Raw genomic sequence first — 57065 nt, 5'->3', positions numbered from 1 at the left:
GCTGGGCCCGGTTCGTGGTCCGCCGCCCGCTCCTGGTCCTGCTCGTCGCCGTCTTCGGACTCGGCGCGCTCGCCATCCCGGCCGCATCCCTGCAGATGGGCCTGCCCGACGACGGTTCCCAGCCGACGTCGACCACCCAGCGCAAGGCGTACGACCTGCTCTCCGACGGCTTCGGACCCGGCTTCAACGGCCCGCTGCTCCTCGTTGTGGACGCCGCCGGCAGTACGGACCCCAAGAGCGCCGTCGACAAGGTGTCCCAGCGCATCGAAGCGCTGCCGGACGTGAAGACCGTCGCCCCGGCCACCTTCAACAAGGACAACGACACCGCGATGATCACGGTCATCCCGTCGTCGAAGCCCTCGTCGGTGGAGACCGAGAACCTCGTGCACGCCATCCGCGACCTCGCGCCCGAGCTCAAGGGCGCCACCGGGGCCAGCGTGCTCGTCACCGGCTCCACCGCGATGAACGTGGACTTCTCGCAGAAGATGAACGACGCGCTGCTCCCGTACCTCGCGCTCGTCGTCGGGCTCGCGTTCCTGCTGCTGATGCTGGTGTTCCGCTCCATCCTCGTACCCCTCAAGGCCGCTCTGGGTTTCCTGCTCTCCGTCGTCGCCGCCCTCGGCGCGGTCGTCGCGGTCTTCCAGTGGGGCTGGCTCGCCGACATCATCGGCGTCGAACAGACCGGCCCGATCATGAGCATGATGCCGATCTTCATGATCGGAGTGGTGTTCGGCCTGGCCATGGACTACGAGGTCTTCCTCGTCACCCGGATGCGCGAGGCCTACATCCACGGCGAGACCCCGCAACAGGCCATCGTGACCGGCTTCCGACACGGCGCCCGGGTCGTCGCGGCCGCCGCCGTGATCATGATCGCGGTGTTCTCCGGATTCATCGGGTCCAGCGAGTCGATGGTGAAGATGATCGGCTTCGGGCTCGCGGCGGCCGTGCTGTTCGACGCGTTCGTCGTGCGGATGGCGATCGTGCCGGCGGTGCTGGCACTGCTGGGGCGGTCCGCCTGGTGGTTGCCGCGGTGGCTGGATCGGGTGTTGCCGAATGTGGATGTGGAGGGGGAGCGGTTGCAGCAGCGGTTGGCGGCTGAGGCGGATGCGGCACGTGAACCGGTGAGCGTCTGAATCTGACCCACGGATCAGAAGGTCTGGTTCCTCTGGGGGTACCTGGTACCTGGGCTCCTTCCTCCGTACGGAGGGTGGGGCCCAGGTCGGTTCTTTCGAGGTACTGAAGTCGCCGGCGCGAGGTCCTCCTCGGTGAGGAGAGGAGCGCTCCGCAGCCAGGTCTGGGAGGATCGCACGGGCCAGTGGAGGATCTGACGGTGTGTGCGAACCCTGGTTGAGGCTCGGTGGATCGCGTGTCGCCTCGGATGGCTTGATGGCCCGACTGCCGGTCGCATGGTGGCGTCAGCTGGCATCGGGGGCGTTGAGGCTGTCGACATCCGCGCTGGTGCGGAGAGCAGGCGTCGACGGTGACGGTGAGCACGGGGTGTTCAGGGCCATTCACGCTGACGCGGGGGTGGTGGAAACGGCGAGGGCGGGCCAGCTGGTCGCGTGCTCGTCGGAGATCAACGTGATTCTCTGTCCGGCTCAAGGCGGCTAGACAGTGTCTCCGCGTGCGCACGACGAGTCTGCGGCCGGCTGCGCACGACGGCTCCCGCCGCAGGTGTCTGGTCCCGAGCGAGCCCGGGAATCAGGAGAGCGGGACGACTCCCGTTCTTGCCCGAGGCGATCTCGGGCCGCACCGCCGGTAGGGGGATGACGCGACCGTCGACATGGAGTTCGGCACGATCGCCTCCGCTCACCGTGCCGGTCAAGCTCCCGATCACCGCGACGCCACGCCCAGGGATGTAGCACGCATTCTCTACCACAAGTTCCCACACGCGCCCCATTGTGTACGCTTGCCGCGGAGGTGCGGATCGGTGAGCGAACACCTGGGCGACGCAGTTCGAAAGCGGTGCTTGAGGCTGGCACGGAAGTTGCGTTTCCGCAGGTCAAAACCTGCCGGGTCATCCTGGGCCCACATCCTGAGGATCAGGAGGTCAGGGGTTCGAGTCCCATGGGCGTACACAGATTGACCTCCGGCCGGAGGGGGGAGGGCCCAGGTCGGCCGGGCGCCAATCCCGCAGCCTCAGCCTCGACCGCCGGAGGTGCGCAGCGCGGTGCCCGTCTGGCCAAGATCAATCAGGGGGTAGCCTCAGGGGCATGGCCGAACTGCGTACCGAACGTCTCCTGATCCGCCCCTGGCGGGAATCCGACATCGCCCCGTGGGCGGCGATGAACGCCGACCCCGAGGTCCGTGAGCACTTCATGGGGCTGCAGACCGCCGAGCGCAGCGCCGAGCAGGTCGCGCTGTTCCAGGGCGAGGTCGCCGAGCGCGGCTGGGGCTGGTGGGCGTTGGAGGTCGCGGCGACGGGGGAGTTCGTGGGTATGGCCGGGCTGGACCCGGTCGAGGAGGAGATGCCGGTCAGCGGTGTCGAGATCGGCTGGCGGCTGGCGCGCCCCGCGTGGGGCCACGGCTACGCGACCGAGGCCGCCCGCGGGGTGGCCGACTTCGGTTTCACCGAGCTGGGGTTGCCGGAGATCCTGGCCCTGACCACCGCGACGAACGTGCGGTCCCAGGCGGTGATGCGCCGGCTGGGCATGACCCACGACCCGGCCGAGGACTTCGAGGACATGACGGTACCGGCCGGGCCGCTGCGTCCCACGGTGGTCTACCGGCTGCCACATCCCTGACCGTCGCCGGAGAGCGGGTTGCCGGCCACAGCCTGCGCCCGGTGCGCCCCACGACAGTCCCGCCCCCAGCCCGAACGGCCGGCTGACGCGGCCTGAGCGGGGAACACGCGGGCGACTGGTTTCAAACAGGGGCCGCGACGAGGGAAGGGCCGCCGCCTCCCGAGGCTGGAGGCGGCGCGGCTGTGGGCTGTCGACCCGACCCGGCCGGGGCACCCCCGCAGGCCGGGGCCGTGGAGGGTGTCGTGCCCGACGCCGTCAGCCGGCATGATGGGACCCGTGGAACCGAACCCGGGCGTCATCGAACAGTTCGCGTCCGTGGTCGAGCAGCTGTGGCGGCAGTTCGCGGGCGGGGAGAACGCGCGACTGCGCGACACGGGCGTGGTCCACGCGGTCGGCCCGGTCCGACTCCTGGGGGAACTGGTTGTCCCCGGAGCGCGGTGCCACACCGGTGTCGCCGGCGGGGAGCTCGGCGCGATCACGCCCACGTGGGACGCGGTGACGTGTCGGACGTGTATCGAGATGGCCCGCCTGCGTGGCGAGGCTCCGGGCCCGGACGGCGCCTTGCAACTCGTGCTGTTCGACCTGCCCGACGACAAGAGTCGGTAGTACCCGGGACTGCTTGGTGAGGGGAAGTCCCCGACTGGGTCGCCCCAGTGCCCCGTCCGGACCCGCTGGGGGATGGTGTGCCCGCCCGACGGGCCGCAGCCCACCCGGGCACGAGGCCGCCGCGGCGTCAGGGCGCGAACCGCCAACCAGAGGGAACCCTCCTAGGTACTCCTTGGCCTGGACCCGCCCGGCGACCTGGCTCCGGCGGAAACCTCGCCGTGGCACGTCCTCTTCGACCCCTGTCGGCTGACGTCCGCGGCCCGTCGGAAACCACCCTGTCCATGCCGGCCGCGAGCGCTGCGGAACCGGCACGTCGTGACCGGGCGCCCGCCTCCGAGCCGGACGGCTGGCGGTCCGGTTGCCGATCAACCGGAACATCCGCCCCTCGGTACGGACGCCGTGCGGGTCCCCGTGTCGGACAACATCGACACCAAGGGGTGCAAGCCGCCTGACAAGGGTTCAATGAGATACTCCTCACATACTTCGGGTCGGTGCGAAACTGGCCCAAGTCCTACGCTCAGAGACAACAGCCCGCTCGATCTGACCGGACTCCTTCTAGGACAGCTGCCGATGAGCCCATGGAAAGTCGGCCGCGTCGTGGAAGCCGCTCCGGTGGCCTCCATATCGAACACCAACGCCCCACCCCTCGGTCACACCACACGATCAAACAATTGTGTGGAACAGCTCAGTACCCTCGACGGGCCACCACGCGGGACGTAGCTCCCCTGGGGCCGAAGCGAACACAGTCGCCACTCCTCGATGTTTGGCGCCGTCGCACCAGAACGAGCTCCACGACGTGAACGCGCACCGACCTCGAATGGGCGATGGTCTGTCGCGGCGACATGACTCGGCATTTTCTCTCACAGCACCGTGTGTTGCTCAGTGCTGTCTATCTCATCCCTCGAGGAAGGATCGCGGATGTCCGACGAAATGGTCCTCCGAGCCCAACGTTTCATCAACACCACGTACGCCAACGGCGCCACCCTCGGCATTCCCAGGCTGGAGGAGAACGGCCAGACGAGTTGGGACACGATGTACGCCCTGACCAGGGCGCTCCAACATGAACTGGGTATCACCTCCCTGTCGAACACGTTCGGCCCGACCACCCTCTCCACACTCCGGACCAAGTATCCGAGCCTGAACGCGGCGACAGTTCCATCATGGATCTTCTGCTGCATTCTCCAGTCCGCCCTCTACTGCAAGGGCTACGACGGCGGTGGCATCGAGGGAATCTACGACTCCCGCACCGAGGCCGCTGTCGCCAAGCTGAAGCTGGAAATGGGGGTCGACGGCGCGTTCCCGGGCAGCTCCCTCGAACCCAAGGTGGTCAAGGCGCTGTTCAACATGGACGCGTACGTCACCGTCAACAACGGCTCCAACGTCGTCCGTTCCATTCAGCGGTGGTTGAACGGCCGATACGTCAACCGGAGCGACTTCTTCATCATCCCGAGCGACGGCCACAACTCCCGCGATGTCGCGAAGTCGATGCTGCTGGCGGTCCAGTACGAACTGGGGATGGCGGACGGCACGGCGAACGGCGTGTTCGGGCCCGGCACCCAGGCGGGCCTGAGGTCCCACCCGGTCGCGGTCGGGGCCACGGGCACGTGGGCGCAGCTGTTCACGGCGGCGATGACGCTCAACGGGCGCACCGTGCCGTTCGGCAACTTCACCGCCGAGGTGCAGGCCGCGGTCCGGGACTTCCAGTCGTTCGCGGCGCTTCCGGTCAACGGGACCGGTGACTTCCAGACCTGGGCGTCGCTGCTCGTCTGCTACGGCGACCAGACCCGTCGGGGCGCGGCGTGCGACGGCGTCACGAAGATCACGCCGGCGCGCGCGCAGGCACTGAAGGCCGCCGGCTACAACTACATCGGTCGGTACCTCTACAACCCGTCCAGCACGAGCCTGCCGGAGAAGCAGATCCAGCCGGGCGAGCTCAGCACGATCAAGCAGTACGGGCTGCGCTGCTTCCCGATCTACCAGACGTGGTCCCGGTCGGCGGACTACTTCCACTACTCCCAGGGTTGCGTCGACGCGTCCAACGCCATCGAATGGGCGAAGATCCACGGATTCAAGCCGGGATCGATCATCTACTTCGCCGTGGACTACGACGCGATGGACAGCGAGGTCACCTCCTACATCCTCCCGCACTTCCAGGGCATCTACCGCACCATCGGCGAGCTCTCCGCCTACGGCATCGGCATCTACGGTCCCCGCAACGTGTGCCAACGCGTCTCCGAGGCGGGATACGCGGCCGCCTCGTTCGTCTCCGACATGTCCTCCGGGTTCTCCGGAAACCTCGGCTACCCGCTGCCGACGAACTGGGCGTTCGACCAGATCGCCACGGTCACGGTCGGGTCGGGCGACGGGCAGATCGAGATCGACAACAACATCGCCTCCGGGCGTGACACCGGCCAGGGCGACTTCAACCCCGGAGTACCCAACACGGACGATCTGGATGTGGACTTCAAGAAGGCCACCTACCAGGCGGCACTGCTGGCGGACGTCAAGACCTACCTCACCTCGATCGGCGTTCCGGAGACCGGCGGCGAGGGCTGGACGGCCGACGGCGACTGGGTCACCTACGACGTGGTCAGCACGACACAGGCGTTCAACCATGTCATGGACGCCGATTGGCTGTTTACGAACCTGGCCCGGCAACTGAGGATTCGCAAGGCACTTATCCAGGCGCCGGTGATGTGGGAGTTGCGCAAACTGAACCCGCTCGACGCTCTCGCCGACATCGCCGTGCGGAACGGGCTGAAGGACGACTGCAGCACCGGCTGGGGACAGATCTTCGCGTGGGTGGCCATAGAGGCCCGCAACTACTGCATCCAGCAGGGCATAATCAACGGCATGCCGTTGAGCAGCAGCGACAGGCGTGCCGTGTGGGATCTGCTCCAGGACCCGCACTACAACATTCCGACGGCCGCCTATCTGACGATCTACAACGCGCATCAGCTCGGAATTCCGCGACCGTCGCTCACCACCGGCCAGGCGGACAGTCAGGCGCTGCTGGCGCGGTACAACGGCACAGGTGACAGCGCGCAGCAGTACGGCCGGGAACTGATCGGTCTGTACAACGTGCTGGAGAACTACAACAGACTCAGTCGGGCCCAATAGGTCGGAGATCCAGCGTGGACAAAGGGCGTACGTGGAAACTGCCTGTACCCGTCGGGGTGAATATTCTGCTGGGAGTGCCGGCGATCGTGCCGCTGTTCCTGGCGCAGTACATCCTGGTGAATGGTCCGCTGGCGGACCTGGGGTGGACGACGCGGGATCCGAATGAGGACGACGGGATGCTTTTGTGGCTCGTCATCGCCGCGCCCGTGTTCCTCGCGTTCGGCCTGGTGTGGGGACTGGTCAATCTGTGGATGCGCCGCAGGACGCCCGTCCCGGCGTTCGCGTACTGGCTCGCGTGCGCAGCCGCCTGTCTCGCGCCGTACGTCGTGAGTTTCTCTCTGTTCTGACTAATTCGGGAAGGGATACAGGAATCATGGGTCTCCAGATAACTCGGCGAACCGTCCTCAGAACCGCCGCGCTCACCGGCGCGGCCACTGCCGCCGGCGCAGTCCTGCCCACCGCATCCGCGTCGGCCGCCGTTCCCGGTGCGCAGCGCCCGGCGACCTCGGCGAACGGGTGGACCATCCAGACGAACGCGGACGGCGATTCACAGGTGTGGACCCGGTCGGTGGCCGGGGCGGGGCTCAGGGTCGCGGTGTGGATCGGGGACGTCGAGGCGATCCTGCTGCACGTCGTGCGCCGGTTCCACTACGAGATCGAGCGGATCCAGCCGGTGGACCTGGCCGGGTGGTCCGCGATCGGCGGGCTCCGCAAGGGCCTTCCGGAGTCCAACCTCGCTTCGGGTACCGCGGTGCGCGTCCGGCAGGGCTCCCGCGCCAGGGGCGGGTTCTTCCCGCTGCAGGAACTGGTGCTGAGGGACGTCCTCGCCGACTGCGACGGTGTCGTGCGGTGGGGCGGCGACGACCGCGAGGTGGACGAGTCGCTGTTCTACGTCGCCGTCGGTCCGCGCGACCATCGGGTGCGCGCGGTCGCCGACCGGCTCCGAGGGTGGGAGGCGACACCCGGTGCGGGTGCCGGCGTGGCGGTGGACGTTCTGGCCCCGTCCCGGCGTGGTCGGGCCGAGGGCCTGGCTCGCCTGCAACGTCCGGCCTGAGCGCGCGGGCACCCACGGCCCGGCCGGAGTCGGGCGGGGCCCGGGGACTCGGTACGGAAACAGAGTTCGGGTAGGGGTTCCGGTCGCGGTCCGGCGAGGTCCGCGAACAGCACCCTCGTGAACACATTCGGTCAAGTGGCAGGGACGTGAGGGAGTGTGTCAACGCTCCCAGGTTCGTCATGCCCACACATCAAAGGAGTCTCGTTGAACTTCAGAACAAGGGCGTTCGCCGTGCTTGCGAGCACCACCGTGGCACTGGGTCTGGTATCGGTCGTCGCGCCCACCGCGGCACAGGCCAGCTACTGGTGCTCCTCCGGCTCCTTCTGCTGGTACTCGCGCGTGAGCGGTGGCGGGGAGCGCGCCACGATCGAGCAGTACACCTCCGACTGGATCCGGATGCCCAGCCTGGTCGACCTGAGCGAGTCCAGCGACAACGAGCAGACCTACCCGGCGGGGCAGTGCAAGGCGTCCGTCTACCTGTCGGACACCTACTACAACCGTCGGTGGACCTTCTACGCGGGCGACTACCAGGGGCAGGTGACCAGTACCTTCAACTCCGTACTGGTCTATGACACCGGAACCGGTACCTACTACCACCGGGGCAGCAACAACACGTTCAACGACATCAGCAACTCCTGCTCCTTCCGGCCGTAGAACCGGCTGAGTAGGGACGAACGCTGCCCGGATGGTGCGCGGGGCGGTCGCGGCGCGTGGAAACCGCGTCCGCCCCGCGCATCCCGGATGCGAGCCGCGTTCCGGCGACAAGACCCTAGGAGAAGACCATGAAACGCCGACTCGCAGCGGTGGCCGTCTGCTCGCTCGTCGTAGCGCTGGCCGCGGGATGCGGTTCGGGTGCCCCGGACCCCCGGGCGGCAGGGGCGGACAAGCGCGCCACCTTCAGCCCGCTGCCGGGAGGCGAGCCGAAGCTCGATCCGGCGATCGTGGCCAGTGCCGACCCCCGAGCCGCCAGCTACCCTCTCCGGGCGCTCGCACCGTCCGCGACGACCCTCAAGGTGATCAAGCGGGCCGCGACCATCGCCCTGGACAGGTGCATGAGACAGTTCGGCTTCCCCGCCGATCCCTCCTCGGTCGACGCCGAGGAGACCGACACCTCCTGGCGGTACCGGTACGGCCTGTGGATCGAGGCGGAGGCCACGGAGTGGGGCTACCTGCCCCCCACTGGCGGTACACCAGGACAGCCCTCCGGTCTCAACATCGGCCCCTACACCAGCGGGGCGGCGTTGAGCGTGGTGGGCGGATCGGTCCAGACCTTCGAGGGCAGGCCGGTGCCCGCGGGCGGGTGCGCGGCGGAGGCTCAGCGTGCCGTGTACGGCACCACCGTGCTGCCGCACGACGACCTGCTCGGTCCCAGGCTGGACAAGGAGGCTCTCTCCCGGGCTCTGCAGGACAGCCGGGTCGTCAGCCTCACCGATCAGTGGCGGACCTGCATGCGGGACGCCGGCTTCTCCCACGCCGACCCGATGGCCCCCTTCAGCTTCTGGCTCAACAGGCGCGGGAGTGAGAAGACGCGGATGGTCGTCAGCGCCGAGGAGAAGACTGCCGCGCGAGCCGACGTGGCCTGCAAGAGGTCCACCGGGCTCCTCGGCACCACCATGGCCGCGGACATCGCGTACCAGCGGATACTCGTCGACAGGAACATCGAGGCTCTGCGGGCGGCGTCGACGATGTACGAGCCGTACCTGGGCCGGGCCAACGAGATCATCGCCCGCGGATGAACCCCGGTCCCGCCCCGCGACCGGCGGCGACACCGGCGGGACCGGTTCCCGTGGGTGGGCGACCACCCCCCCCGCCCGACCACGGGCACGTGATCTCCGGGTACCGCGATCCGCACCGGGAATGAGAGGATTGCTCCACTGTGGTGAAGGGGGCGACGGGTGAGCGGGGCTGGACGCGTACCCCTGGAGGCGGCTCTCGTCCGGGTCTGGAGCGGCGACACCTCGGTGGGCGCGGGCTTCCTCGCCGGACCCCGGCACATCCTCACCGCCGCGCACGTCGTCGCCGGCGCGGTGGGCGTCCCGCCCGAGGGCCCGGCCCCGACGGAGCACGTGCTGGTCGACTTCCCGCTGCTGGCCCCCGGTGTGCGGTGTGCGGCGGAGGTGGTGGCCTGGTCCCCGGTCGGCGCGGACCTCACCGGGGACGTCGCCGGACTGCGGCTGGTCGGGCCGCCGCCGGAGGGTGCCCGTCCGCTCGTGCTGACCCGGTACGGCGGCCTGAGCGACGACCAGCTGGTCATGGTCGGCTTCCCGCGCGGGCTGGAGATCGGCAGCTGGATCTACGGGCGGCCCGGCGGCCCCGTGGCCACCGGCTGGGTGGAGATCGAGAGCGACCCGGCGCGCGGGGCGACGATCGAGCGGGGCTTCTCCGGGGCGCCCGTCTGGCATCCCGGGCTCGACGCGGTGGTCGGCATGGTGGTGCGCAAGGTCGGGGGCGCGCCGCCGAAGATCGGGTACATGATCCCGGTCGGCGCGCTGCTGGCGGCGTGGCCGGAGGTCGAGCGGGTCATCGAGCGGGCCTCGCCGTTCCGGGCGCTGCGGCCGTTCACGGAACGCGACGCGGGGCTGTTCTTCGGCCGGGAGGACCAGGCGGAGCGGATCGTGCGGCGGGTCCGGGCGGGGACGGCGGCGATCTGCGTGACCGGGCCGACCGGGGTCGGCAAGTCCTCGCTGCTGGCGGCCGGGGTCCTGCCGGGTCTCCGCGCGGGCGCCGGGGCGGCGGGTGCGCCGCGGCCGGAGGCGGGCTCCGAGGTGGCCGTGGTGGTACTGCGACCGTCCGACGGGAGTACCCCGCTGCGAGCTCTCGCCTTCGCTCTCTGCCGGTTGACGGGTTCCGACCCGTTCGAGCGGCTCGCGGCCGGCGGCACCGCCGATGTCGTGGCGGAGATCCTCGACCGGCACCCGGCGGAGCGGCTGCTCGTCGCGGTCGACCAGTTCGAGGAGCTGTTCGGGTACCCGGCGGAGGAGCAGGCCGCGTTCACCGCCGCGCTCGGGTCGGCGCTGCGGCCGGGGTCCCGGTTCTCGGTGCTGGTCACCCTCGCCGACACCTTCCGGGGCGCCGCGTCGACGAGCCCTGCCGTCGCGGAACTGGCCGCGCGGTGGCTGCCCGTCACCCTCGGCGAGCTCACGACGACCGAACTGCGCCGGGCGGTCACGGGTCCGCTGGCCACGATCGGCACGGTCGACTACGAGGCCGGGCTGGTCGACCGGATCCTCGACGACGTGCAGAGCGCGCCGAGTTCGCTGCCGCTCCTCCAGTTCGCCCTGACCCAGCTGTGGGAGCGGCGACGGGGCGGCCTGCTCACCCACGAGGCGTTCGACGAGCTCGGGGGAGTGCGCGGGGCGCTCGCCGGCTACGCCGAGGACGTCTGGGCCGGCCTGGAGCCCGCCGCCCGGCTGGCCGCACGCCGGCTGCTGATCCAGCTGGTCAGGCCGCTGCCGGACGGCGACCTGTCCGTGCGGCGCACCGCCCGCCGCGACGAGTTGGACGAGAACCAGTGGACGATCGCCCAGCGGCTGGCGACCGGGCGGCTGCTCGTGCTGCGCAGCGCGCCGGAGGTCGGCGTGGAGCTCGCGCACGAGTCCCTGGTGACCGAGTGGGACCGGCTGCACGGCTACGCGAAGGAGTACCGGGAGTTCCGGCTCTGGCAGGAGAACCTCCGGCAGCGGATGGCGCAGTGGACGGCCGAGGAGCGCGCCGCCCGGCGGCTGCTGTCCCCGGTGGAGCTGCGCGACGCCCGGCGCTGGGAGGGCGGCCACGGCGAGGACCTCGGCGGGGCCGAACGCGACTTCCTCCAGCTGAGCCGGAACAGGAGACGCGTCCGGCGCGCCTGGTGGTCGTTCGCGCTGGTGGTGGCCCTGGTCGCCTCGGTGGTCACGTACGGGCACCTGCGCGGGCAGGTCGCGGAGAGCAGCGCGATCGAGCTGACGAGGAACGCCGCCCAGCTGCGCCTCTCCGGCGACCGGGACGGGTACGGCGCGCTGCAGTTGGCGCTCCGCGCGTTCCGTACCCATCCGGATGTGCCCTTCGTGGCCGGGTCCTTCGGCGAGGACTTCGAGGGGGTCGACACCCTGCTGCCCGGCCGGACCGTGCGCGACGGGGACCTGCCCCAGCAGGTCAGCGCCGACGGCCGGACCATGGTGCTCCTGGACGCCGCGAAGACGCCGCACGTCATGCTCTGGGACGTGCCGGGCCGACGGAGGCTGCACGCCGCCCCGCTGGCGGCGCTGTTCCACCCCCTGGACGCGGCCTCCCAGCCGGTGATCAGCCGCAGCGGTCGGTACATCGCCTTCGTGCAGTGGGTCGCCCCCGTGTTCGAACTCGGCCCCGTCGACGCCGAGGGGCTGCCGAAGCAGAACCCGAAGGACTTCCCCACCTGCAAGGTCCCCAGCGCGGTCACCGCCGTGACCTGCCTGGTCGTCTACGACCTGAGCCGCGGCCGGGTCGCCCTGGCCGCACCGCTGGGCGGCCTCTTCGCCCACATCAGGTCGATCAGCATCGACCAGGACGACCGGACGGTGGGTGTGATGGTCGCGGGCGACGTGGCGCTGTCCCCGAAGTCGTCCACCAACACCCTGGAGCGGTGGGACCTCGGCTCCGGACAGCGGCGGGAGCCGGTCGCGCTGCCGTGGCGGAGCTGGATCCACCGGCTGTGGCTGGTGCCCGGGGGCGCGTTCCTGGACGAGTGGCTGCCGAACGACGCCGGCACGGCCCCGGGGTCCGCCGCGCTCTCGTACGCGGACCTCGCCGGGGACGGGCCGCGCCGGGTGCCGCTCGCCGACCGGATCACCGGGGCCACGGCGAGCCTCGACGGCGGCACCGTCGCCGCCCGGGTGCCCCTCGCGGACGGCTTCGCCGAGGTGCGGACCTGGCGGACCGGCTCCCGCGCACCCGGCGGCCCGGTCACGGGGCTCTCCAAGGAGGAGAGCCGGGGCACCCTGGCGCTGAGCCCCGACGGTTCGGTGGTGCTCTCGGCGTGGCAACGGGGCGTGGGGGCGCTGGCGACGGCCACCGACATCCGCACGGTGGACATCGGCGGGGTCGCGGTGTCCAGCTGGAGTGCGGCCGGCGGCGCGAGAATCCCCGGAGAACCCCGATTCAGCGGGTACTGGTCCGGACTGCTCCCCCTGGGTGAGGGCCCGGACGCGCCGGTGCTCCTGCTCGGCGCCGGCATCGTCGGCGCGGTCCTGCCCGGCCCGGGCCTGCCGGCGCCGCTCCGGCGGCTCACCGCGGCCGAGAAGGACCCCCCGAAGCGTTCGGCGGAGTTCCGGGTCGACCGGCTGTGCGCCGTGATGGTGGAGCCGAACGAGGACGGCGCCGCCCGTAGGAAGAATGTGCCCTCCGGCGCCTATCAGGGCCCGGTGTGTCCGTGACGAGGAGTGGAATGTCAGAGTTGATGCGGTTCGAACTGGACGCCGTGGACGCGGTCCTGGTCGAGGTGGAGTCCGACGGGCCGGATATCTCCCCGGTCTCCCGTGCGGGGGACGTCATCCAGTCCGCCACCGGCTCCTTCGGCACCGCGCTCACCCAGGTCCGCAAGGCCGCGTCGGTGGCGCTGGCCACCTTCCGGGACATGGACGTGCGGCCCGACGAGGTGGAGGTCGAGTTCGGCGTGAAGTTCAACGCGCAGGCCGGGGCGGTGATCGCCAAGACCGGGGTCGACGGGCACCTGACCATCAAGTTGAAGTGGCAGCGCGAGGCGGGGGCGGAGGAGGCCCGTCGGTCCGGGCCGGCGTCACCGGCCTGACGAACGCGCCGGGCCCGGGGCGGGCGGCCGGACCCGCGCGGCGACCGGCCTGGAGAGTGGCGTCGGCCACCCGCTGGCAGCGAAGCCGGCCTCCCGGGTGTTGACCCGGGTGTGAGCGAACAACGTACGGTGCGGGTCGTCGTGATCGGGGCCGGTCAGGCCGGCCTGTCCGCGGCGTACCACCTGGGGCGCGCGGGTCTGCGGCCCTTCGACGACCTCGTGGTCCTCGACCGCAACCCCCGGCCGGGCGGCGCGTGGCAGCACCGCTGGGACACCCTCACCATGCACGACGTGCACGGCATCGCCAACCTGCCCGGCACCGCCGTCCCCGACGCCGCCGACCGGGACCGGGCCAACGACGTGATCCCGCACTACTTCGCCGGGTACGAGGCCGCGATGGCGCTCCCCGTGCTCCGCCCGGTCGGGGTCACCGCCGTCCGCGACGCCGACGGCACCCTGCTGGAGGTCGACACCGACGCCGGTACGTGGCTGACCAGGGCCGTGGTGAACGCGACGGGTACCTGGGACCAGCCGTTCGTCCCGTGGTACCCCGGGGTCGAGACGTTCCGGGGCCGGCAACTGCACACCGCCGGCTACCGCGGGCCCGCCGAGTTCGCGGGGCAGCACGTGATCGTGGTGGGCGGCGGACACTCCGCGGTGCAGCTCCTCGCCGAGATCTCCGCGTACGCCGACACCACCTGGGTCACCCGCCGGCCCCCGCTGTGGCGCACGGACGAGGAGTTCGGGCCGGAGCAGGGCCGGGCCGCCGTCGCCCTGGTCGCCGAACGGGTCGAGGCCGGGCTGCCGCCGCAGAGTGTCGTGAGCGTCACAGGGCTGCACCTGCGCGAACAGGAACGGGCCGCCGCGGCGCGCGGGGTGTACGACCGCCGGCCCATGTTCGAGGCCGTCACCCCCGACGGGGTCCGCTGGGCCGACGGGCGGGTCGAGCGCGCCGACGCGATCGTCTGGGCGACCGGGTTCCGGCCGGCCGTGGCGCACCTCGCGCCGCTGCGCCTGCGGGAGCCGTCCGGCGGGATCCGGCTGGACGGCACCCGGGCCGTCCGGGACCGCCGCGTGCACCTGGTCGGCTACGGGCCCTCGGCCAGCACCATCGGGGCCAACCGGGCGGGCCGGGCGGCGGCGCGGGAGATCCGCGCCCTGCTGGGCGAGCCCACCCCGGCTCTGACTTCCTGAAAACCATGCGCGGGGTACCGGCCCGAGCCACCTGACCGGTACCCGTCGGATCTGGCTCCGTTCCGTCCGGGACGCCCCCGTGGGCACCCCGGGCGGAACCGTCCCGCTACGGCATCGTCAGGCCGGGGGCCAGCGCGATCGCCTTCAGCTGGTCGAGGGTCAGCGGCGGCGTCGCCCGGGTCGCGTCGAACTCGGTCTTGGCCCCCTGGTGCTGGAGCACCCGGTTCCAGCTGACGTTCATGGCCCACGCGGTCACCACGCCGCCACCGGGCCGCACCACGAGCACCTCGAACTCCTTGCCGCCGTTGGCCCAGTGCAGCCCGTCACCGGCGGGGTCGTCGTACGTCATGGCCAGCACGGACTCGCCGTTCGGGCCGGTGGACTCGACGCAGCCGGTCCGGTACCGGTGGTCCCCGTACCCGGACACCTCCGAGCACCGGGTGGGGGCGTCCTCGCCCCGATCTAGGACGATCAGGAACCCGCCGGTACCGGCCGCGTCGGCGAGGTCACCGGACGCCGACGCGTCCTTCGTGCCACCGGTCATGAACGCGAGCGCGCCGTAGTCCGGGCCCTTCATCGACGTGCCGGTGATCTGGGTGCCGGGCGCCGCCGCGGCGACGGCCGCGCGCAGTACCGTCGTCAGCTGGTCGGCCTGGGCCTGGGTCATCGGCGTCCCGCTCGGCGGTGGCGGGGTCGGCATGTGGCCGTCGGGCCCGGCGGAGGTCAGGGGCGGCTCCTTGGGGGACCACGCCGGCCTGGGGGTGGCCGTGCCGGTCGGCTGGGTGGCGAAGGTCCCCTGCCCGGCCGGCGCCGGACCGCCGTCGACCAGCACCCCGACCCCGATGGTCCCCGCGAGGACCGCGACGGCGAGCCCGCCGGCGGCGCCCCAGACCCGCAACCGCTGGCCGCGCCGGCCCCGGACGATCAGTGCCTCGAGGTCGACCGCCGCCGGCGGCGGGGCGCCGATGGCGTCGTCGAACTGTTTCTGGTACACGACAATGCTCCTAGGTGGTTTCGAGCCGGCTGACCAGCGGACGCAGGGCGTCGAGCCCCCTCGAGGACTGGCTCTTCACCGTGCCCTCCGAACAGCCCAGCAGTTCGGCGGTCTGCGAGACCGACATCCCGCAGTAGAACCGGAGCACGAGGACGGCCCTCCTCCTCGGCGGCAGCTCACCGAGCAGCGCGAGCAGGTCCGTGTCCCCGGCGAGGTCGGCGTCGGTGACCGGCACCTCGGGCAGCTCGTCGGCGACCTGTTCGCGACGCCACGGCCGGCGCTGCTCGTCGATCCAGGCGTTGAGCAGGATCCGCCGGACGTACCCGTCGAGTCCCTCCATCCGCTCGGCGCGCCGCCAGTGCCGGTACAGCTTCAGCAGCGTGGTCGACACCAGGTCGTCAGCGGTGTGCCAGTCGCGACAGAGCAGGTACGCCACCCGGCGCAACTGGTCCATCCTGGCGACCACGTACTCGCGGTACGCGGCCTCCTCCGAACGCCTCATCAAGATCCCTCCGTCGGCTCCTGCCCAGAAGAACGGAACCCACCCGCGACGGGGTTGCCCGCCGGCCGGACTTTCCCGCCGACGCACCCGGCGCGGACGGCCGACGCACCCGGGGCGGACCGCCGACGCGCACGGCGAGGACATGCCGGCCCGCCCGGCGCGGACCCGTCAGCGCGCCCGGTCCGGGTCCGGCGGAGCCTGGAGATAGGCGAGGACGGCCAGTACCCGCCGGTTGTCGTCCTCCGACGGCAGCAGCCCCAGCTTCGCGAAGATGCTGTTCGTGTGTTTCCCGACGGCCTTCTCGGTGATCACCATGGCCGCCCCGATGGCCGCGTTGGACCGCCCCTGCGCCATGTGCCCGAGCACCTCCCGCTCCCGGGGGCTCAGCCGGCGCACCCCGACGTCGCGTTCCTGCCGGCCGAGCAGTTTGGACACCACCACCGGGTCGAGGGCCGTGCCGCCGGCCGCCACCCGGCGTACCGCGTCGAGGAACTCGCGGAAGTCGGACACCCGGTCCTTGAGCAGGTACCCGATGCCGCCCCGGGTGTCGGCCAGCAGTTCGCGGGCGTAGAGCTGCTCGACGTACTGGGACAGCACCATCACGGGCAGTCCCGGGATCCGTTCGCGGGCGGCGAGCGCCGCGCGCAGGCCCTCGTCGGTGAACGTGGGCGGCAGCCGGACGTCGACGACGGCCAGGTCGGGGCGGTGCCGCAGCAGGGCGCTCAGGAGTTCGGGGCCGTTGTCGACGGCGGCGACGACCTCGATGTCATGGGCTTCGAGGAGCCGGACGAGCCCCTCGCGCAGCAGGCCGAGGTCCTCCGCCAGTACCACTCGCATCGGGGTTTCCTCCGTGGTCATCGGGACTCCAGCCCGCAGGGCACGTCGATCGTGACCCGGGTCCCCGCGCAGGCCGGGCTGTCGACCCGCACCCGGCCGTCGAACACCTCGAGGCGGTCGGCGACCCCGCGCAGCCCGGAGCCCCGGTCCGCCGCCGTGCCGCCACGGCCGTCGTCGGTCACGGTCACGGTCAGTCGGCCGTCGGCGTGCGCGAGGTCGACCCGGGCGGAGCGGGCGCCGCTGTGTTTGACCACGTTGGCGAGGCACTCGGCGACCGCGAAGTAGACGGCCGGCTCCAGGGACTCGGGCACCGCGCCGGGCAGCCGGGCCCCGACGGTGACCGGCACGGCCAGGTCCAGGGCGAGCGCCTCGACGGCCCCGACGAGTCCCCGGTCGGCCAGCACCGGGGGCCGGATCTGCCGCATCACGGTGCGCAGGTCCTCCAGCGTCGCGCCGACACTGGCCCGGCTCTCGCCGAGCATCCGGATCGCGGCCTCGGGGTCGGTGCGGACCAGGTGTTCGGCGAGGCCCAGGCTGACACCCAGGGAGACGAGCCGGGCCTGGGCGCCGTCGTGCAGGTCCCGTTCGATCCGCTTGAGCTCGGCGTTCCGGCCGTCGACCACCACCCGCCGGGTCCGGACCAGCGTGTCCACCCGGCGGGTGAGTTCGACCTCCCGGTCGGGCGGGAGCCGGGACACCGCCCACGCGTGCGCGGTGAACGCCCCGCCGAGGACCACCAGCGCCCACACCGGCCAGAGGAAACCGCCGCCGGACAACCCCCAGATCACGAACTCGGCGGGTACGAGGACCCCGAACACCGCCGTGTGCACCGCCAGCCACCGGCGGGGCCCCGGGGGCGTGCGCCACGCGGAGTGCAGGGCGGCCCGGCCGGCGAGGGCGGCGGCGAGCCCGAACCAGACCCAGCGGGGCCAGAACTCGCCGCGCCCGGTGGTCAGCCACACGGCCGGGGCGGCGACGGCGGCCAGCACGGCGACACCGATCTCCCCACGGGTGACCCGCCACCGGGATCCGGTCACCTCGGCGCTCCCCGTCATGCCGCAGCCTCCCCGCTCGCCGGTGTCACACCCGGACCCGCGGCCCGTACGCCAGCCGCCGCAGCAGCGTCTCCGCCGGACCCTGGACACCCCGGACATCCAGCCGCCATGCTACGGCCACGGAGATCGACCACACCGCCACGGCGATCCCGGCGGCCACGAACGCGGTCCCGCCGTGCCGGCCCAGGTCCAGCGCCCACGGGGACAGCAGCGCCATCCACGCCACGGACTGGAACAGGTACCCGGACATCGAGCGCCGCCCGAGCGCCGAGACGGCCCGCACCCCGACCCCGGGGGTACCCGCCCGGCCGAACCGCAGCGCGAGCAGCCCGAAAAACGCGACGTACCCCGGCCCACCGAACTCGCCACTGACCGCGTGCACCAAGGCCATCAGCTCCACGGTGCCCGGTTCGACATCGACGAGCCCGGCCCCGACCAGCGCGTACGGCACCGCGCCCGCGACCGTGACCGCCAGACACCCGACGGCGACCCGGCGCAGCAGCGCCACGTGCACGGCGGCGTCCTCCAGCAGCCGGCGGCGCGCGGCCCACATGCCCAGCCACACGATGACGATCACCGGGATCACGGTCGCGGTGTGCGCGGGCCACTCCGCGAGCCGGTCCAGGAGGGACCGGCCGTACGTGGTGGCCGCCAGGGACGCGTTGGGCGTGTTGGTCAGGGTCGCGTGGCCGCCGGTGTCCCCGGCGAGCCGGACCGCCAGCAGGACGCCCAGGACCAGCGCGTAGCCGAGGGTCGCGCCCCACAGCCACAGGACCAGGCGGTGGAAGCGGTCGCCCCGGCGCAGCAGGAGCAGGGTGGCCAGGACGCCGATGACGCCGTACGCGCCGAGGAAGTCGCCGAAGTACAGAAGGGTGGCGTGCGCCAGCCCGAACGCGACGAGCCACGCGTTGCGGCGCAGCAGGACCGGGCGCGGGTCGGCCCCGGCGTCGGAGTGCCGCCGGGCGAGCTGGACGAGCCCGTAGCCGAACATGACGGCGAACACCGGGTACGCCCGGCTGTCGACGAACATGAGCAGGAACGCGTTGAGGAACCGGCCGGCGCCCGTCGGGGCGGGGTCGATCCCGGGCTGGCCGGCGAAGGCGACGTTCGCGCTGTTGGCGAGGGCGATGAACAGCAGCATCGCCCCGCGCGCCAGGTCCGGGGCGAGGGCGCGCCCGGCCCGCGCCGCCGGTACCCGGAGAGTCCGGGTCTGGGGTGTGTTTGTCATGCCCCAACCCTCGCGGCGCGCGGTCGCCGGTGACAGCGGCCTGGACACCCGGTGGGGGTGGGCCTAGCACCCCTGTTTCGGCCAGGACACCGGGCCGGGGCCCACGCGCGGCCGGGACCACCCGACCGCGCGCCTCAGGCCACCCGGCCGCGCGTGATAGGGCGCCCGGCCGTGCGCCGTCAGTGCTCCTCGGCCTCCTCCGGCAGGTCCCGGAGCCGCGCGACCGGCGACGGCAGCACCCAGAGGACACCGGCGACCGCCCCCACCGTGGCGATCCACAGTGTCGGCCGCACCCCCAGCGCCGCCCCCGCCGCGCCGCCCGCCAGCGCGCCGAGCGGCCGGATCCCGTAGTTGACGGTGCGCAGCGCGCCGGACACCCGGGCCCGGAGCGGATCGGGAATGGCCGAGGTCAGCACCGAGCCGGCGGTGATGTCGAGCATGATCACGCCCAGCCCGGACAGGAACTCGGCAGCGAGCAGCGCGCCCACCACGACCGGGGTCGGCCCGCCCGCGAGCGGCACCAGCACCAGCGGCGCGGGAAAGACCACCAGACCCAGCAGCACGGTACGGCCGATGCCGAGCCCCCGCGACACCCGCGTGGTGACCGCGGCCCCCAGCACGGCGCCGATCGAACCCGCCCCGATGACGGCCCCCAGCAGGCCGGGCGTCACGCCCAGTTCGGTGCTGACGTAGAGCAGGAACAGGGCGGTGAACATGTAGTTGAAGAAGTTCATGGTGGTCAGGCCGAGCAGGAGGGGCCGCAGCACCGGGGACCGGGCCAGGAACCGCAGCCCCTGGCCGATCCCGAGGCCCTCGTGGGTGGACGGCGGCGGTTCCGTCGGCCGGATCCGGAGCAGGAACACCGCCGAGACCAGGTACGACACCGCGTCGGCGAGCAGCGCCACCGGTGCGGTCAGGACCTGGACGAGGACCCCGCCGGCGCTGGGCCCGACCGCGTAGGACACCGCGCGGGTGCCGTGCAGGAGCGTGTTGGCCTCGACGTAGTCCGCACGGGGCACCAGGGACACGAACAGGGTGCTGTGCGAGACCTCGAAGACGACGGCCAGCGTGCCGGACAGGAACGCGACGACGTACAGCTGGGGGAGGGTGAGCACGTCGAGCAGGTACGCGGCCGGCACCGTGGCCAGCAGCGCCGCCCGGCCCAGGTCGGCGAGGACCATGAGCCGCCGCCGGTGCGGGTACCGGTCGATCCAGGCGCCGGCGAGCAGGGAGAACAGCAGGTTCGGCAGCAGGGCGGCGGCGGTCAGGTAGCCCATCTCCACCGGGCCGGCCCCGACGCCGAGCACGGCGACCAGCGGCAGGGCGAGGTAGGAGATCTGGTCGCCGACCAGGGAGACGGTCTGCGCCGACCAGTACCGGCGGAACGGGGTGTCCCGCAGCAGGCGCGGCGGCCAGCGGCGGACGGCGGGGGGCAGGGTGTCGGTCATGGGGGTGGCCGTTCTCGGGGGAGGGGCGGGTCAGTGGTCGCCGACGCGCGGGAAGCCGGCGGCGACCACCGAGACCGGCAGGGCCGCCGGGTCGTCGGCGTCGCGGGCGACGAGGGCGTCCACGTGCGCGTAGAACGTGTCCCACAGCTCGGTCAGGGAGCCGGGGGTGAGCCGGACGAGCAGGTCGCCGATCCCGGACGCCTCGACCCACTCGGGGGACAGGTCGTCGGCGTGCGCCTCGAAGTCCCGCACGGCGCGGATCAGGACCTCGACCTGGTGCCGGCGCATCACGCTGACCGCCTCGCGGCCCTCGCCGGAGGCGGCCATCGCGGTGTTGCTCCACGACGTGGTGGCGTGCACGGCGGCCCACCGGCGTTCGCGCTGGTCGGAGCTCGGTTCCCCGTCGGTGACGAAGCCGAACTTGGCCAGCTGGCGCAGGTGGTAGCTGGTGGAGCCGGTGTCGGTGTCGAACCGGCGGGCCAGTTCCGCGGAGGTGGCGGGGCCGTGCGCGCGCAGGGCCGCGAGGAGCTGGACGCGGAGCGGGTGGGAGAGCGCCCTGAGTTCGGCGGCGGCGGTGACCTGGCGGTCGCCCTGGTTGTCGGTGGCCATGCCCGTAGGCTAAACCACAGAACTTATTTTGCAAAACAAATTCTGCGATATCCGGGTACTGCCGCCCCGCGTCCCGGCGGGGGACCGCGCAACCACCGGGACGCGGACTCCGCCGGCTACCCGCGCAGCGCCTCCGGCAGCGGCTCGGCGTGCAGGACGTGCAACGCGCTGACGGCCCGGGTCAGCACCACGTACAGCCGGTGCAGGCCGCGGGGCTCGGCGGTGGCGATCCGCCCCGGCTCGGCCACGATCACGGCGTCGAACTCCAACCCCTTGGCCAGGCCCGCCGGCACGCACACCAGGCGCGCCGACTCCAACGCGTCCTCGTCCTCGCCCAGCAGCGCCGCGTCGAGCCCGGCGGCCCGCAGGTGCGCGCACAGACCGGCGATGTCGGCATCGGCCGCGATCAGGCCCACGGAACCCTCGTCGGTCAGCCGTTCCCGGCACGCCCTGAGCACCGCGTCGGACAGCTCCCCGGCCGTGGTCGGCGTGACCCGCAGCGCCCCGGCGGCGCGGCGCACGGAGACCGGCGAGGCCAGCCCGGGGGCGATGGTCGGCAGCAGCCGGGCGGCGTACCCGATGATCTGCTCCGGCACCCGGAAGCCCCGGTCCAGCACCTCCAGCCGGATGTCGGGCTTGCCGAGGTGCGCCAGCAGGGTCGGCCAGTCGTCGGCGGCCCACGCGCTCGTGCCCTGCGCGATGTCGCCGAGGACGGTCAGCGACCCGGTGACACACCGCCGGCCGAGCGCGCGGCACTGCATCGGGCTGAGGTCCTGGGCCTCGTCGACCATGACGTGGCTCAGGGACGGGGTGCGGTCGATGAGCCCGGCCAGCTCGTCGAGCAGGACCGCGTCGGCGGCCGACCACCTCGCGGACTTCGCGGACCGGTACGGCTTCGCCCACCGCAGCGCCGCCTGCTCCTCCCCGGTGAACAGCCCCTCGCCGGCCCCGGCCAGCCGCTCCGGATCCGACAGCACCCGGAACAGCACCTGCTCCGGGGTGAGCTTCGGCCACACCGCGTCGAGCAGCCCGCGGACCTGCTTCGAACGGGCCACGGCCGCCAGGTCCCGGTCGTCGGGGGAGGCGCCGCGCCGTTCCATCTGCTTCAGCACCAGGTTGGCCACGCGCTGGGCGAGCCCGTCCCGGCCGGGCCCGTACCGGGGGCCGCCGCGCTGGTCGGCCACGGTCCGCGCCAGGTCGTCGCGGGCGACCCGGTGCCGGGTGCCGCCGTGCACGTAGACGAGGTCCTCGGCGGGTTCCCCGATGTGCCCCCACAACGCGCGGCGGAGCACCTCGGCCATCCGGGCGTCGCCCTTGAGCCGGGCCGCCTCGACGGGGTCCGTACCGGTCACGGGCCGGTCGAGCAGCTCGTCGACCGTCTTCTGCTGGACGGAGACCTCGCCGAGCGCGGGCAGGACGTGCCGGATGTAGCCGAGGAACGACCGGTTCGGCCCGACCACGGTCACGCCGCCGGTCAGCCGACCCGGCTCGGTGTACAGCAGGTACGCCAGCCGGTGCAGCCCCACCGCCGTCTTCCCGGTGCCCGGCGCGCCCTGCACGCAGATGCTCTCGGACAGCGGTGCGCGGACCAGCTCGTCCTGTTCGGGCTGGATGGTGGCCACGATGTCGCGCATCGGCCCGGCCCGGGGGCGTTCGATCTCGGCGGTGAGCAGCGCGCTGGGTCCGCTCTCCGCGCCGGTGAGCGGCTCGTCCTCGTACGCGGTCAGCTCGGCGTCGTCGGAGAAGCCGTACCGGCGGCGCAGGCGGACCCCCTGCGGATCCTCCCGGGTCGCGCGGTAGAACGGCATCGACACCGGGGCGCGCCAGTCGACCACCAGCGGGGTGCCCTCGTCGTCGCGGACCCGGCGCCGGCCGACGTAGACCCGGTCCGCGTCGACCCCGGCGGCAGGATCGTGGTCGAGGACCGTACCGGGTTCGTAGTCGAGCCGGCCGAAGAACAGCGGCACGCCGGGCAGGTCCGCCAGGTCGTGGCCGCGCCGGGACCGGGCCATCCGGTACACCGTGTTGAACCAGACCTCGTCGGTGCCCGACGCGAACTCCGGCGTCTCCGTCGCGAGCACGTCCGCCCGCATCCGGCGCAGCGCAGCCCTGGCCGCCGCCAGGTACTCCTGTTCCGACCCGATCTCCGTCGTCCCGACCGACCGGGAGTTTCCACCCATGCTGACGCCCGTCCTTAGCTGTGGCAGAGAGGCGGCCCCGTCACCTCGGTTCCCGCCACCGGTACGCGGTCGGGCCGCTCCAGCGGGGGCCCGACGCCCGGGTTCGACCGACGTCACAATGTGGACCTGAGGGGCGGCCGGACCGGCCGCCAGGGGAAACGGCGACGCTACCAGGACGCGCGAAGACCCTCAACCCAATATGGACCCGGGCCGGGTACCGCCGGGATGCCTGGAGTTATCAACTAATATGTCCGTTTATGAGCGCGGTGGATGTGGGTGTGGTCGTGGGTTCCGTCCTCGCGGCGGTGCTGATGCTGGCGGCGATGACGCGGTGGTTCCCCGAGCGCTGGCGGGACGGCGGACTGGCGGCGGTCGACCAGTTCGCGGGCGTCAACAAGACGCTGTTCTCCTTCATCCTCGCGCTGTCGCTGGTCTCGGCGTCGGCGAGCCTCGCCCAGGCGGGCACCCAGGTCAACAACGAGGCCGCCAGTCTGACCAACTTCTACTGGGCGACCCGCCCGCTGGCCCCCGAACCCCGCGAGCGGCTGCGCACCCTGACCAGGGAGTACACCGCGGCCGTCGTCGACGAGGAGTGGCCCGAGATGGCCGAGGGCCGGACCAGTCACCGGGCCCAGGAGCTCTACGACGAGATGCGCCGGGCGTTGCAGGACGCGGAGAAGAGCGGCTCGGGACGCCAGGACGAGTTCACCCGCGACGCGCTGGTGTCCCTGCGGGCCGTGGGGGACGCCCGCCGGGCCCGGACACTGTCGATCTCCCAGCAGATCCCGTCGTACCTGTGGATCGGCCTGATCGTCTCCGCGATCCTGGTGGTCGCCGCGGCGGCCTCCCAGGTGCCGAAACTGTCCGCGCCGGGGGTGGTGGGCATCGGGCTGCTGGCGCTGCTGCTGTCGTCGGTGCTGACCGTGCTGTCGGCGCTGAACCACCCGTTCGGCGGCGGGATCCAGGTCGAACCGGACTCCCTGAGATACGCCCTCGAACGGTTCGCCGTCATCTGAGGCCGGACCGGCCGCGCGGCTCCCGACCGTGCGCGCCGCCGCCGGGCCGCGCCCCGTGTCCGTGGCGCGTCGCGGCGGTGGCCGGCCGGTGGCGTACCCGTCTGGAACGTGTTCTGGTCTGTGGTTCTCCTGAAAATGTCGGGGGCCGGCGCTAGCCTGCAGAAGACGTCCCGCCCGCGATCTAGGAGGACCCCTGTGGCCACCCGACTCAATCCCTACATCAGCTTCAACGGCGAGGCCCGCGAGGCCATGGAGTTCTACAAGTCGGTCTTCGGCGGCACCCTCACGGTGAACACGTTCGGGGAGTCCGGCGCGCCCGAGGGGCCGGGGGCCGACAAGATCATGCACGCGATGCTGGAGACCGACAGCGGCTACACGCTGATGGCCGCCGACACCCCGCCGGGCATGCCCTACAACCCCGGCGACAACATCTCGGTGAGCCTGAGCGGCGACGACGGCGACCAGCTCCGGGGCTACTGGGAGAAGCTCGCGGCCGCCGGCACCGTCGCCGTCCCGCTGGAGAAGCAGATGTGGGGCGACGAGTTCGGCATGTGCACCGACCAGTTCGGCATCACCTGGATGGTCAACATCGGCGCGCCGCGGAGCTGACAGCAATCGTCAACCCGGGGTTGACGATTGGTCGCCCGTCAACCTAGAGTTGACGCATGACCAATCCTCCCCGCGCGACCAGCCCTGTCCGACTCGACGACCTCATCGACGCCATCAAGAAGGTCCACACCGACGTCCTGGAGCAGCTCTCCGACGCCGTGATCGCCGCCGACCACCTCGGGGACGTCGCCGACCACCTGATCGGCCACTTCGTCGACCAGGCCCGGCGCTCCGGCGCGTCCTGGACCGACATCGGCCGCAGCATGGGCGTGAGCAAGCAGGCCGCCCAGAAGCGCTTCGTCGCCAAGGGTGAGGCGTCCGATCTCGACCCCAACCAGGGCTTCAGCCGGTTCACCGAGAGGGCCCGCAAGGTCGTGATGGCCTCGCAGGAGGCGGCCCGGTCCGCCGGCAACCCCGAGATCGGCCCCGCCCACCTGGTGCTCGGCTTCCTCGCGGACGCCGACTGCGTGGCCTCGAAGGCGGTCGTGGCCCTGGGCGTGCCGGTGGAGGCCGCCCGCCGGTCGGTGACCGCGACCCTCCCGCCGGCCGTCGAGGGCGTGGGCGAGCTGGTGCCGTTCGACGCGCACGCCCGCAAGGCACTGGAGCTGACGTTCCGCGAGGCCCTGCGGCTGGGGCACAACTACGTCGGCACCGAGCACATCCTGCTCGCCCTCCTGGAGGTCGAGGACGGCGCCGGACCGCTCACCGACCTCGGTGTCACGAAGGCCGCCGCCGAGGAGCAGGTCACGGCGATCGTGGCGGCCATCGTCGCGCAGCGCACCCAGGCCTGACGGCGGCGCACGCGCGGTGCGGGCGGCCACGGTCCCCGTCGCGCAGCGCGGCCGGGCCTGACGGCGGCGCACGCCGGTCGGCGGGAACGCGGTCCTCGTCGCGCGGCGCGGCCGAGCGTGACCGCACGGGTCTCCATCGCGGCGGCGGCCCGGATCGTTGCGCGGCGCGCCGGCGGGGCGGGTCCGCCGCCCGGCTGGCGGGGGATCCGGGGCGGCACGCCGGGGGCTGACCTCGGCGAATGCGGTGTGTCAGCGTTCGTGGCGAAATATGATCCCCCACATCATGAACGCAGAGAAGACAGACCTGAGAACCCGCGCCGAGGTGTACGCGCACCTGCAGGCCCTCATCGCCCGCGGCAACCACATCGTCGCCCTGGAGGACGCCGCCCGGATCGCCGACACCGCGGCCGACCCGATGGCGGCGTTGCAGGCGCTGACGTACCAGGTGATCGCCGCCGTCAACCTGCGCCGCACGTCCGACTGCGTGCGGCTGCTGAGCAGGGCGTTCGCGGCGGTGGACGCGCACTGGGACGCCGCCATCGCGGGGGAGCTGCACGTCCTCGCGGGCTGGCTGGCGTTCCAGCGCGGGGCCGTGGACCTGAGCGTCCGGCACGTGATCCTCGCCCGGCGGATCTTCGAGCGCGCCGACCCGGCCGGCCTCGGTGTGCTCGACGGGTGGCACGACGTGGCGTTGACGTTCTCGTACCTGGGCCTGCACGAGCACGCGCTCGCCGCCATCGAACAGGTCCGCCGGGCGGAGCTGCGCGCGGGCAACCGGTACGACTCCATCAGCCCCGAGGTGCCGTTGCGGTACGCGCTGGCCCGCGACCACCGGGGCGACCCGGCCGGCTGCCTGCGGGTCCTCGCCGAACTGGTGGCCGACGCGGGCGCCCGCCGGGCCCGGGGCACGCACCCGTTCCCGCCGACCGACTGGGGCTACGTCGCCTACGCGGTCGCGCGCCGGGCGGCCATGGGCGAGACGAGCACGGTCGACGTGTCCGACTACGCCGACGACCTCGGCACCGGCCCCGAGGAGCAGGAACTCCGGGCGATGATCGCGATCTGCGGGGCGCTGGCGGCCGGCGACGGGGACGGCGCGTTGGAGCTGCTGGCCGGGCTGCGGCTGTCGGAGCAGACGTTCGGGGCCGCCGAACCGCACCGGCTGCGGGTTCTCGCGCACACCCTGCGGGGCGACGTGGCGGCGGCGCTGGACGCGCAGAACGCGATGCTGCGGCTGGTGTGCGACCGGCTGGAGCGCTACAGCGACCTGTTCGTCGACGGGGTGGCGGCCCGGATCGACCACGAGCACCTGCGGCACAAGGCGGTCCGGTACGCCGGGGACGCCCGCACCGACCCGCTGACCGGCCTGCCGAACCGCCGGTACCTGCACCACTACGTCGAGGACCTCGCCCTGCACGGCACGCCGGCGATGCTGGGGCTGTGCGACCTGGACGGGTTCAAGGAGGTCAACGACATCCACGGCCACGCGGTCGGCGACCTGGTCCTCGAGCGGATCGCGGCCATCATGGCCCGGATCGTCCGCCGGCACGACCTGGTGGCCCGGTACGGGGGCGACGAGTTCGTGCTGATCCTGCCGGCGGCCAGCCCCGAGCAGGCCGGGCTGATCGGGGAGCGGCTGCTGGCGACGATCGAGGCGGAGGACTGGGCGACGCTGGTGCCGGGTACCCGGCTGACGGCGAGCATCGGATGGTCCCCTCTGGACCCGCGCGATCCGTCCAAGGGGATCCGGGCGGCGGACGAGGCGATGTACGCGATGAAGAGCCTGCACCACGGGTGAGCCGGCCGCGGGCGGGTGCTTCCCGGCACCGCCTCGGCGACGGGTCCCCCGGCGGTGACCGGGAACCCGAAGTGCCCGCCTTGTCCAGCCCCTGCCCGACCAGGGCAAACGCCCGACGTGCTTTACCGCTAAGCTTAGGCTAGCCTAACGCGCATGTCTGAAGATCCACTCGGCGCCGCCGTGTGCCTGAGCGGCGTCGGCCTCGGCCTGAGCTACCACGGCAAACCCGTGGTCCGCGACGGCACCCTCACCCTGCGCCGCGGCGAGGTCACCGCGCTGGTCGGTCCGAACGGCAGCGGCAAGTCGACCCTGCTGCGCGCCCTGGCCCGGCTGCACCGCCCCGACGCCGGCCGGGTGCTGCTCGACGACGGCTCGTCGGCACTGGACCTCTCGGCCCGCGACTTCGCCCGGCAGGTCACCCTCCTGGCCCAGAGCCGCCCGGTACCCGTGGGCGTGACGGTGTCCGACGTGGTCGGCTACGGCAGGCACCCCTATCGGGGCCGGTGGCGGTCCGAGGACCCGGACGGCGCCCGCGCCGTCGAGTGGGCCATGCGGGTCACCGGCGTCGAGGCGATGGCCGGCCGCCCGGTGGACGAGCTGTCCGGCGGCGAACTGCAACGCGTGTGGCTGGCCACCTGCCTGGCCCAGGACACCGGGGTCCTGCTGCTCGACGAGCCCACGACCTACCTGGACCTGCGCTACCAGGTGGAGATCCTCGACCTGGTGCGCGACCTCGCCGACGACCACGGGGTGGCCGTGGGCGTCGTGCTGCACGACCTCAACCAGGCCGCCGCCGTGGCCGACCGGCTGGTGCTGCTGCACGGCGGATCGGTCCGGGCCACCGGCACCCCGGCCGAGGTGCTCACCGGGACGCACCTCACCGAGACGTACGGCATCCGGGTCGACGTGGACCTGGACCCCGGTACGGGCCGGCTCACCACGTACCCCGTCGGGCGGCATTCCCGACCCCTGAATTCCCAGATGAAGAACGGACAGGCCAGATGAAGCGATTGTTGTGCGCCGTCACCTCCCTCGTCGCCCTCGGGGCGATCGCCACCGGGTGCGGCACCTCCGAGAAGGCCGAGGACAAGGCCGCCACGTCGGGCGGCCCGGTCAGCGTCACCGACAGCCGGGGCAAGAAGATCGACCTCAAGGAGCCCGCCCGCAGGGTCGTCGCGCTGGAGTGGGGCGAGGCCGAGATGCTCGTCACGCTCGGCGTGATGCCGGTCGGCGTCGCCGACATCAAGAACTTCGCGATCTGGGACACCGCCGTGAAGATCGACGCGGGGGTCAAGGACGTCGGCACCCGCAGCGAGCCGAGCATCGACGCGATCGTCGCGCTCAAGCCCGACCTGATCGTGATGGAGGTCGAGAAGGACTTCGCGCTCGTCGAGCAGCTGGAGAAGTTCGTCCCGGTGCTCGTCGCCAAGGGCAGCGACGCGACCCGCAACCTGGAGCGGATGCGCGAGGACTTCACGATGATCGCCACCGCGGTCGGCAAGTCCACCGAGGCGAAGAAGACCCTGACCGAGCTCGACGGGGCGCTCGCGGCCGCGAAGACGAAGATCGCGGCGGCCGGCGGCGCCAACAAGCCGTTCGTGATGGCCGACGGGTGGAAGGAGGGCAGCACGATCTCGATCCGGATGTTCGGGCAGGGCTCCTACGTCTCCCAGCTGGCGATCCAGGCCGGCCTGAAGAACGCGTGGACCGGCAAGGTCGACGAGGCCTGGGGCCTGGGCAACACCGACGTCGAGGGCCTCAGCCCGCTGAAGGACCAGGACGTGCGGTTCCTCTACAGCGCGCCCGAGGACGACGTGTTCGCCGACGGCCTGGCCGGCAACGCCATCTGGGACTCGATGACGTACGTCAAGACCAAGCAGGTGCACAAGCTCCCCAACGGCATCTGGACGTTCGGCGGCCCGGCGTCGAGCCGGCAGTTCATCGACCAGCTCGTGAAGGTGTACGCGGGTTGAGTTCGACCACCGCGCCGGCCCGCGTCGGGGGCGCCTTCCTCGTCGCGGGCTGCCTGGTCGTCCTCCTGGCCGGGGTGCACCTGACCCAGGGGACGTCCACGGTGGACGCCGGTGACCTGTTCGCGCTGGTCACCGGCAACGGGCACCAGGACACCCTCGACGTCCTGACCGCGTCCCGGCTGCCGCGCCTGCTGGCCGGGCTCGCGGTCGGGCTCGCCCTCGGGGTGGCGGGCGCGGCCTTCCAGTCCATCGCCCGCAACCCGCTCGCCTCGCCGGACACCCTGGCGGTCAACGCGGGCGCGCACCTCGCGATCGTCGCGGCGGCGGCCTTCGGCGTGTCCCTGCCGGTCCTGCCCGCCGGCGGTCTCGCCTTCGTCGGTGGCCTGGCCGCCGCCGGCCTGGTCTCGGCACTGTCGGCGGGCGGCCGCGCCGGTCCGACCCGGCTGATCCTCGCCGGCTCGGCCACGGCCCTGGCCCTGAGCGCCGGGACCACCCTGCTGATGCTCCTGTTCGAGCAGCAGACGACGGGGCTGTTCGCCTGGGGCAACGGTTCGCTGGTGCAGACCGACCTGGAGGCCGTCACCCAGATGGCCCCGGTCATCGCAGTGGCCGCCGTCGGGCTGCTGTGGATCGCCCGCCGGCTCGACATCCTCGCGCTCGGCGACGACACGGCCTCGACCCTCGGCGTGGACGTGCCCCGGACCCGGATCCTCGTGACCGGCCTGGCCGTCCTGCTGTCCGCCGCCGCCGTCACCCTCGTCGGCCCGGTCGGGTTCGTCGGGCTCTGCGCGCCGGTCATCGTCCGGCTCGCGGGCCGCTGGCTGCCCGACGTGCACCGGCACCGGGTCCTGCTGCCCCTGTCCGGGCTGGCGGGGGTCGGCATCGTGATCGGCGCCGACATCCTGCTGCGCGCCGTCCTCGGCGGCCAGGGCGGCGTGGACATCCCGACCGGCGTGGTCACCACCCTGGTCGGCGCGACCCTGCTGGTCTGGCTCGCCCGCAGGCACCGCGACTCCGGGCCGACCCGCAGCGCCCCCGCCGGACACTTCGCGGCCGTTCGCAGCCGGCGGTTCTTCCTCGGCGTGATCGGGGTCTGCGCGGTCCTGCTGGTCGCGGCGCTGGTCGCCGGCATGCTCGTCGGGGACACCTGGCTGCTCACCGGCGACGTGGCCAACTGGCTCGCCGGCCGCTCCGGCCGGGCGATCACGTACGTGCTGGACCAGCGGTACCCGCGGGTGTTCGCTGCCCTGCTCGCCGGGGCCGCGCTGGCCCTCGCTGGGGCCGTCGTGCAGGCCGTGTGCCGCAACCCGCTCGCCGAACCGGGCATCCTCGGCATCACCTCCGGGGCCGGGGTGGGCGCGGTGTCCATCCTGACCCTGGTGCCCCTGGCCGGCATCGGGCTGCTGTCCGCCGCCGCCGGGGTGGGCGCCCTGCTCGCCTTCGCGCTCGTGTACGGCCTGGCGTGGCGGGGCGGGCTCAGCTCCGACCGGCTGGTGCTGATCGGGGTGGGCGTGTCCGCCGGGTGCGGCGCGATCATCACGTTCGTCATCGTGGCCACCGACCCGTACAACACCGGCAAGGCGTTGACCTGGCTGTCCGGGTCGACGTACGGCCGGCAGCCGGCGCAGGTGCTCCCCGTGGCCGTGGCGCTGCTGGTGGCCCTCCCGCTGGTCGCGCTCGCCCGCCGGGAACTGGACCTGCTCGCCCTCGACGACGACACCCCCCGGGTGCTCGGCGTCCCGCTCGAACGCGCCCGGATGCTCAGCCTGGTCGGGGCCGCGCTGCTCACCTCCACGGCCGTGTCCGCCGTCGGCGTGATCGGGTTCGTCGGACTGGTGGCCCCGCACGCGGCCCGGGCGCTCGTCGGTTCCCGGCACGCCCGGATGCTGCCGGTGGCCGCGCTGCTCGGCGCGATCCTGGTCAGCTTCGCCGACACGCTCGGCCGGACCGTGATCGCCCCGGCGCAGATCCCGGCCGGGCTGGTCACCGCGATGATCGGCACCCCGTACTTCATCTGGCTCCTGTGGCGGGCCCGGACCCTCGGAGGAAAGTGATGACCGCAGCCTGGAAGTTCTTCCCGGTCCGCGTCCGCACGGTCACCCGGCTCAGTCCCTCGTTCACCCGGGTGACGTTCACGGGTGACGACCTGGGGCACTTCGCCGACAACGGGTACGACCAGCGGATCAAGCTGATCGTGCCGCTGCCCGGCACGGGGGTGTCCACGATGCCCACCGGCGCGGACTGGTTCACCGGGTGGCGCGCGCTGCCGGAGGCGGCCCGCAACCCGGTGCGCACCTACACCGTCCGGGCCGTGCGCCCCGCGTCGGCGGAGGTGGACGTGGACCTCGTGCTGCACGGGGACGGCGCGGGACCGGCCGGCCGGTGGGCCCTCGCGGCGGCCGTCGGCGACGAACTCCTGCTGCTCGGCCCGGACGCCCGGCACGACGGCCCGCACGGCGGCCTGGAGTTCCACCCGCCGGCCGACGCGACCACGGTCCTGCTGGCCGGCGACGAGACGGCGGTGCCGGCCATCGCCGGGATCCTGGAGCGGATGCCCGCGCACCTGACCGGCGAGGTGGTCCTGGAGGTCCCGCACCACGGCGACGTCCTCGACCTGGCCGGCCCGCCCGGCGTGACGGTCACGTGGCTGGCCAGGGAGGACGCCGCGCACGGCGAGGCGCTGCGGGCGGCGGTCGAGGCGGCGGCCGGCCGGCTCGTCGACGCCCGGCCCGGCGCGGCGGTCGCCGACATCGACGTGGACAGCGAGATCCTCTGGGAGGTACCGGAGGAGCCCGCCCCGGCCGGCGGGGTCTACGCGTGGATCGCGGGGGAGGCGGCCGTGGTCCGCGCCCTGCGCCGGCACCTGGTCACCGACCGGGGACTCGACCGGCGGTCGGTCGCGTTCATGGGCTACTGGCGGCTGGGCCGCTCGGAGACCGACTGACCCGGTTCCCCGTCGCGCCCGGCCGGGTCGTGCTCACCCCGACCGGTCGGGTGCCTCCCGGGCCCCGTCCCGGCTGCGGGCATGGTGGCGGCGGGCCTTCACCCGGCCCCCGCACATCGCCATGCTGCACCACCGGCGCTGCCCGTTGCGGCTGGTGTCCACGAACAGCCAGCCGCACGACGGGCACTCGCCGAGCCGGTCGAGCGGTCCGTGCGTCAGCAGGTCGACCGCCGACGCCGCGGCCTCGCCCAGGAGGTGCCCGGCCGGCCAGCGCAGGTTCCCGTGCGCGCCGTCGCGGTCGAAGGTGGCGGCGGGCAGCGCGGCCGCGTACACCTCGAAAAGGGCTTTCAGGTCCGGCTGTGGGGGTTCGGCGTCGCGGGTGAGCGCGGAGAAGACCCGGTAGATGGATTCGCGCAGGTCACGGGCCTGCTCCACGGTGCCGCCGGGCGCGCGGCCGACGAGCCCGGCCCACGCCGCGAGGCCGTCGGGGGTGTCGATCCAGTCCCGCTCGGGGACGGGCCGCTCGTTGACCGTGTTCGCGAGGTCCAGGCACAGGGCGTTGCCGACAAGTTCCACCCCCACACTATCTCACCATTCACGGGTACTTGACAGGTGACATCGAACCATGCCAGCGTCTAACCAGTAAACTTGCATTGAATGGTTAAGAGGTGCTGCCATGCCCCGTCGGACCCTCGTCCTGGACGCCCCGTCGAACCTCGGCCTCCGCCCGCCCGCCCCGGGCACGGTCCCCGGCTGCCACAAACTCGCCGGCGCGCTCCGCGACCACGGGTTCGTGTCCCGGATCGGGGCCGCCGACGCCGGCTGCGTGACCCCGCCCCGCTACGACATCACCGGCTGGAAACCGCACGACGGGGTGTTCAACGCCCCCGCGATGGCCGGCTACACCCGCCGCCTCGCCGGCCGGGTCTCCGAGATCCTCGACGCCGACGGCTTCCCCGTCCTGCTCGGCGGCGACTGCTCCATCCTGCTCGGCTCGACCCTCGCGCTCCGCCGGCGCGGCCGGTACGGGCTGGCGTTCCTCGACGGGCACAGCGACTTCCGGCACGTCGGCAACGCCCCGTACGTGGGCGCGGCGGCGGGGGAGGACCTGGCCCTGGTCACCGGGCGCGGCCAGCCGGACCTCGCGGACCTCGACGGCCTCGGCCCGTACGTGCGGGACACCGACGTTGCCGTGCTCGGCATCCGCTCCGACGACGACCTGACCGGCGAACTCACCGCCCTGGGCATCCCGGTGTGGGACGTCGCCCGGCTCCGCGCGGACGGCCCCGGGGCGGCGGCCCGGGCGGCGCTCGACCGGTTGGAGGGCCCCGATCTGGACGGGTTCTGGGTGCACCTCGACGTCGACATCCTCAACCCGGAGCTGATGCCGGCCGTGGACAGCCCCGACCCCGGCGGCCTCGACTACGCCGAACTGGTGGGCGTGCTGGAGGCGCTCGTGACGTCGCCGGCCTGCGTGGGCGCCCAGGTCACGGTGTTCGACCCGGACCTCGACCCCGACGGGCGGCTGGCGGCGGAGCTGACGGACGCGCTGGTGGAGGCGTTCGCGCGCTGACGGGCAGGGGCGTGTCGGGGCACGACGTCCAGCCGGGGCCGGGCTCCCGCGCCGGGACTTCGCGCCGCCCGACCGGCGACCGCGACGCGGGGGCTCCCGGTCGGCGGTCGGCTCAGAGGTGCGCGCGGGCCTCGTCCACCTGGCGGAGGACGCCCTGCGCGTCGGCGGCGTCGGCCAGCGTGCCCGCCTCCGCGAGCAGCGCCCGCGCGTCGTCGGTGCGGTCCTGCGCGGCGGCGAGGTACGCCAGGCCGACCAGGTTCGCGGCGACCCCGGGCGTGAACCCGAGCGCGCGGCGCAACCGGGTCGACTCCTCCAGGTGGGCGCGGGCGGTGTCGAACCGGCCGGCGCGGTGCTCCGCGTAGCCGAGGTGCCGCAGGGCGTACGACGTGGTCAGCGGGTCGCCGGCCCGTTCGGCGAGCGCGTGCGAACGTTCGAGGGCGGGGACCGCGAGGGCGTCGTCGTCGCCGAGCAGCTGGTGGTAGCAGCCGATCCAGAACAGCGCCCAGGCCTCGCCCCGGGTGTCGCCGAGCTGCCGGTACAGCCCGGCGGCGTGTTCGAACAGCGGCAGTTCGCGGGGGTCGCGGGTGCCGTCGTGCAGGAAGCGCGCGTGCAAGATCCGGCCCCGGGCGAGCGACAGGTCGGCCTCGACCGTGTCCAGGCCCTGCTCGGCGGCGCCCAGGCCGCTGGGGTCGCCGCCGAAGACGGCCCGGTCGTACAGCCGGCCGGCCCGGTCGATCCGGTCTTCCGAGCCCATCGTCGCCCCCGCGTGTCGTGTCCGACGGGGTGCCCGCCAGCTCCATGATCCATTTTGGAGAGCTGAGTCTACCGGACCGGGCCGGCGGGCGGTGGGGAGGCGGGTCGATCCCCACCGCGCCGGGGCGACGGGGATCTCCGCAGGTGGGGAGCTACTCGTCGCAGGTGTCGAGCATCTCGGACAGGGTCGCCTTCTCGGGTGCGGTGACGTTCAGGTCGTACGTGTACTTGACGTGGCCCCACGCGCGGGCGTACGTGCACCAGTAGGAGCGCAGCGGGGGCTTCCACAGGTCGGGGGACTGGTCGCCCTTGGCCCGGTTGGAGCTGGCGGACACCCCGATCAGCTGCGAGTGGGTGAGGTCGTTGGCGAACGCCCTGCGCAGCGGCGTGTCCCAGGTGTCGGCCCCGGAGCGCCAGGCGTTGGCCAGCGGCACCATGTGGTCGATGTCGATCTGCCCGGCGGACGCGAACGTCCTCCCGTCGTACGCGCTGTACCAGCTGCCGGCCACCGCCCGGCACGCGTCGTCCTGCTCGACGCCCTCGCCGTCGCGGGCGAGCACGACCTCCCGGGTGTCACACGTGCCGTGCTGGCGGACCCAGTGCGGGAACTTCTCCCGGGAGTACCCGGCCATGGAGTGCGGCGCCTCCACCCGCAGCGTCTCCAGCTGGGCGCGGACCTTCTCCGCGCTCGGCGGCTCGGGCATCGCCTCGGTGCCGGCGTGCGCGGGCGCGCCGCCGGACAGCAGCACCGTCGCGGCGGCCAGCGCCGCCAGGAGACCTCGTGTCAGAACCGTCACCGGCAACTCCCCCGTCGAAAGGAACAATTGGGGCAGATGCTATTTGGAGGGCCGTCGAATGTGGCGGATCGACACGCGACACCGGCGGCCGGCCGGTCTGCCCGGGGCCGGCGGCGGTCCGGATGCGCGGAGCGGGCCGTGTGCCAGGAAACCCGCTACGGTGGTGGCACCGGAGATTCTGGGTACCACCTGTCCGACACGTGTCGCCCGAAGGAGGTTCCATGGACCCGACCCTCAAGGTCGTCCTGCTGGTGTTCGCAGCGCTGCTGGTCATCGCCCTGCTCGTGGTCACCGTCGTGCTCGGGGTGAAGCTCGTCCGGATGGCGAAGCTCCTGAAGAGCTCGGCGATGCCGGTGAGCGGCAAGGTGGCCTTCTGGGGGGCGCTGGCCTACACGATCTTCCCCGTGGACCTGCTGCCCGACCCGATCTACCTCGACGACATCGGCGTGCTCCTGGGCACGATCGGCTACCTCGGCCACCTGGCGAGAAAACACAACATCCTCCCGGGTACGAAGCCGGACGCCGAGCGCCGTCAGATCATCGACGCGCCCTGAGCCACCCCGCCGGCGGCGCGCCCGGACGGACGACGCCCCGGGTGCGTCCGGGACGGCCGACCCCGCCGGGTCAGCTCGCCTGTTCGCGGGCGAGGGCTCGCCCGACCTCCGCCGCCGGGTACGGGGTGGCCCGGCTGGTGCCGAACAGGTCCCAGTAGAAGGCGTTCATGGCGGCAGCGGCGGGCGCGTACCGCACGACGGTCGCCGCGACGCCGGCCGGCGCACCGGCCGGCGCCACCCCCTCGGCGTACCGCCGGATGTGCGCGTTGCGGTCGGCCGTGTCGGCGAGGGTCAGCCCGCACACGTGGGTGACCAGCCAGTTCACGAGCAGCATCCGCGCGTACCCGTCGTCGTGGGTCGCGTTGTGCGCCACGAACTCCCGCTCGGCCGGCGACAGGTCGAACCGCGGCGAGGTGGCCAGGCCCAGGTCGGCGAAGTACAGCCGGTGGCCGTCGGTGAGCACGTTGCGGAAGTGGGCGTCGAAGTGCGCCACGCCGTGCGCGCCCATGGCGGCGGTGCCGGGGAGCAGGTCGCGTTCGAGGAGGGCGCACGCCGCGGTGACCGCGTCCCCGCCGGCGTCGAGCTGGGCGCGCAGCCACTCGCTCAGGTTCCACGGCACGTACTCCAGGAACAGCACCAGGCTGTGCGACGCGCGGGCGAGGGCGTCGAGCCGGTCGCGGACCGCCGCCGAGCCGCCCCAGTAGGCGACCGCGGCCTCGGGGTCGGCGTGCTCCTCGGCGACCGGGGCGGCCCCGGGCAGCACCCGCCAGTGGTACAGCAGCGGGTAGGAGCCGGCCCGGCCGGTGAGCACCTGGCTCGTGGTCAGGGTGTTCGCGGCGAGTTCGCGCCACGCGCCGAAGCCGGGGCCGCCGACCCCGTACTGGCAGCGGGGCGGGAGGTCGAACATGTTCGCCGTGGACCGGAGGTTCTCCGGGCGCAGTTCCCGGTCGGTGAGCGGGGCCCGCTTCACGAACACCGGGACGCCCCCGACGTCCAGCAGCGCCGTGCTGCCGCCGATCCCGGTGCCCAGCGGGGTGGCGCCGTCGACGAGCCGGGCGAGCTGGTGGTCGCCGAGCAGGGCCAGGGCGGCGGACGCGTCGGCGTACCGGAGGATCCGGTCCTGCATGGTCTCGTACCCCCGTGGTCGCGGTCGTCCGCGAACCCTATCCGGGCCGGGGATCTCCGTGGGGGCGCCGGCACCCGGTCACCGGTCCGACGGCGTCGGCGGCCCCTTCAGTTCGACCGTGTTGCCCTGCGGGTCGGTGAGATACACGGAGGGCCCGCCGCCCAGCGCGCCCCGCCGGTCGCCCACCTGCCCGATCGGCACGCCGTGCGCGCGCAGGTGGGCGAGGATCGCGGCCTCGTCGTAGCCGGCCACCCGCAGGCACAGGTGGTCCATGTTGTGCCCCTCCGCGCCGGGTGCCGCCCCGCCCTGCCGGCCCAACTTGCCGTCGACCTGGACGAGGTCGATGAGGGAGGAGCCGGCGCGCAGCTGGACCATGCCGAGATCGTCGCGGCGGTGGTCCACGGTGCAGCCGAGCACCTCGCGGTAGAAGCGTTCCATCGTTCCGGCGTCGATCACGCGCAGGACGACGTGGTCGAGGGCCTCGATCTGGATCATGGTGGGACCTTTCGGTGGTGCCGGTGTCGTGTCCTCCACGATCCGCCCCGCCGGGCATGTTGATCAAGCAACGGCTGCGCTACGGTCGTTTAGCCAGACTCAACGAACGGGGGTGACATGCTCGAACGGCACGAGATCGAGGCCTTCCTGGCCGTCGCCGACGAACTGCACTTCGGCCGCGCCGCCGCCCGGCTGCGGATCACCACCGGCCGGGTCAGCCAGACCGTCAAGCGGCTCGAACGCCAGATCGGCGCGCCCCTGTTCGACCGGACCAGCCGGAAGGTCGCCCTGACGCCGATCGGCCGGCAGCTCGCCGCCGACCTGGGCCCGCTCGTGGCCGGCATCGACGACGCGGTCCGGCGCGCGGTCGACGCCGGCCGGGGCGTCACCGGCACCCTGCGGGTCGGCTTCCTCGGCGCCGGCACCGGGCAGCTGGCGCTGCGGTCCGTCGCGCTGTTCTCGTCGCGGTACCCCGACTGCGAGGTGCACGTCCACGAGGCCCAGCTGCTCGACACCCGGGCGAGCCTGGACGACGGCCGCCTCGACGTGCTGTTCGCCTCGTACCCGTTCGACGGCATGGCCAGCGGGCCCGCCCTGACGTCGGAGGCCCGGACGTTGGCCGTGGCCGCCGACCATCCCCTCGCGCGGGCGCGGTCGGTGTCGTTGGAGGTCCTCGCCGACCACCCGGTGGTCCAGCTCCCTGCGGTCACGTCGGACGCGTTCAAGCGGGACCGGACGCCGGACCGCACGCCGTCGGGCCGGCCCGTGCCGCGCGGGCCGGTCGGCGCGACGTTCACCGAGATCCTGAACCATGTGGCGATGCGCCGGGGCGTGTACATCGTGGGCGAGCACACCCGGACCTACTACCCGCGCCCCGACATCGTGTACGTGCCGATCCGGGACGCGCCCCCGATCGAGTGCGGTCCGGTGTGGCGGGAGACGAACACGACGGCCCGGGTGCGGGCGTTCGTCCAGGCGGCGGCCGACGCGCACCCGCGCCCCTGAGGCTCCCCGGGGTGGAACTCTCAGGGGCGGACTCAGGGCGATCACTGATCCACCTCAGCTGACGCCGCTGGCAGGCTGGCGCCATGACACACGCAGTCGAACTCCGCGCCGTGCACCGGGTGTACGGACGCGGGGACACCACCGTCCGCGCCCTGGACGGCGTGGACCTGGCCTTCCCCTCCGGCTCGTGGACCGCCGTGATGGGCCCGTCCGGTTCCGGCAAGTCGACCCTGCTGCACTGCGCGGCCGGGCTCGAACGGGTCACCTCCGGCACCGTCACCGTCGCCGGACAGGACATCACGAAGGCGTCGGACGCCGACCTCACCCGACTGCGCCGTACCCGGATAGGTTTCGTCTTCCAGAGTTTCAACCTGATGGGCGCCCTGACCGCCGAGCAGAACGTGGCCCTGCCGCTGCGGATGGCCGGCGCGCGGCCCAAGCGCGCGGAGGTCCGGGAGATCCTGGGCCGGGTCGGCCTCGGCGACCGGCTCGGGCACCGGCCCCGCGAGCTGTCCGGCGGGCAGCAGCAGCGGGTGGCCCTGGCCCGCGCCATGGTGACCCGGCCGGCGGTGCTGTTCGCCGACGAGCCGACCGGCGCGCTGGACACGAAGTCCGCCCGCGTCGTGCTCGACCTGCTCCGCGAGCTGGTCGACCAGGGGCAGAGCATCGTCATGGTCACCCACGACCCCTCGGCCGCCGCCCGCGCCGACCAGGTCGTGTTCCTGTCCGACGGCCGGATCGTCGACAGTGTCGTCGCGCCCACCGTCCACCAGGTCGCCGACCGGCTCGCCGGACTCGAGGTGGCCTGATGCTGCGGATGTCCTGGCAGACGTTCCGCGACCGGTGGCAGCTGTTCGCGGGCGCGTTCGTCGCGGTGGCCCTCGGGGTCGCGCTCGTGCAGTCCTCGCTGCTGCTCCTCGTGGCCTCGGTCGACCCGGTGCTCCCCGCCGGCCTGTCCCAGGCCCAGAGCGACAACCTCCGCGACGGGTACGAGGCCGCCAGCTCCCTGCTCGGCATGGTGCTGTTCATCGCAGGCTTCCTCGCCGTGTTCGTGGTCGGCTCGACGTTCGCGTTCACGGTCGCCCAGCGCCGCGCCGAACTGGCCACCCTGCGGCTCAACGGCGGCAGCCGCTGGCAGTTGCGCCGCCTGCTGCTCGGCGAGGCCCTGATCCTCGGCCTGCTCGGCTCCGCCGCCGGGGTCGCGCTCGGCGGCCCCGTCATGCGCGCCCAGCTCGCCGTCCTGCGCTCCAACTCCTTCGTCCCCGCGTACTTCGACGCGCCCTGGCGGGGCTGGGTCGTGTGGGTGTCCGTCGGGGTCGGCGTCGGCGTCGGCCTGTGCGGGGTGTTCGGCGCGGCCCAGCGGGCGGCCAGGGTCCGGCCCCTGGAGGCGCTGCGCGAGACCGGCGCGGCCGGCCGGGTCATGACCGCCTCGCGCTGGATCCTGGGCACCCTGTTCCTCGGGTTCACGGTCCTGATCGTGGCGGCCGGCCCGGACATGGCCGCGGAGGACGCCCTCGGCCTGTACCTGATGCTGTGCATGACCCTCGCGATCTCCCTGAACGCGTTCGCGCCGCTCGTCGTACCCCTCGTCGGCCGGTTGCTCGGTCTCGTCGTCCGGGGGCCGCTCGGCGAGCTGGCGGTGGCCAACCTGCGGGCCGGCGTCCGGCGCACGGCCTCCACCGCCGCACCGCTCCTCGTGCTGGTCTCCATCGTCGGCGGGCTGGCCGGGTCCGTGGACACCATGTCCGCCGCGATCGTCCGGGAGACCGCCGACACCGTCACCGCCGACCTCCGGGTCGAGTCCGACCAGCCGGTGGGCGCGGCGCTGGCCGCCGTCCCCGGGGTCACCGTCGTGTCCGCGGAGAGCTTCGTGAGCATGGGGGAGGACTACCCCGACGCCCAGGCCGTCGACCCGGTCGCCTGGCAGGCCACCCACAGGGTCGTCCCCCTCGCCGGCGACCTGTCCGCGCTGGCCGGGCAGACCGTGGCCGCGCGGTCCAACGCCCTGCCCGGGCACACCTTCCGGGTCGGCGAGGACCTCGTCACCCCGAACGGGACGACCCTGCGCGTCGTGGCCGTGCTGCCCCCGGCGCTCAGCGGCCCCGGCCTGCTCGTGCCCGCCGCCCCCGGCACCCCCGGCCCGGGCACCGGGTTCTGGCTGCGCGCCGACCGGCCCGCCGAGGTCGCCGCCGCGATCCGGGCCGCCGGACTCGGCGAGGTGAGCACCCGCGCGGACTGGCTCGACGCGTTCGCCGCCGAGCAGCGCCGCAACAACCAGGCCGTCCTCCTGGCCCTCCTCGGCGCCGGGGCCCTGTACGCGGCCATCGCCGCCGTCAACGCCGTGGTGATCGGGGCGGCCGACCGGCGGGCCGAGTTCGCCGCCGCGCGCCTGACCGGGCTGACCCGGCCGCAGGTGGTGCGGACCGCGCTGGTGGAGAGCCTGGCGGTGGTCGGGATCGGGCTGCTGCTCGGCGGAATGGCGGCCGGCGGCACCCTGTACGGGGTGACCCATTCCCTGGCGGGCCTCTCCGGGTACGCCGAGGCCGAGGTGCCGTGGGAACTGGCGGGCTGGCTGACCCTGGTCGCTGTGGTACTCGTCACCACGGCCAGCGTGGCCTCGACCCTGGCGGCGACCCGGATCCCGGCGGTCCGCCTGGCCGGGTCCCGCGAGTAGCGCCGACCTCCGCGTCGTTCATGGTGGGCCGTCCCGTTCGCCGGGGCGGCCCACCGGCCGTGCGGGGACCTGCCGGCTCGCGGCGCGCGGCGGGGGAGCGCCGGCCCCGGCACACCCGTTCGGCCAGGTGGAACTCACTGGAGTGGCCTCTTGAGTTCGCCTACTGGTTTGGTAGACAATCACTCGATGATCGACTGGACCGTGGCGGCGGCCGGCCTGGTGGTCGGGCTGATCGTCGGCCTGACCGGCATGGGCGGCGGGGCCCTGATGACCCCCATCCTCGTGCTGTTCTTCGGCGTGCCCCCGCTCACGGCCGTCTCCAACGACCTCGTGGTCAGCGCGCTGATGAAGCCCGTCGGCGGCTGGGTGCACATCCGGCGGCGGACCGTGAACTGGCCGCTCGTCGGCTGGCTGTGCGTCGGCAGCGTGCCGGCCGCCTTCGCGGGCGTGCTCCTCACCCGGGCGGTCGGCGGCGACCTGCAGACCCTGGTCAAGACCGCGCTCGGCGTCACCCTGGTGCTCGCCGCCACCCTGATCGGCGTGAAGCAGTGGCTGGCCCGCCGGCGCGGCCCGGTGGGCGGCGAGATCGTCGTCCGGCCGGTGCGGACCGTGCTGATCGGCGTCGTCGGCGGCCTGGTCGTGGGTATGACCTCGGTCGGCTCCGGTTCGCTGGTCGTCGTCGCGCTGCTGGTCGTGTACCCGGCGCTGGCCGCCAACCGGCTCGTCGGCACCGACCTGGTCCAGGCGGTGCCCATGGTGGCCGCGGCGGCCGGCGGGCACCTGCTGTTCGGCGACTTCCACCTCGAGTTGACCCTGTCCCTGCTCGTCGGCTCGATCCCCGGCGTCTGGGTGGGCGCGCGGTACTCCTCCCGCGCCAAGGGCGGGACGATCCGGGCGCTCCTCGCCGTCATCCTGCTGGCCAGCGGCCTCAAGATGCTGTCGGTACCCAACGAGGTGGTCGTCGCCGCCGTGGCCGGCACCGCCCTGGCCATCGGCGCGGGCTACCTGCACCAGCGCCGGCGGCGGGTGCCCCCGGTGGCGGCCCCGGTCGACGGGGCCGGGCCGGTCGCCGTGCCGTCGGGCGGAGCGCCCGGGCCGGTCGCCGTGCCGTCGGGTGGAGCGCCCGGGCCGGTCGCCGTGCCCGCGGGTGCCGCGCGCGGGCGGGACGCCGTGCCCGTCGAGTAGCCCACGGGCAGTACTACCGGAAACCGCCGATCCTCGGGTACCCCGATGGTCGGCGGTTTCCGTTTTTCGTGGTCGGCGTGCTCCGCCGGGCGGATCGTGCGCGGTTGGTATGACCCAGATGAGATCTCCCTTTTGCGGCCGGAGCTGGCTAGCGTCCCCGTCAACCACCCGACACCTCATCCCCTCAGCAGCCCAGGAGGCAACGGATGGCACGGAAACCTGCCCTCTTCGCGGCGGCGTCGGTCATGTTGACCACGACCGTCATCGCCGCACTGTCCATAACACCCGCCACGGCCCAGACCTCGAAGGGCAACGTCCTCGACGGCGCCCAGGTCTCCGCCGCCGACAACGTGGCGCCCGACATGCTCAGCGCGCTGGCCCGCGACCTGCGGATCAGCCCCGACCAGGCCCGCCAGCGGCTCGCCCGCGAGCACACCGCCGCCAAGGCGGAGTCCGCGATGCGGGCCACGTTCGGCGACGCGTTCGGGGGTGCGTGGCTCAACGGCGACGCCACCACCCTCACCGTCGGCGTCACCGACGCCCGCCAGGCCACCCTGGTGCGGGCCGCCGGCGCCACCCCGAAGACCGTGGCGCGCACCGAGGCGCAGCTCAACGCGGTCCAGGCCCGGCTCGACGCGGCATCGGCCAAGGCGCCGAAGACGGTGCCCGGCTGGTACGTCGACATCGCGACCAACTCCGTCGTCGTGTCCACGAAGGCCGGCGCGGCCGACGCCGCCCGCGCGTTCGTGACCGCCGCCGGGGTGGACGTCAAGTCCGTCCGGATCGAGAACTCCACCGAGGAACCGCGGCCCCTGATCGACGTGATCGGCGGCAACGCGTACTACATCGGCTCCGGTTCGCGGTGTTCCGTCGGCTTCTCCGTCACCGGCGGCTTCGTCACGGCCGGCCACTGCGGCACGACCGGCGCGTCGACCACCCAGCCCAGCGGCACCTTCCGGGGCTCCACGTTCCCCGGTCGCGACTACGCGTGGGTGCAGGTCGCGGCCGGCAACACGCCGCGCGCGCAGGTCAACCGGTACCCGGGCACGGTCACGGTCAACGGCTCCACCGAGGCGGCCGTCGGCGCGTCCGTCTGCCGGTCCGGTTCCACCACGGGCTGGCACTGCGGCACGATCCAGCAGAAGAACACGTCCGTGACGTACCCGCAGGGCACGGTCAGCGGCGTGACCCGGACCAACGCGTGCGCCGAGCCCGGCGACTCCGGCGGCTCGTGGCTCGCCAACGACCAGGCCCAGGGCGTCACCTCGGGCGGTTCGGGCAACTGCTCCTCCGGCGGCACCATGTACTTCCAGCCGGTCAACCCGATCCTGTCCGCGTACGGCCTGACCCTGCTCACGGGTGGCGGCGTCCCGCCGACCGTCCCGCCGACCACCGGACCGACCAACCCGCCGGGCGGCGGCACCTGGGCGCCCGGCAAGGCCTACGCGGCCGGCGCGACCGTGACCTACGGCGGCAGCCGCTACACCTGCCTCCAGGGCCACACGTCGATGACCGGTTGGGAGCCCCCGAACGTCCCCGCACTGTGGCGGGTCGGCTAGGGGCCGTGAACGCTCCGTGCCGGGTGAGGGCGTGACAGGCCCGCGCGCGGAGCCGGGGCGGCCGGCCTAGGAAACGGCCGCCCCGACAGGTGAGGAACCGCCCCCGTCCAGTTCGCTGGGCGGGGGCGGTGTCTGTTCTGGGGCGCCCGACGTCGGATCCGACGTCGGGCGTCAGCCGTCCGTCCGTGGGCCGGATGGTTGGATAGGGGACCCACGGATCTCTTGGAGCGAGGAGCAGGGAGATGGACACCGAACGCACCGCGCTGCCCGGCATCGGGTTTCGCCACGAGTTCACCACCACGCGGCACCGGCGGATCGGGGTGATCTCGCACCGCAGCGGACGGCGGGACCTGATCGTGTACGACAAGGAGGACCCCGACAGCGCGCTCGTCAGCGTGGAGCTGACCACCGACGAGGCCAACGGGCTCGCCGAACTGCTGGGCACCACCCGGGTCACCGAGCGGCTCGCGGAACTCCGCCGGCAGGTCGACGGCCTGGTCACGGCCCAGTTGGCGATCACGCCCGGCTCGCCGTACGAGGGGCGGACCCTGGGCGACACCCGGGCGCGCAGCAGGACGGGCGCCTCCGTCGTGGCCGTCGTGCGCGGTCACCAGGTGATCGCCAGCCCCACCCCGGACTTCGTCTTCGCCGACGACGACATCGTGGTCGTGGTCGGCACCGAGGAGGGCACCACGAGCGTGGCCGAGATCCTCACCAGCGGCTAGTCACCCCCGAGCGAAGGGACCCCTCGCGTGCACGGAAGCATCTTGCTGGTCGAACTCGGCGCCGTCATCCTCGGCCTGGGACTCCTCGGCGCCCTGTCGGTGCGCTTCTCCATCTCCCCGATCCCCCTCTACCTGCTCGCGGGCCTCGCGTTCGGCCAGGGCGGGGTGCTGCCGCTGGCCACGAGCAAGGTGTTCATCTCGGCCGGGGCCGAGATCGGTGTCATCCTGCTGCTGTTCACCCTCGGGCTGGAGTACACGGCGAGCGAGCTCGTCGGCTCGCTGCGCAGTTCGGCCCCGTCCGGCCTGATCGACCTGGTGCTCAACGCGGCCCCGGGCGTCGCGGTCGCCCTCATCCTCGACTGGGGGCTGGTCGGGGCCGTGGCGATGGGCGGCGTCACGTACGTCACCTCCTCCGGGATCGCCGCGAAGGTGATGGGCGACCTGGGCTGGCTCGGCAACCGGGAGACGCCGGTCGTGCTGTCCCTGCTGGTGTTCGAGGACCTGGCCATGGCCCTGTACCTGCCGATCCTCACCGCCCTGCTCGCGGGCGTCGGCCTGCTCGGCGGCGCGGCCACCCTGGGCATCGCGGCCGTGACCATCACGGTCATCCTCATCATCGCGCTGCGCTACGGCCGGCACGTCGAACGCCTGGTCGCCTCGCCCAGCGACGAGGTGCTGCTCCTGAAGGTCCTCGGCCTGGTCCTGCTGGTCGCCGGGATCGCCCAGCACCTGCAGGTGTCCGCCGCCGTGGGCGCGTTCCTGGTCGGCATCGCGCTGTCCGGTCCGCTCGCGCACACCGCCCGGCAGATCCTCACCCCGCTGCGGGACCTGTTCGCCGCCGTGTTCTTCGTCTTCTTCGGACTCCAGACCGACCCCGCGGACCTGCCACCGGTCGCCGGGATCGCCGCCGCGCTGGCGCTGGCGGGGGTCGGGACGAAGATGCTCACCGGCTGGATCGCCGGCCGGCGGGCCGGGATCGCGTCCACCGGTCGGCTACGGGCCGGGGCGGCGCTGGTGCCCCGCGGCGAGTTCAACATCGTCATCGCCGGGTTGGCCGTGGCCGCCGGGGTGAACCCCCGACTGGGGCCGCTGGCCGCCGCGTACGTGCTGATCCTCGCGGTCTGCGGGCCGCTGCTCGCGCGGGGGATCGAACCGCTCGCCCGGTACGTGCGGCGCAGGCGCGGCAGCCCGGCCGTCTGAGCGCCGGTGCCGGGTGACCGCCGCGCGCGGTGGCACCCGGGACCGGCGGGGCTCCGGGGTGCGCGCCCAGAGGACGGCGGCCAGGGCCGACACGAGTCCGGCGGCGCCGAACGCGACCGGGTAGCCGAACCGCTCGGCGAGGAGCCCGGACAGTACGGAGCCGGCGATCGTCCCGATGTCGCCGGTCATCTGGAACGCGGCGAGCACCGGCCCGCCGCGCGCGGTGCCGACGACGTCGCCGACGACCGCCCCCAGCGGGGGAGTGACCATCCCGGAACCCAGCCCCGCGACGGCCGACAGGCCCACGACGAGCCACGGGGCGGCGGCGAACCCGGCACCGGCGGTCGCGGCGGCGCACAGCCCCAGGCCGAGCACGAGGGGCGGTCGTCGGCCGCGCAGGTCCGCGAACGTCCCCGCCGCGAGCACCACGGACGCGTTGCCGGCCGCGAACGCGCTGAACGCGGCGGCGGCGAGCCCGGGGCCGCCGTGCACGACCTCCGTGACGAACAGCGGCAGCAGCGACATCCGCACCCCGAACGCCGCCCAGCCGTTGGCGAGGTTGCCGGCCAGCGCGGCCCGGTACGCCGGCCGGGTCCACGCCTCGCGGGCCCCCATCGCCCCGTCCCCGGCCCGGGTGGGCGCGCCGAGCAGCGGGGAGCGGCGCAGCGCCCAGCCGACCCCGCAGGCCACGGCGGTGACGGCGACCGCGTAGTACACGAAGGGGGCCGTGGGGTTGATCGTGAGGAGCAGGCCGCCGACGAGCGGGCCGCAGATGTTGCCGAGCAGGAAACTCGTCGCCCACGTGCCCGACGCGCGGCCGCGCAGCGGTTCCGGGGTGATCCGGATCAGGAGCGCCGCCGCCGCGACGGTGAACATGGTGGACCCGACGCCGCCGAGGGCGCGCAGGACCAGGAGCTGCCAGTACTCGTCCGCCAGCACGTAGCCACCGGTGGAGCCCGCGACGAGCAGCAGGCCGCCGGTGTACAGCGGCCGCTCGCCGAACCGGGCGACGAGCCGCCCGCTGGCCGGGGCGAACGCGAGCCGCAGCACGGCGAACGCGCTGACCGCGACGGTGACGGCGGTGACCCCGACGCCGAAGCTCCGGGCGAAGCCGGGCAGCGCGGGGGCGACGACGCCGAAGCCGACGGCGATGACGAAGCTCGCCGCGACCAGGACCCAGACCTCGCGGGGGAGTCCGCGCGGGGTCACCGGGCGACCGCCTCCCGCAGCAGCTCCCGGGCCTCCCCGGACCGCAGGAACCCCCCGAGGAACGCGCCGAACTCCTCCCGGCCGTCGTCGGGCACGTGCTCGGTCACCCACGCGCCCAACCCGGCCCCGACCCCCAGCACGTCCCGGTCGGCGGTCTCCCGCAGGTACCGCACGGTCTCCGGCACCGGCCGGAACCCGCGCCCCGCGAACTGCGCGGCCCGCAGCGAGGTCCGGAAGTCCACGGCGAGTTTGCGCGGGTCCGACACGATCCGCAGGCTTCTGTTCCGCACGTCGGCGACGCTACCCGGCACGGGTTCGACGATCCGGCCCAGGGCGCAGTCGTAGTACAGGGCGTTGACGGTGAAGTCGCGCATCAGGGCGTCGGCGCGCAGGCCGCGCCCGGGGCGGAAGACCGTGTCCTCGAGCGGCCGGCCGGTCAGCGCGTCCGGGGACCGCAGGAAACTGATGTCCAGGCAGCCCTGGTCGCCCCAGCGGAGCAGCCCGAACGCGTCGACCCGCCGCCACACCGCGTCCACGGCGAACGCGGCCCGGAGCACGCCCTCGGTGTGCGCCACGGGCTGGTCCACGTAGAGGTCCACGTCGCGGGCCGGGTCCCCGGTCAGCCAGTCGCGCGGCGGACCGCCGGCCACGAAGACCCGCGCCCCGCCGGCCCGCAGCGCGGAGACCACGTCACCCACCAGGACGACCCCGTGACGGGTACGACACACCGCCCGCCCGAAACACTCCCGCACCCGCTCGGGGTCCACCGCGTGCGCGGGGTGACCGTCCACTCAGCCCGCCCCGGCGGTGTCGGGCGCGTACAGCCAGCGCCGGGCGTCCTCGTCCAGCGGTTTGTCGACCGCGTCGAGCGCCTCGCGCCAGCCGTCCGGCGTGTGCCCCCGCCGGCCCAGGTCCCGGGCCATCCGCACGATCCGGGCGGTGCGCGGCGCGCGCAGGTCCTCGTACCGGCGCAGGGCCGCCGCCGGGTCGGGCGCGCCGGCCAGCACGTCGGCCAGGGTGACCGCGTCCTCCAGGGCCTGGCAGCAGCCCTGGCCGAGGTTCGGCGTCATCGGGTGCGCGGCGTCGCCGAGCAGGGTGACCCGGCCGCGCCCCCACCGGTCGAGCGGTTCGCGGTCGGTGATCCGGGTCCGGAACACCGCTGCGGGGTCGGTGGCCGCGAGCAGGGCCGGCACGGGGTCCGCCCAGTCCCGGTGCCGGGCGCGCAGCCCGGGCAGCGGATCCGGCTCGGCGTCCGCGTCGTACGGCTGGACCTGGGTCGCGTACCAGTACGTCTCCGTGGCGCTGATCGGCACGAACCCGAACCGGCACGACGGTCCCCAGTAGACGCCGATCTCGTCCGCGCCCAGGCCCGGCGGGGTGGGGCAGACCGCCCGCCAGATCGTGTACCCGGCGTAGTCGGGCGCGGCGGCCCCGTGCAGCCGGGCCCGGACGGTCGAGTGCAGCCCGTCGGCCCCGACCAGCACGTCCCCGCGCAGCTCCGTGCCGTCGTCGAGCCGGACGGTCACCCCGTCGGCGGTCGCGTCGACGTCGGCGACGGCCGCCCCGAGCCGCACCACCCCGGCCGGTACCGCCGCGAGGAGCGCCGCCTGGAGCCGCCCCCGGTGGACGCCCACGCACGGCGCCCCGTACTCGGCCGCCAGCCGGTCCAGCGGGTCCGCGGACAGCACGTCCCCGCGCCAGGTGCGGATGCCGGCCCGGGCGATCAGGGACCCGCGCGCGGCGACCGCGTCGGCGACGCCCAGCCGGTCGAGCGCCCGCATCCCGTTGATCTGGATCGTGATCCCCGCGCCGAGCTCGCGGATCCCGTCGGCGCGTTCCACGACGGTGACGTCGAGCCCGCGCCGGGTCAGGGCCACGGCGGCGGCGAGCCCGCCGATGCCGCCGCCGGCGACGATGACCCGCCGGGCGGCCGTGTTCGGGACGTTCATGTGCTGACTCCGCATTCCGTGTGCAGGATCCCGGCCAGGGCGGCCATGTCGCGCGCCGTGGCGAAACACCCCGCTCCGGACAGGGCTTCGGCCTGGCGGCCGGGTTCCTCGTGGGTACCGGTGAAACCGACGACGCGCATCCCGGCCTCCCGGGCCGCCACGGCCCCGGTGACGCTGTCCTCGACGGCCACACAGGACCGGGGGTGCTCGCCGAGCCGGGCGGCCGCGGCGAGGAACAGGTCGGGGGCGGGCTTGCCCCGGGTGGCGTCCTCGCGGGCCACGATCCGGTCGGCGGCGAACAGGGCGCCCAGGCCGACGCTGTGCAGGGCGGCCGTGACCCGGCGGCCGGGCGCGTTGGAGACCACGCAGACCGGGACCCGGACCCGCTTGAGCAGGGCGAACACCCCGGGCACGGCCGACAGTTCCCATTCCAGGGCGGCCAGGGCCCGGTCGGTGACGGCGCGCGCGAACCCGGCCGGGAGCGCCACCTGGAACTGTTCGCGCACCTCGGCGCCGATCTCGGTGAAGGCCCGGCCCCGGAACCGGGCGGCGGTCTCCCGGGCGGTCAGCGTCACGCCGTGGGCCCGCAGCTCGCGCCGGAGCACGGCCTCCATGAACGGCTCGCTGTCGACGAGCACGCCGTCGCAGTCGACGAGGACCGCCGTGGTCAGTACTGGATTTCCGGTCACCCGTTCGCCGTTCTCCCGTATCCGTGCGGCCCCCTCGGCGCACCGTCGATAGTGGAAGCTCGCACGGAAAGGCCGCCCGGACAATGCCGAGAGATCTAGAACACCTGTCGCTGAGACGTTATTGAGACTGTTCCTTCAGGGCGTTCCGTGAGAATCCGCCGATCCCGTCTCCGGGCTTTGTGAAAGCCGTTCATGACGGGTCCGCGGGGGTGTGCGGCAGGTGCCCGCTCCGGTCGTCGTCTGAGATCGAGAGGTGGTGACAAAACGCCGTAGCGGCGCCGTGATCTGCGGTTTCTCCTCGTCGGAGGACGACGCCGTGTGCCGTGCGGGTGAGTGGGACGCGTTCGCTCTCCGCGTTGTCCGAACGGAAACAGCCGACCACGGGAAAGTCGGGTCGGGCGGCGCGAATAGCGGTGGCGTCGGGTGACCCGTTCCGCAGGGAACGGCTTCGGTGCCGGGCGACGGAACGCTCGCCCGGACCCCGCTGCGTGCCGGCCCGGACGGCGGCCGGACAGTGCGATTCCGGCGCCGAGCGGACCGGCCCGGATTGCCTCGGCGCGTGGTCCCGCCCCGGTCCCACTCCGCCGTCAGCCCCGACCCTCCTGACGGGTACCGGCGAACCGCTGCGGCCCCACGGCACCCAGCAACGCCAGGGCCTGCTGGTCGGACGTGTTCGGCGCGGCGGTGTACACGACCAGCCGCAGCGCCGAGCCCGCCGCCTCCAGGACGTCGCAGTCCAGCGTCAGCCGGCCGACCTCGGGATGCTCGACGGTCTTGCGCTGCGTGACGCTCGTGGAGACGTCGGCCCCGGCCCACAGTTCCGCGAACCGGGGACTCAGCGCGCACAGCTCCCCGGAGAGCGCGTGCAGCCGCCGGTCGGCGGGGAACCGGCCGAGACCCGCGCGCAGGTCGGCGACCGCGTACGCCTCGAAGTCCCGGGCCTCCTCCGGGGTGCGGAGCACGCGGGACGGGTGCCCGCCGAAGTGCCGGAGCAGCACGTTCCCCTCGCCGGACGCCTCCTCGCCGAGCAGCGTGTGCGCCAGCGGGTTGGCCAGCACCACGTTCCAGGCCCGGTCGACGACCATCACCGCCGCGTCGTGCAGCCGGTCGATGATCCGGTGCAGCCCCGGCGTGACGTGGGTGGCGGCGGCCCCGGTGGCGGGCGGCGCGTGCCCGGCCAGCCGGAACGCGTGGTCGCGCTCCTGGGCGGTCAGCCGCAGCGCGCGGGTCAACGGCCCCAGGACGGAGGCGGAGGGTCGACCCGCCCGGCCCTGTTCGAGCCGGGCCAGGTACTCCACCGACAGCCCGGCGAGGGTGGCCAGTTCCTGGCGGCGGAGCCCGGGGGCCCGGCGGCGCGGGCCGGTCGGCAGGCCCACCTCGGCGGGCGCGAGCCGGTCCCGCCAGGCGCGCAGGCAGCTGCCCAGATCGGCGTGGTCCATGCCGCCCATTCTGCCGGGCCCACTCCGGCGGAGGGTCGCCCTGCCGGTACCAGGCTCCGCTCGGCCCTCGTGCCGTCCGCCCGGCCGCCCGACGATGGGGCGGAACCGGCCACGGACCGAAGGAGCATCCGCGATGCAACCCCTGCTGCGACCCCTGGACCTGGGCGACCTCGCCCTGCCCAACCGGGTGGTGATGGCGCCGGTCACCCGGGCCCGGGCCGCCAACGACGCGCTGGCCCCCACCGCCCTGCACGCGGCCTACTACGCCCAGCGGGCGAGCGCCGGCCTGATCGTCACCGAGGGCACGTGGGTCAGCCCGCGGGCGGTCGGTTTCGTCGACGTCCCCGGCGTGTACAGCGAGGAGCAGGTCGGGGCCTGGCGGGCCGTCACCGATCTGGTGCACGCGGTCGGCGGCCGGATCGTGCTCCAGCTCTGGCACACCGGTTCCGCCTCGCACCCCGACCACCTCGGGGGCGAGGCGCCGGCCGGCCCGTCGGCGGTCAACCCGCGCGAGGTGTCCTTCACGGCGCGCGGCCCCCGCGACACGGTCACCCCGCGCCCGATGACCCTGGCCGACATCGACGCCACGATCGCCGACTACGCCACGGCCGCCGCGCACGCCCGGCGGGCCGGTTTCGACGGGGTCGAGATCCAGGCCGTGGGCTCGTTCCTGGTCCCGCAGTTCCTCAATCCGCTCCTCAACCACCGCTCCGACGGGTACGGCGGGGACCCGGCCGGCCGCCGTCGCCTGCTCCTGGAGCTGGTCGGCGCCGTCGCCGGGCCCTGGGACGGCCGCCGGGTGGGCGTGCGGCTGTCGCCCTACTGGACCTCCGGCGACCTGTTCACGGCCGACGAACAGACCCTCGCCGAGTACGAGCACCTCGTGACCGCGCTCAACGACCACCCGGTGGCGTACCTGCACCTGCGCGGCCGGACCCCCACCGCCGCCGGCCCCGACCTCGACGCGATCGCCCGGTACCGCGCCCGGTTCGCCGGCCCCCTGATCGCCAACTTCGGCTTCGACCGCGCGTCCGGCAACGCCGCCATCGAACGGGGCACCGCCGACGCGGTCTCGTTCGGCGCGCACTTCATCGCGAACCCCGACCTGGTGACCCGCTTCGCCCTGGACCGGGAGCTGGCCACCGGCGACCCCGCCACGTACTACACGGGCGGCGCGGCCGGCTACGTCGACTACCCGACGAGCGACTGGCGGGCCGTGCCGGCCACCCCGTGAAGCGCGCCCCCTGGTAGCTCCGCTCTGACATTCTTAGCGACAAGATACCTAGACTGTGGGGATGACCGAAGACGCGGTGGACCGGATCGTGGCCCAGTGGCGGGTCGAGCGGCCGGACCTGGCCCCCGCGCCGATGGCCGTCTTCGGCCGGATCCACCGGATCGCCCGGCTGATGGGCGACCGGATGGAGACCGTCTACCAGGGGTACGGGATCGGCCGCGGCGAGTTCGACGTCCTCGGCACGCTGCGCCGGACGGGGGAGCCGTACACCCTGGCGCCCAAGGCCCTGACCGAGACCCTGATGCTCACCTCCGGCGGCATGACCGGCCGGCTGGACCGCCTGGAACGGGCCGGCCTGATCGCCCGCAGCCCAGACCCGGACGACCGGCGCGCGCTGCGGATCACCCTCACCGCCGAGGGGCTGCGGGTGGTCGAGGAGGCCGTGGGCGTGGGCCTGGCCGTGCAGCGCGACGTGCTGTCCGTGCTCCCGCCCGAGGACCAGGACCGCCTGGCGGACCTGCTCCGCGCCCTCCAGGAACCCCTGGGCTGACCGGCCGGACCCACCACCGGGGACCCGCCGGTGCCGCGCCGCTACTCCAGCGGCGGCACCCCCACCTCCTGCGCCAGCACCGCCGCCTGCACCCGGCTGCGCAGCCCCAGCTTCGCCAGCACCCGGCTCACGTGCACCTTCGTCGTCGCCTCGGTGATCGACAGCCGTGCGCCCAGGTCGGCGTTGGACAACCCCCCGGCCAGCCCGGCCAGCACCTCGCGCTCCCGGGCCGTCAGCGCGTCGAGCACCGTGGACGGCGGGGGAGCGGCACGCCGGCCGAACGCCGCGATCAGGGTCCGGGTCACCTGCGGGTCGATCAGCCCCTCGCCGCGGGCCACGAGCCGGACCGCGCCGATCAGCCCGGCCGCGTCGGTGTCCTTGAGCAGGAACCCGGCCGCGCCGGCCCGCAGCGCGCCGAACACGTACTCGTCGAGGTCGAAGGTCGTCAGCACCAGCACGTCGGCGATCCCGGCGAGCTGGCGGGTCGCGGCGATCCCGTCGAGCACGGGCATCCGGACGTCCATCACGACCACGTCCGGGGCGAGCCGGGTGGCCAGCGCCACGGCCTGCTCCCCGTCGCCGGCCTCGCCCACCACCTCGATGTCGGGCGCGGCGGACAGCACCAGGGCCAGGCCCGCGCGCACCGCCGGCTGGTCGTCGGCGAGCACGACCCGGATCACCCCGGATCCGGCACCCGGCCCACCGGAAGCCGCACCCGACCCGTCGGAATCCGCACCCGTCGCGCCGGACGCCCCGCCGGTCATGTCGGAAACTCCACCCGCACCCGCCACGCGTCCCCCTCCGGTCCCGCCGCGAACGCCGCCCCGAGCAGCGACGCCCGTTCGCGCATGCCGACGAGGCCCGCGCCCCCGGACGGTACCCCGGCCGACGCGCCGAGCGGATTGGACACCTCGACCCGCACCGCGCCCGGCAGGTACGTGACGGCGACCGCCGCGGGGGCCGGCCCGGCGTGCTTGAGCGCGTTGGTCAGGGACTCCTGCACGATCCGGTACGCCGCGAACTCCACGGCCACCGGCAGTCGGCGGGCGGTCCCCTCGGCGCGCAGGGTCCCGCCCGCCCGGTCGACGAGCGCGGGCAGGCCGTCGAGCCCCGGCACGACCAGGTCGCCGGGTTCCTCGCGCAGCACCGCCACGAGCTGGCGCATCTCGGCGAGCCCGGCGACGGCGTTCTCCCGGACCACGCCCAGGACCCGGCGGGTCGCCTCGGTGTTGTCGGCGGGCAGGGCCAGGCCGCCGGTGGCGTGCAGGGCGATGACGGACAGGTGGTTGGCGACGACGTCGTGCAGCTCGCGGGCCATCCGGGACCGTTCGGCGTGCACGGCGTGCCGGTGGTCGAGTTCGGCCAACCGGGCCACCTGCGCGGTGCGTTCCCGTTCGGCGGCGGCCTCGGCGCGGTGCTGGCGGACGATCTGCCCCGTCTCCACCGGCACGACCAGGACCAGGGCCGAGGTCACCCCGACCATCGCGGCCCGCACCTCCCCGGTGACGGCCACCCCCACGACGGCCGCGGTGGCGGCCACGACGACCCCCGCCCAGAGCAGGATCCGGGGCAGCCGGCGCGGGCCGTGCACGGTCGCGTCGTAGAGCACCTGGGTGAAGGCGAGCACCGTGGCCAGCGACGGGCCGAGCGCCTGGTCGGCGGACACCGCGACGGTACCCAGCAGCACGGCCGGCACCGGGGCGACCCGGCCCAGGGCGACCGCCACGACCATCGCGGCCAGCGGCACCAGGAGCAGCCAGGCGGGATCGGTGCGGCCGTCGTAGGCGCCGGACGCCCACAGCGCCGTGCCGACGACCGCCACGGCCGCCGCGGTCCACAGATCACGCCTCTTCACGACCCACACACTAGGGGTACGCCGAAGGATGTACCCCGGGTTCAGCACGGCGGCGGAGGCCCGGGGCGCCCCGCGTACCGAGAATAGGATCATGGTTCTCGCATTTCTCGCCATCGGTGAGGTCCTGTTCGTGGTGTCCCTGCTCAGCGGGCTCGTGGTCCGCTACGTGTTCCGGATGCCCCGCACCGGGGCCGCCCTGCTCCTCGCCGCCCCGGTGATCGACCTCGGACTGCTGGCCGCCACGGCGGTCGACCTGCACGGCGGCGGACGGGCCGGCTGGCAGCACGGCCTGGCGGCGGTGTACCTGGGCTTCTCCGTCGCCTTCGGGCACTCGATGGTCCGCTGGGCCGACCAGCGCTTCGCGTACCGGTTCGCCGGCGGTCCGCCCCCGGTGAAGCCCCCGAGGTACGGCACCGGCCGGGCCCTGTACGAGTGGCGCGAGTTCGCCAAGCTGGCCCTCGCCTGTGGGATCGCGGCCGGACTCCTGGCCCTGGCCATCGCCTACGTCGGGGACGCCTCCCGGACGGCGGCGCTCAGCGGGTGGCTGGGGAGGATGGGCGTGGTGGCCGCGATCGGGTTCGTGTGGGCGGCGAGCTACACCGTCTTCCCGAAGCGGGAGCGCCGCTGACGGCAGGGAACGCCCGGTGCCGCCGGGGCGCCCACCCGCCCCGGGTGCGTCCCCTTCCCCGCCCGCCCACCCCGGTGCACCATGGTCCGATGACGTTGCAGAACCGGGTCGCCCCCACCGGCGAGATCCTCGCCGTCGACTCCCGGGGCCTGCTGACCGGCAACCGGGGCTGCCTGCACGGCCCCGACCGCCGGCTCGGCGTGACCCGCTGGCGGTCGAAGCTCTGGATCTGCTGCGTCCTGGAGTGGCGGGGCTGGCGGCGCGACCCGATGCCGCCCGGCCGGTGGACGGCCCTGTTCTTCCTCGACGAGGCCACTGCCCTCGCGGCCGGCCACCGCCCGTGCGCCTACTGCCGGCGCGCCGACTACACCTCCTACGCCGAACTCTGGCGGCGCGCCGAGGGCCTGGCCGCCCGGCCGAAGGCGTTCGAGATGGACGCGCGGCTGCACGCGGAACGGGTCGAGCCGTACACCCGCCGGCAGCGGACCCGGGGCGCGGCGTTCGGGGCGCTGCCGGACGGGGTGCTCGTCCGCCGGCACGACCGGGTCGGGCTGGTCGCGGCCGGCCGGTTCGCCCCGTGGACCTTCGACGGGTACCTGCCGGCGGAGCCCGTGCCGTCCGCCGAGCCGGTGGAGGTGCTCACCCCGCCGGTGACCACGGCCGTCCTCGCCGCCGGCTACCGCCCGCTCCTGCACCCGACCGCCCCGGCCTGACCGGCCCCGGCTACGGCCCGGCCGGGTTCGGTCCGCTGTGGCCCGGTGAGCGGCCGCGCCGGGCGCCTGACCGCGGCCCGGGTTTCCGGGCGTCGCGAGCGGGTAAGTCGCATACGCTCGGGGTGTCGAGCGCGGCGGGAGGTCTTCGATGACACGGTGCGACTCCGGGCCGACCCGGCCGGGCCCGTCGTGACGGCCCCGCTCGCCGTCGGCCTGCCCGCCCACATCCGGGTCTGCCTGTTCGACCTCGACGGCGTGCTGACCATGACGGCGACGGTGCACGCGGCGGCCTGGAAGGACCTCTTCGACGGGTACCTGGCCGAGCGCGCCCGCACCACCGGCGAACCGTACGTGCCCTTCGACCCCGTCGCCGACTACGACCGCTACGTGGACGGCCGGATCCGCGCCGACGGCACCCGCGCGTTCCTCGCCTCCCGGGGCATCACCCTCGACGAGGAACAGGTCCGCGCCCTCGGCGACCGGAAGAACGACCTGGTCCTGCGCCGGCTGCGCACAGACGGCGTGACCGCGTACGAGGGCTCGGTGCGCTACGTGCACGCGGTCCGCGCCGCCGGCCTGCGCACCGCCGTGGTGTCCGCGAGCACCAACTGCCGCGACGTCCTGGCGGCGGCGGGCATCACCGACCTGTTCGACGCGCGGATCGACGGCGTGGTCGCCACGGAACGCGGC

Annotated in this window: 52 protein-coding genes and 1 pseudogene (2 of these 53 running past the window's edge); 33 read left to right on the top strand and 20 right to left on the bottom strand. The window is 73.6% G+C overall.

What is annotated here, in order from left to right; all coding sequences use genetic code 11:
* The 11 genes from PT931_RS19220 to PT931_RS19170 all read left to right on the top strand — a co-directional run.
* On the top strand, nt 1-1133 hold the 3' portion of the coding sequence (locus PT931_RS19220) for an MMPL family transporter (RefSeq protein WP_456247108.1). It extends 1069 nt beyond the left edge of the window; the window shows 1133 of its 2202 coding nt (coding positions 1070-2202); its start codon lies off the left edge, out of view; the stop codon is at nt 1131-1133.
* 1080 nt (nt 1134-2213) lie between these two features.
* The gene (locus tag PT931_RS19215) at nt 2214-2744 is read left to right on the top strand and encodes a GNAT family N-acetyltransferase (RefSeq protein WP_456247107.1); all 531 of its coding nucleotides are present in this window, start codon (nt 2214-2216) and stop codon (nt 2742-2744) included.
* 276 nt (nt 2745-3020) lie between these two features.
* Nucleotides 3021-3350, top strand: a complete 330-nt coding sequence (locus PT931_RS19210; RefSeq protein ID WP_456247106.1) for a hypothetical protein — start codon at nt 3021-3023, stop codon at nt 3348-3350.
* A gap of 918 nt (nt 3351-4268) precedes the next feature.
* Nucleotides 4269-6470, top strand: a complete 2202-nt coding sequence (locus tag PT931_RS19205; RefSeq protein WP_456247105.1) for a glycoside hydrolase domain-containing protein — start codon at nt 4269-4271, stop codon at nt 6468-6470.
* Nucleotides 6471-6544: 74 nt separating this feature from the next.
* On the top strand, nt 6545-6817 hold the full coding sequence (locus tag PT931_RS19200) for a hypothetical protein (RefSeq protein ID WP_456247104.1): 273 nt from the start codon (nt 6545-6547) through the stop codon (nt 6815-6817).
* A gap of 26 nt (nt 6818-6843) precedes the next feature.
* Nucleotides 6844-7524, top strand: coding sequence for a hypothetical protein (locus PT931_RS19195; protein WP_456247103.1), 681 nt, complete (start codon nt 6844-6846; stop codon nt 7522-7524).
* 204 nt (nt 7525-7728) lie between these two features.
* Entirely contained in the window at nt 7729-8178 is a 450-nt protein-coding gene (locus PT931_RS19190) for a hypothetical protein (RefSeq protein ID WP_456247102.1), read from the top strand.
* A 128-nt stretch (nt 8179-8306) separates the two neighbouring features.
* Nucleotides 8307-9260, top strand: a complete 954-nt coding sequence (locus PT931_RS19185; protein ID WP_456247101.1) for a hypothetical protein — start codon at nt 8307-8309, stop codon at nt 9258-9260.
* Between the two features lie 159 nt (nt 9261-9419).
* Nucleotides 9420-12911: an nSTAND1 domain-containing NTPase gene (locus PT931_RS19180; protein WP_456247100.1), complete on the top strand. Its 3492-nt coding sequence runs from the start codon at nt 9420-9422 to the stop codon at nt 12909-12911.
* Between the two features lie 11 nt (nt 12912-12922).
* The gene (locus tag PT931_RS19175) at nt 12923-13285 is read left to right on the top strand and encodes a CU044_2847 family protein (RefSeq protein WP_456247099.1); all 363 of its coding nucleotides are present in this window, start codon (nt 12923-12925) and stop codon (nt 13283-13285) included.
* Between the two features lie 111 nt (nt 13286-13396).
* Nucleotides 13397-14479, top strand: a complete 1083-nt coding sequence (locus tag PT931_RS19170; protein WP_456247098.1) for an FAD-dependent oxidoreductase — start codon at nt 13397-13399, stop codon at nt 14477-14479.
* Between the two features lie 106 nt (nt 14480-14585).
* On the opposite strand, the gene PT931_RS19165 is transcribed toward PT931_RS19170, so the two are convergent.
* From PT931_RS19165 to PT931_RS19130, 8 genes are all read right to left on the bottom strand, one after another.
* Complete coding sequence (locus PT931_RS19165; protein ID WP_456247097.1) at nt 14586-15473, bottom strand: hypothetical protein; 888 nt, start codon at nt 15471-15473, stop codon at nt 14586-14588.
* A 10-nt stretch (nt 15474-15483) separates the two neighbouring features.
* Entirely contained in the window at nt 15484-15975 is a 492-nt protein-coding gene (locus PT931_RS19160) for a SigE family RNA polymerase sigma factor (RefSeq protein ID WP_456247096.1), read from the bottom strand.
* A 168-nt stretch (nt 15976-16143) separates the two neighbouring features.
* A complete protein-coding gene (locus PT931_RS19155; RefSeq protein WP_456247095.1) occupies nt 16144-16812 on the bottom strand; it encodes a response regulator transcription factor in 669 nt (222 codons plus the stop codon).
* Nucleotides 16813-16829: 17 nt separating this feature from the next.
* Nucleotides 16830-17867, bottom strand: a complete 1038-nt coding sequence (locus PT931_RS19150) for a histidine kinase (protein WP_456247094.1) — start codon at nt 17865-17867, stop codon at nt 16830-16832.
* 25 nt (nt 17868-17892) lie between these two features.
* On the bottom strand, nt 17893-19095 hold the full coding sequence (locus PT931_RS19145) for a DUF418 domain-containing protein (protein WP_456247093.1): 1203 nt from the start codon (nt 19093-19095) through the stop codon (nt 17893-17895).
* 179 nt (nt 19096-19274) lie between these two features.
* A complete protein-coding gene (locus tag PT931_RS19140) occupies nt 19275-20543 on the bottom strand; it encodes an MFS transporter (RefSeq protein WP_456247092.1) in 1269 nt (422 codons plus the stop codon).
* A gap of 30 nt (nt 20544-20573) precedes the next feature.
* Nucleotides 20574-21152, bottom strand: a complete 579-nt coding sequence (locus PT931_RS19135; protein WP_456247091.1) for a helix-turn-helix domain-containing protein — start codon at nt 21150-21152, stop codon at nt 20574-20576.
* Nucleotides 21153-21268: 116 nt separating this feature from the next.
* The gene (locus PT931_RS19130) at nt 21269-23332 is read right to left on the bottom strand and encodes a HelD family protein (protein WP_456247090.1); all 2064 of its coding nucleotides are present in this window, start codon (nt 23330-23332) and stop codon (nt 21269-21271) included.
* Between the two features lie 257 nt (nt 23333-23589).
* Here PT931_RS19130 and PT931_RS19125 point away from each other — a divergent pair, with 257 nt between their 5' ends.
* The 8 genes from PT931_RS19125 (at nt 23590) to PT931_RS19090 (ending at nt 32463) form a co-directional block, all read left to right on the top strand.
* On the top strand, nt 23590-24348 hold the full coding sequence (locus PT931_RS19125; protein WP_456247089.1) for a bestrophin-like domain: 759 nt from the start codon (nt 23590-23592) through the stop codon (nt 24346-24348).
* 195 nt (nt 24349-24543) lie between these two features.
* Nucleotides 24544-24957, top strand: a complete 414-nt coding sequence (locus tag PT931_RS19120) for a VOC family protein (RefSeq protein ID WP_456247088.1) — start codon at nt 24544-24546, stop codon at nt 24955-24957.
* A gap of 56 nt (nt 24958-25013) precedes the next feature.
* Nucleotides 25014-25748: a Clp protease N-terminal domain-containing protein gene (locus tag PT931_RS19115; RefSeq protein WP_456247087.1), complete on the top strand. Its 735-nt coding sequence runs from the start codon at nt 25014-25016 to the stop codon at nt 25746-25748.
* A 283-nt stretch (nt 25749-26031) separates the two neighbouring features.
* Entirely contained in the window at nt 26032-27546 is a 1515-nt protein-coding gene (locus PT931_RS19110; protein WP_456247086.1) for a diguanylate cyclase domain-containing protein, read from the top strand.
* Between the two features lie 153 nt (nt 27547-27699).
* Nucleotides 27700-28551, top strand: coding sequence for an ABC transporter ATP-binding protein (locus tag PT931_RS19105; RefSeq protein ID WP_456247085.1), 852 nt, complete (start codon nt 27700-27702; stop codon nt 28549-28551).
* Nucleotides 28548-29519 (top strand): ABC transporter substrate-binding protein, encoded by a 972-nt coding sequence (locus PT931_RS19100; RefSeq protein WP_456247084.1) that lies wholly within the window; start codon nt 28548-28550, stop codon nt 29517-29519. The genes PT931_RS19105 and PT931_RS19100 overlap by 4 nt, the downstream gene beginning before the upstream one ends.
* Entirely contained in the window at nt 29516-31573 is a 2058-nt protein-coding gene (locus tag PT931_RS19095) for an iron ABC transporter permease (protein ID WP_456247083.1), read from the top strand. Before PT931_RS19100 ends, PT931_RS19095 begins: the two co-directional genes overlap by 4 nt.
* A complete protein-coding gene (locus PT931_RS19090) occupies nt 31573-32463 on the top strand; it encodes a siderophore-interacting protein (RefSeq protein WP_456247082.1) in 891 nt (296 codons plus the stop codon). The genes PT931_RS19095 and PT931_RS19090 overlap by 1 nt, the downstream gene beginning before the upstream one ends.
* Nucleotides 32464-32496: 33 nt before the next feature.
* Here PT931_RS19090 and PT931_RS19085 read toward each other — a convergent pair whose 3' ends face one another.
* Nucleotides 32497-33039, bottom strand: a complete 543-nt coding sequence (locus PT931_RS19085; protein WP_456247081.1) for a CGNR zinc finger domain-containing protein — start codon at nt 33037-33039, stop codon at nt 32497-32499.
* A gap of 100 nt (nt 33040-33139) precedes the next feature.
* Between PT931_RS19085 and PT931_RS19080 the strand changes: the two genes are divergently transcribed.
* Nucleotides 33140-34036 carry an arginase family protein gene (locus tag PT931_RS19080; RefSeq protein WP_456247080.1) on the top strand — a complete coding sequence of 299 codons (897 nt, stop codon included), beginning with the start codon at nt 33140-33142 and terminating at the stop codon, nt 34034-34036.
* A 112-nt stretch (nt 34037-34148) separates the two neighbouring features.
* Here PT931_RS19080 and PT931_RS19075 read toward each other — a convergent pair whose 3' ends face one another.
* Both PT931_RS19075 and PT931_RS19070 read right to left on the bottom strand, forming a co-directional pair.
* The gene (locus PT931_RS19075) at nt 34149-34790 is read right to left on the bottom strand and encodes a tetratricopeptide repeat protein (RefSeq protein ID WP_456247079.1); all 642 of its coding nucleotides are present in this window, start codon (nt 34788-34790) and stop codon (nt 34149-34151) included.
* Between the two features lie 151 nt (nt 34791-34941).
* Nucleotides 34942-35586, bottom strand: a complete 645-nt coding sequence (locus PT931_RS19070) for a GmrSD restriction endonuclease domain-containing protein (protein ID WP_456247078.1) — start codon at nt 35584-35586, stop codon at nt 34942-34944.
* Nucleotides 35587-35807: 221 nt separating this feature from the next.
* On the opposite strand from PT931_RS19070, the gene PT931_RS19065 reads away from it, so the two are divergent.
* On the top strand, nt 35808-36140 hold the full coding sequence (locus PT931_RS19065; RefSeq protein ID WP_456247077.1) for a YkvA family protein: 333 nt from the start codon (nt 35808-35810) through the stop codon (nt 36138-36140).
* 70 nt (nt 36141-36210) lie between these two features.
* Here PT931_RS19065 and PT931_RS19060 read toward each other — a convergent pair whose 3' ends face one another.
* Nucleotides 36211-37266, bottom strand: a complete 1056-nt coding sequence (locus PT931_RS19060; RefSeq protein ID WP_456247076.1) for a serine/threonine protein phosphatase — start codon at nt 37264-37266, stop codon at nt 36211-36213.
* A 78-nt stretch (nt 37267-37344) separates the two neighbouring features.
* Nucleotides 37345-37761 (bottom strand): VOC family protein, encoded by a 417-nt coding sequence (locus PT931_RS19055; protein WP_456247075.1) that lies wholly within the window; start codon nt 37759-37761, stop codon nt 37345-37347.
* 117 nt (nt 37762-37878) lie between these two features.
* On the opposite strand from PT931_RS19055, the gene PT931_RS19050 reads away from it, so the two are divergent.
* The 7 genes from PT931_RS19050 to PT931_RS19020 all read left to right on the top strand — a co-directional run bounded on the left by PT931_RS19050 (nt 37879) and on the right by PT931_RS19020 (nt 46109).
* Nucleotides 37879-38766, top strand: a complete 888-nt coding sequence (locus tag PT931_RS19050) for a LysR substrate-binding domain-containing protein (RefSeq protein WP_456247074.1) — start codon at nt 37879-37881, stop codon at nt 38764-38766.
* Nucleotides 38767-38849: 83 nt separating this feature from the next.
* On the top strand, nt 38850-39575 hold the full coding sequence (locus PT931_RS19045) for an ABC transporter ATP-binding protein (protein ID WP_363722899.1): 726 nt from the start codon (nt 38850-38852) through the stop codon (nt 39573-39575).
* The gene (locus PT931_RS19040; protein ID WP_456247073.1) at nt 39575-41440 is read left to right on the top strand and encodes an FtsX-like permease family protein; all 1866 of its coding nucleotides are present in this window, start codon (nt 39575-39577) and stop codon (nt 41438-41440) included. The genes PT931_RS19045 and PT931_RS19040 overlap by 1 nt, the downstream gene beginning before the upstream one ends.
* Nucleotides 41441-41626: 186 nt before the next feature.
* Entirely contained in the window at nt 41627-42625 is a 999-nt protein-coding gene (locus tag PT931_RS19035) for a sulfite exporter TauE/SafE family protein (RefSeq protein WP_456247072.1), read from the top strand.
* A 206-nt stretch (nt 42626-42831) separates the two neighbouring features.
* Nucleotides 42832-44184 carry an alpha-lytic protease prodomain-containing protein gene (locus tag PT931_RS19030; protein ID WP_456247071.1) on the top strand — a complete coding sequence of 451 codons (1353 nt, stop codon included), beginning with the start codon at nt 42832-42834 and terminating at the stop codon, nt 44182-44184.
* A gap of 242 nt (nt 44185-44426) precedes the next feature.
* Nucleotides 44427-44909, top strand: a complete 483-nt coding sequence (locus PT931_RS19025) for a cation:proton antiporter regulatory subunit (protein ID WP_363722890.1) — start codon at nt 44427-44429, stop codon at nt 44907-44909.
* A gap of 27 nt (nt 44910-44936) precedes the next feature.
* Nucleotides 44937-46109: a cation:proton antiporter gene (locus PT931_RS19020; protein ID WP_456247070.1), complete on the top strand. Its 1173-nt coding sequence runs from the start codon at nt 44937-44939 to the stop codon at nt 46107-46109.
* Nucleotides 46110-46130: 21 nt separating this feature from the next.
* On the opposite strand, the pseudogene PT931_RS19015 reads toward PT931_RS19020, so the two are convergent.
* The 5 genes and pseudogenes from PT931_RS19015 to PT931_RS18995 form a co-directional block, all read right to left on the bottom strand.
* Nucleotides 46131-47318, bottom strand: a pseudogene (locus PT931_RS19015) (MFS transporter); the annotation flags it as partial.
* Nucleotides 47315-48109: a hypothetical protein gene (locus PT931_RS19010; protein ID WP_456247069.1), complete on the bottom strand. Its 795-nt coding sequence runs from the start codon at nt 48107-48109 to the stop codon at nt 47315-47317. The pseudogene PT931_RS19015 and the gene PT931_RS19010, both read right to left, overlap by 4 nt.
* Nucleotides 48110-49267 (bottom strand): FAD-dependent monooxygenase, encoded by a 1158-nt coding sequence (locus PT931_RS19005; RefSeq protein WP_456247068.1) that lies wholly within the window; start codon nt 49265-49267, stop codon nt 48110-48112.
* The gene (locus tag PT931_RS19000) at nt 49264-49956 is read right to left on the bottom strand and encodes an HAD family hydrolase (protein ID WP_456247067.1); all 693 of its coding nucleotides are present in this window, start codon (nt 49954-49956) and stop codon (nt 49264-49266) included. The genes PT931_RS19005 and PT931_RS19000 overlap by 4 nt, the downstream gene beginning before the upstream one ends.
* Nucleotides 49957-50543: 587 nt before the next feature.
* On the bottom strand, nt 50544-51395 hold the full coding sequence (locus tag PT931_RS18995; protein ID WP_456247066.1) for a helix-turn-helix domain-containing protein: 852 nt from the start codon (nt 51393-51395) through the stop codon (nt 50544-50546).
* Nucleotides 51396-51528: 133 nt separating this feature from the next.
* Between PT931_RS18995 and PT931_RS18990 the strand changes: the two genes are divergently transcribed.
* Both PT931_RS18990 and PT931_RS18985 read left to right on the top strand, forming a co-directional pair.
* Nucleotides 51529-52629, top strand: a complete 1101-nt coding sequence (locus PT931_RS18990; RefSeq protein WP_456247065.1) for an alkene reductase — start codon at nt 51529-51531, stop codon at nt 52627-52629.
* 61 nt (nt 52630-52690) lie between these two features.
* A complete protein-coding gene (locus tag PT931_RS18985; protein ID WP_456247064.1) occupies nt 52691-53179 on the top strand; it encodes a MarR family winged helix-turn-helix transcriptional regulator in 489 nt (162 codons plus the stop codon).
* A gap of 41 nt (nt 53180-53220) precedes the next feature.
* Here the strand turns inward: PT931_RS18985 and PT931_RS18980 are convergent, their stop codons facing one another.
* Nucleotides 53221-53859 carry a response regulator gene (locus PT931_RS18980; RefSeq protein WP_456247119.1) on the bottom strand — a complete coding sequence of 213 codons (639 nt, stop codon included), beginning with the start codon at nt 53857-53859 and terminating at the stop codon, nt 53221-53223.
* An 80-nt stretch (nt 53860-53939) separates the two neighbouring features.
* Nucleotides 53940-55034, bottom strand: coding sequence for a sensor histidine kinase (locus PT931_RS18975; protein ID WP_456247063.1), 1095 nt, complete (start codon nt 55032-55034; stop codon nt 53940-53942).
* Between the two features lie 91 nt (nt 55035-55125).
* Here PT931_RS18975 and PT931_RS18970 point away from each other — a divergent pair, with 91 nt between their 5' ends.
* The 3 genes from PT931_RS18970 to PT931_RS18960 form a co-directional block, all read left to right on the top strand.
* Nucleotides 55126-55662 (top strand): hypothetical protein, encoded by a 537-nt coding sequence (locus PT931_RS18970; protein WP_456247062.1) that lies wholly within the window; start codon nt 55126-55128, stop codon nt 55660-55662.
* Nucleotides 55663-55751: 89 nt separating this feature from the next.
* Nucleotides 55752-56375, top strand: a complete 624-nt coding sequence (locus PT931_RS18965; protein WP_456247061.1) for a hypothetical protein — start codon at nt 55752-55754, stop codon at nt 56373-56375.
* Between the two features lie 156 nt (nt 56376-56531).
* Nucleotides 56532-57065, top strand: the 5' portion of a protein-coding gene (locus PT931_RS18960) for an HAD family hydrolase (RefSeq protein ID WP_456247060.1). It continues 228 nt past the right edge of the window; the window shows 534 of its 762 coding nt (coding positions 1-534); its start codon is at nt 56532-56534; the stop codon falls past the right edge of the window.

This window comes from Longispora urticae (assembly GCF_053902585.1).
Note: the sequence above shows the minus strand (reverse complement) of the source record. Positions and strands in the feature narration are given on the sequence as shown.

Excerpts from the sequence above, each read along its gene's own strand:
- PT931_RS19050 (WP_456247074.1), top strand. The coding sequence starts at position 37,879 with ATGCTCGAACGGCACGAGATCGAGGCCTTCCTGGCCGTCGCCGACGAA.
- PT931_RS19205 (WP_456247105.1), top strand. The coding sequence starts at position 4,269 with ATGTCCGACGAAATGGTCCTCCGAGCCCAACGTTTCATCAACACCACG.
- PT931_RS19130 (WP_456247090.1), bottom strand. The coding sequence starts at position 23,332 with ATGGGTGGAAACTCCCGGTCGGTCGGGACGACGGAGATCGGGTCGGAA.
- PT931_RS19175 (WP_456247099.1), top strand. The coding sequence starts at position 12,923 with ATGTCAGAGTTGATGCGGTTCGAACTGGACGCCGTGGACGCGGTCCTG.
- PT931_RS19105 (WP_456247085.1), top strand. The coding sequence starts at position 27,700 with ATGTCTGAAGATCCACTCGGCGCCGCCGTGTGCCTGAGCGGCGTCGGC.
- PT931_RS19060 (WP_456247076.1), bottom strand. The coding sequence starts at position 37,266 with ATGCAGGACCGGATCCTCCGGTACGCCGACGCGTCCGCCGCCCTGGCC.
- PT931_RS19195 (WP_456247103.1), top strand. The coding sequence starts at position 6,844 with ATGGGTCTCCAGATAACTCGGCGAACCGTCCTCAGAACCGCCGCGCTC.
- PT931_RS19160 (WP_456247096.1), bottom strand. The coding sequence starts at position 15,975 with ATGAGGCGTTCGGAGGAGGCCGCGTACCGCGAGTACGTGGTCGCCAGG.
- PT931_RS19080 (WP_456247080.1), top strand. The coding sequence starts at position 33,140 with ATGCCCCGTCGGACCCTCGTCCTGGACGCCCCGTCGAACCTCGGCCTC.
- PT931_RS19030 (WP_456247071.1), top strand. The coding sequence starts at position 42,832 with ATGGCACGGAAACCTGCCCTCTTCGCGGCGGCGTCGGTCATGTTGACC.
- PT931_RS19135 (WP_456247091.1), bottom strand. The coding sequence starts at position 21,152 with ATGGCCACCGACAACCAGGGCGACCGCCAGGTCACCGCCGCCGCCGAA.
- PT931_RS19035 (WP_456247072.1), top strand. The coding sequence starts at position 41,627 with ATGATCGACTGGACCGTGGCGGCGGCCGGCCTGGTGGTCGGGCTGATC.
- PT931_RS19115 (WP_456247087.1), top strand. The coding sequence starts at position 25,014 with ATGACCAATCCTCCCCGCGCGACCAGCCCTGTCCGACTCGACGACCTC.
- PT931_RS18970 (WP_456247062.1), top strand. The coding sequence starts at position 55,126 with ATGGTTCTCGCATTTCTCGCCATCGGTGAGGTCCTGTTCGTGGTGTCC.
- PT931_RS19125 (WP_456247089.1), top strand. The coding sequence starts at position 23,590 with ATGAGCGCGGTGGATGTGGGTGTGGTCGTGGGTTCCGTCCTCGCGGCG.
- PT931_RS19090 (WP_456247082.1), top strand. The coding sequence starts at position 31,573 with ATGACCGCAGCCTGGAAGTTCTTCCCGGTCCGCGTCCGCACGGTCACC.
- PT931_RS19005 (WP_456247068.1), bottom strand. The coding sequence starts at position 49,267 with ATGAACGTCCCGAACACGGCCGCCCGGCGGGTCATCGTCGCCGGCGGC.
- PT931_RS18985 (WP_456247064.1), top strand. The coding sequence starts at position 52,691 with ATGACCGAAGACGCGGTGGACCGGATCGTGGCCCAGTGGCGGGTCGAG.
- PT931_RS19140 (WP_456247092.1), bottom strand. The coding sequence starts at position 20,543 with ATGACCGACACCCTGCCCCCCGCCGTCCGCCGCTGGCCGCCGCGCCTG.
- PT931_RS19045 (WP_363722899.1), top strand. The coding sequence starts at position 38,850 with ATGACACACGCAGTCGAACTCCGCGCCGTGCACCGGGTGTACGGACGC.
- PT931_RS19155 (WP_456247095.1), bottom strand. The coding sequence starts at position 16,812 with ATGCGAGTGGTACTGGCGGAGGACCTCGGCCTGCTGCGCGAGGGGCTC.
- PT931_RS19040 (WP_456247073.1), top strand. The coding sequence starts at position 39,575 with ATGCTGCGGATGTCCTGGCAGACGTTCCGCGACCGGTGGCAGCTGTTC.
- PT931_RS19110 (WP_456247086.1), top strand. The coding sequence starts at position 26,032 with ATGAACGCAGAGAAGACAGACCTGAGAACCCGCGCCGAGGTGTACGCG.
- PT931_RS19150 (WP_456247094.1), bottom strand. The coding sequence starts at position 17,867 with ATGACGGGGAGCGCCGAGGTGACCGGATCCCGGTGGCGGGTCACCCGT.
- PT931_RS19075 (WP_456247079.1), bottom strand. The coding sequence starts at position 34,790 with ATGGGCTCGGAAGACCGGATCGACCGGGCCGGCCGGCTGTACGACCGG.
- PT931_RS19185 (WP_456247101.1), top strand. The coding sequence starts at position 8,307 with ATGAAACGCCGACTCGCAGCGGTGGCCGTCTGCTCGCTCGTCGTAGCG.
- PT931_RS19065 (WP_456247077.1), top strand. The coding sequence starts at position 35,808 with ATGGACCCGACCCTCAAGGTCGTCCTGCTGGTGTTCGCAGCGCTGCTG.
- PT931_RS19025 (WP_363722890.1), top strand. The coding sequence starts at position 44,427 with ATGGACACCGAACGCACCGCGCTGCCCGGCATCGGGTTTCGCCACGAG.
- PT931_RS18965 (WP_456247061.1), top strand. The coding sequence starts at position 55,752 with ATGACGTTGCAGAACCGGGTCGCCCCCACCGGCGAGATCCTCGCCGTC.
- PT931_RS18990 (WP_456247065.1), top strand. The coding sequence starts at position 51,529 with ATGCAACCCCTGCTGCGACCCCTGGACCTGGGCGACCTCGCCCTGCCC.
- PT931_RS19145 (WP_456247093.1), bottom strand. The coding sequence starts at position 19,095 with ATGACAAACACACCCCAGACCCGGACTCTCCGGGTACCGGCGGCGCGG.
- PT931_RS19055 (WP_456247075.1), bottom strand. The coding sequence starts at position 37,761 with ATGATCCAGATCGAGGCCCTCGACCACGTCGTCCTGCGCGTGATCGAC.
- PT931_RS18995 (WP_456247066.1), bottom strand. The coding sequence starts at position 51,395 with ATGGACCACGCCGATCTGGGCAGCTGCCTGCGCGCCTGGCGGGACCGG.
- PT931_RS19215 (WP_456247107.1), top strand. The coding sequence starts at position 2,214 with ATGGCCGAACTGCGTACCGAACGTCTCCTGATCCGCCCCTGGCGGGAA.
- PT931_RS19100 (WP_456247084.1), top strand. The coding sequence starts at position 28,548 with ATGAAGCGATTGTTGTGCGCCGTCACCTCCCTCGTCGCCCTCGGGGCG.